The organism is Variovorax sp. 05T418 (assembly GCF_056396385.1).
Genome location: NZ_JBFTLJ010000005.1, coordinates 111,216 through 168,886 on the forward strand (window position 1 = coordinate 111,216; position 57,671 = coordinate 168,886).

The following is a 57,671-nucleotide window of genomic DNA, read 5'->3' on the forward strand; positions in this document are numbered from 1 at the left end:
CATCAGCGCCTCGGTCTGGAACATGTAGCCGGCGCGCGCATTCACGCCCGCCAGCGTCTGGCCGAAGACCTTGATGGTGCCCGACGAAGGTTCGAGCAGGCCCGCGCCCACGTTCAGCAAGGTCGACTTGCCGCAGCCCGTGGGGCCCACCACCGAGACGAATTCCCCAGCCCGCACGCGCAGCGTGGTGTCGGCCACCGCGGTGTAGCGCTGGCCCGGATCGTCCTTCGAATGGAAGGTGCAGCTGATGGAGAGAAGCTCGAGTGCGTAGTCGGACATGTCTGGCGAGAATTCTGGCATTGGCCGCCACAAGAAAAAACCCGGCCGAGGCCGGGTCGCGGGGACGTTCGGAGTCAGGCTTTGAACCTGTCCTTCGCGCGCCTAGCAAAATCGTTGGTGTAGGTCTTCATGAGGTCGATCTTGTCGGCCTTCACGGCCGTGTCGAAGCTCGAGATGGCAGTGAGCGCCGTCTTGGGACCGTCGGCCGGCACGAGGCCGTCGGTGGCGATCGATTCGCGCACCTTGTCGAAAGATGCAAGGTACAGCGCGCGGTCGCCGAGCAGGTAGGTTTCGGGCACCGTCTTGATGATGTCGCCGGGGCCGGCTGTCTGCAGCCACTTGAGGCCGTGGACGATGGCATTGGCCAGTGCCTGGCAGGTGTTGGGGTTCTTCTGGATGAAGTCGACCGGCGCGTAGAGGCAGGCCGCGGGCATCGGTCCGCCGAACACCTGCTGCGTGCCCTTGAGCGTGCGCGTGTCGCTGATGATCTTCACGTCGCCCTTCTGCTCGAGCATGGTCATGACGGGGTCGGTGTTGCTGATGGCGTCGATCTGGCCCGAGCGCAGCGCCGTGAGCGCGCCGGCCGCCACGCCCACGCCGATGTAGCTCACGTCGCTGGCCTTGAGGCCGCCGCGCGACAGCACCAGGTTGGCCACCATGTTGGTCGAGGAGCCCGGCGCCGAGACGCCGATCTTCCTGCCCTTGAGATCGGAAATGCCGGTGTAGCCCGCCATGTTCTTGGTCGACACGCCCACCGCGATCTGCGGCGCACGGCCCTGCAGCACGAAGGCCTGGAAGAACTGGTTCTTGGCCTGCAGGTTGATGGTGTGCTCGTAGGCGCCGGAGCACACGTCCGCCGATCCGCCCACCACAGCCTGCAGCGCGCGTGCGCCGCCTGCAAAATCGGAGATCTCGACGTCGAGGCCTTCGGCCTTGAAGTAGCCGAGCTGTTCGGAGATGGTGAGCGGCAAATAGTAGAACGCCGCCTTGCCGCCCACTGCAATGGAAATCTTCGTCTTCTCGAGCTTGGCTTGCGCAAAGACCCGCGGCAACGCAATGGTTGCCGCAGCGACTGCGGAGACTGTCATGAGGGTTCTGCGGTGGAGCATGGAGCAATCCTGCGGGCGCTTGATTCTGGTGGACTGAATCGAGCTTAGGGGTGCGCCCCCGTTGCCTGCATCGGGGTCATCCCGTGCGGGTTTCCACGTAAGCATGAAGGCCTCCACGAGGCCTGTGCCGAATGGCCTGCTGCGCGCTCGCGCAGAGGCTTTTATCGCTCTTAGCGCGCGATAAAAAGGATCGCGATATTGACCACGAAACCGAGCGCCCATACCGCGCTGCGCACGGAGCCGATGCCCTTGATATAGACCGCGATATAGATCGCACGCAGTACGACATAGGCCGCCGCCAGCATGTCGAGCCGCGCCTGATTGGCGCCGAGCTGGTGCGCAATGATCACCGCGCCGATGAAGAACGGAAGGCCTTCGAAGCTGTTGGCCTGCGCGCTGTTGGCGCGCGCGCGCCAGCCGCTCTGCTTTGCGGCCCAGTCGCGCGGCTGCACGTTGTCGCGCGGACCGAAGCTGCCGGCCTTGGCGATCCATGCCGCGAGATACGGCAGGCCGCAGGCGATGAACACGCACCAGTAGGCGACGGTGAGCAAGGAAAGAGTCATGCGGGTTGTCTACGTTCGATGGAGAGCTGGCGCAGCGAACGAACGCCGCGCGCTATCGGCGGTCCACCAGGGCATGCGCGATGGTGCCGAGATCCACGTATTCGAGTTCGCTGCCGGCAGGCACGCCGCGCGCGAGGCGCGTCACGTTGAGGCCGCGCTGCCGGAGCGCTTCGCCGATCACGTGCGCGGTGGCTTCGCCCTCCGCCGTGAAGTTGGTGGCCAGGATGACCTCGCTCACGGTGCCGTCCAGCGCGCGGTCGAAGAGCTTCTGCAGGCCGATGTCCTTGGGTCCGATGCCGTCGAGCGGACTGAGCTTGCCCATCAGCACGAAGTAGTAGCCGCGGAAGGCCCCGGTGCGTTCGAGCGCGGCCTGGTCGGCCGGCGTCTCGACCACGCAGAGCTTGCTTGCGTCGCGGCGCGCGTCGAGGCACACGCTGCAGACCGGTGCTTCGGTGAAGGTGTTGCAGCGTTCGCAATGCCGCACGTTGCCGGCCGCCTGCTGCAGCGCGCGCGCAAGCAGCTGCGCGCCCTCGCGGTCGTGCTGCAGCAAGTGGAAGGCCATGCGCGAGGCCGACTTGACGCCGACGCCGGGCAGGCGGCGCAGCGCATCGACCAGCGCATCGAGCGAACTGGCGTCGGCCATCAATGGCTCAGAACGGCAGCTTCATGCCGGGCGGGAGGCCCGGCATGCCTGCGGTGAGCTTGCCCATCTTCTGCTCGCTGGTTTCCTCGGCCTTGCGCACCGCGGCATTGAAGGCCGCAGCCACCAGGTCTTCGAGCATGTCCTTGTCGTCGGCCAGGAGGCTCGGGTCGATGGTGATGCGCTTGACGTCGTGCTTGCAGGTCATCACGACCTTCACGAGGCCCGCGCCCGACTCGCCTTCGACCTCGATGGTGGCCAGTTCTTCCTGGGCCTTCTTGAGGTTGTCCTGCATTGCCTGCGCCTGCTTCATGAGGCCGGCCAGTTGTCCTTTGTTGAACATCGTTGGTCCTGATTGGTTGGAATGGGGGAAGGATAAGAGAGATGGCGGCCGATGCCGAATGCCGCAAGAGCCGGCACGGTTTTTCAGTGGTGTTCCGTCAGGCGGGCTTGAGTGTTCCAGGCACGATCTTCGCATCGAATTCGCGCATCAGCATCTGCACTTCGGGATCGCTGCGGATGGCCTCCTCGGCCACGCGCTGGCGCTCGTCGGCCGCCTGCTTGTTGCGGCGCGCGGGGCTGTCGACCACGGCGCCGATCTCGATGGCGAGCTTCACGCCGTGACCCAGCGCGGCCAGTGCATCCGTGAGCTTCTCGCGGGCCGAAGGCTGGTTGAGCAGCTCGCGCTCGACGCGAAGTATCCACTGGTCGACGTCGCGCGCCACCAGCTGCGACTGCAGCGCGAGTTCGCGCGCGAGGGCGTTGATGCTCTCGGCCGCGATCATCTGCGTGACCGTGGCGTGCCAGAAGTCGCCGTCCTCGCTCGGCGGAATGGGCGGTGCCGGGCCGCGCTGCTCATCGGGGCGCGGCGCGTCGCGCTGGCTCGGCGGCGGCTGCACGCGCATGGGAACGGCAAGCACCCGGGGCGCCTCGGCAGCCGGCGAGGGCTCGATTTCTGCGGAAGGCCTGGGCCCGTTTGGCCGCACGGGCTCGTTGACCACGGCCAGGCGCTGGCCGGCCGGCGCCGGATTGGATCGAGGAGGCACCGGCGCAGCGACGGAAATCGACGCTGGCGGCGCGGCGATCGCCGCCGTGTCTTGATGAGCCGGCGCTACGGGCGCAGGGACCGAAGCCGCCCGGGCGGCTTCATTCAGAGTTTTTTTTTCCGCGGAGGCCGAAGAAGCGGCCGCGTTGGAAGGCTTGAAGGCCAGGAGCCTGAGCAGCACCATGGTCAGCGCCGCGTACTCGTCGGGCGCCAGCCCCAGCTCGCCGCGCCCGTGCAGGCACAGGCTGTAGAGCAGCTGCGTTTCGTCGGCCGGCATCAGCGACGCGAGGCGCGCCGTATCGGCCGCGTCGGGATCGGTGGCCGAATCGGCCGATTCCGCCCGCGACGGCACCGCCTGCAGCACGGCCATGGCCTGCAGCACCGCGGTCATTTCTTCCAGCGTGGACGCGGCGGACATGCCGTCGCGCCGCAGCGCCTCGGAGGTGTCGACCACCGTCCTGCCATCGCCCAGCGCCAGCGCCTCGATCAGCTTGAACACATGGCCACGGTCCACACTGCCGAGCATCTGGCGCACGCCGGCTTCGAGCAGTTCGCCGTTACCGAAGGCAATGGCCTGGTCGGTGAGCGACAGCGCGTCGCGCATCGAGCCGCGTGCCGCACGCGCCAGCAGGCGCAGCGCCTGCGGCTCGGCCGGCACCTGTTCGGCCTGCAGCACGCCCGTGAGGTGCTCCAGCACCGTCTCGGGCGCCATCGGCCGCAGGTTGAACTGCAGGCAGCGCGACAGCACCGTGACCGGGACCTTCTGCGGATCGGTGGTGGCCAGCACGAACTTGAGGTATTCCGGCGGCTCCTCGAGCGTCTTCAGCATCGCGTTGAACGCGGTGTTGGTGAGCATGTGCACTTCGTCGATCATGAAGACCTTGAAGCGCCCCTGCACCGGCTTGTAGACCGCCTGCTCGAGCAGCGACTGCACCTCGTCCACGCCGCGGTTCGATGCCGCGTCGAGCTCGGTGTAGTCGACGAAGCGGCCTGAATCGATGTCCTTGCAGGCCTGGCACACCCCGCAAGGCGTGGCCGTGATGCCGCCCTGCCCGTCCGGCCCCTGGCAATTGAGCGACTTGGCCAGGATGCGGGAAACCGTGGTCTTGCCCACGCCCCGCGTCCCGGTGAAAAGATAGGCGTGATGCAGGCGCTGCGTGGTCAACGCGTTCTCGAGCGCCTGCACCACATGCCCCTGGCCAACCATCTCACCGAAGGTTTTCGGACGGAACTTGCGAGCGAGCACGAGATAAGACATTGCGGGCATTCTAAAAGGCGCCGCACCCGTTCCCGGAGCTTCCCCGGAATCAAAAAAAGCCCTGCCTTTTCGCGGGATACCGCGGAACCGGCTCCGCCGGGCCGCTGGTATCGCCCCCAGCAAGGGGGGTGGGCGAAGCGACACGAAGTGCGCGCAGCCTGGGGGGTTACAATAAGCCTTGACGGGCCTCCCTGCATGGTGAAGTGGCCAACCGGGTCAGGTGGGGAACCAAGCAGCCCTAACTGCGTAGTCAGTGCCAGGGGTAAGGCTCGTCAACCTAACATCAAAGATACGAGGCATGGCAGGCAGCCACCTCACCGGCGCTGAGTCCTCAGCCGCCGCATCCAGCTAGCCCATCTGCCGCAGTCCGGCCATGACCTCTTCGGCCGGCGGCAACTCGCTGGTTCGCCAGACCAGCCGGGCCTGACGATCGAACAGATAAACCTGGCCGGTATGGCGGTCGCCCGCTGCCGCGCCTCCCGTGAACAGCGAGAACATCGACTCAAGCGCCTCGGGGGCTGGCGCCGCCGCGCTCCACGTTGGCCTTGCGCCGAAGCGCCGCAACCAGGCGCTCAGTGCCACAGGGTCGTCGGCCAGCGGGTCGATGCTCAGCGACAGCAGGCGCACCGCCGTGTAGCGCTCCGACAGCAATGCCGCCTGCAGCGTCGAGAACAAGGCCCCCTGGATCGGGCAGACCGTGCTGCATCCGGTAAACATCAATTGAACGGCGGTTGGGGCGCCTCGCAACTGCGCCGCGAGCATCGGTGTGGCGCCGTCGTGGCGCCGCAGCGGCAGGGCCGGAACCGACACCGCCGGCAGCACCGGTCCGATGCTGGTGTTTGCGCGGGCCGCAGGCACACCCAGCCACGCCAGTGCACCGGCGGCAAGCAGGCGCCGGCGCCCGCGGGATCCAACCCGCGAGGATATGAAGGGGCCCCGCGCGTTCATTGGGTTCATTGAGGAAGGGCTTGCGTCAGGTAGTCCCACAACGCCGCGCACTGGCCTTCGTCGGCATCGAAGCGCGGCATGGCTCGGGGCAGCGTGACATGGGCCGGGTCGATGCCGGTGCGCAGCGTGCGGCAGAAGGATGTGCGCTCGTACGCGACAGGCGGGCCGCCGCGGCGCGGGAGGATTTCGCGCAATTGGCGCCGGTCGAGCAGCGGCGCGAAACCGGAGACAGCGGCAGTGGACTTGCCGGGTCCCGCGTGGCACTGGATGCAGCGCGTCGCCGCGTCCGGCAGCGGCGCGCTGTGGCCGGACAGCGTGCCGGCGAGCGGCTCGGTGCCGTCGAACAGGCGGGCGCCACGCGCCACCGAGGAAGGCACGGCGGCTTCCGGCTTTGCGGACCGCTCCGGGCCAACGGCCAGTGCGGTTCCGAGCGCGAGTGCCAGCATCATCATCATCGAAAGCCTCGGCTTCGCGAAGCGCCGGGCCGCTACCGGATGTTGATGGTGCGCGCCACGCTCGGCACGCCGCTGCTGTCGAGTGCGAACAGCATGTAGTTGCCCGGCAGCACGGTCCCGTGATCGGTCGGAATGCCCAGCTGGTAGTTGCCTGCCGTGCCCGTGAATGACAGCGGGATGCGGCGCTGATCGGTGTTGACCGAGTGAGTGGCCGATGCCATGCGCACCAGCGCAAACTGGGCCGCCGCGCGGTCAGTCGCCACGGTGATCTGGCTCCCCCATGTGGCGCTGGCCGGCGCGGCCGTGATGGCCGGGCGGGACGCCGGCGAACCGTCGCTCGCCAGCAGGTACGGTGGCGTGTAGATCTCCGCATCCGGGTGGTCGCCCGCACAGTCGCACAGCCCGCCGCCGCCCGCCAGCACGCGTCCGTCCAGCAGCAGCAGGGCCACGCTGTGATAGTTGCGCGGTTTCTGCATCGGCGGCACCGTGATGAAGCTCTCCAGCACCGGGCTCCACAGCTCGGCCGCCAGCACACTGTAGGAGTCGGAAAACGGAACGGGCTGCGTCTGTCCGCCTATCACGAACACCTCGCCGTTCGGCAGCACCACGCTGTTGACGAAGGTTCGGGCATAGGCCATCGGCGAAAGCTTGCGCACCGTGGGCGCCGCCGGCGCGCCCGCGCTGATGTCGATGATGTAGGCGGTCTTGAAGGCGTCGCCGCTGTCGTGGTTGGGCGCGCCGCCGAGCTTGAGGATCTTGCCGATGTCGTACATCACGGCGCTGGCGGTGATGGCATAGGGATCGTCGCTGCGTAGCCCGGCCTGCAGGATGGCGCCGCTGCCGCGCGTGTCGATCCAATGCATTGCGGCAGCAGGCCCGGCGTGGAATACCCAGCCGTTGGCGGCGCCGAACAGCCACATGTGGTTGTCGCCCCGGTAGACCCCGGCCGCGTCCGGGCCGGCCAGCGGCGGGTCCGAGACATTGCTCGCGTCGGGCATGTTGGCCGGTATGCCGGACAGCGTGCGCCAGGTCTTGGTGGCGGCCGACCACACCTCGCCGTACTTGCCGCCCTGCCCGCCGTTCCACGAACCGCCGACTGTGAACACGGAGCCGTCGGACATCGTCGTGCTCGCCTGGTAGGCACGTGCAATGCCGAGTTGCGCACCCGTCACCCAGCCGCCCAGCGCCGGGTCGTAGATCGAGGTCTTCGTCGCATCGCTGCCGCCGCTGACCAGCACGCTGCCATCGGCCAGCATGCTCAGGCCAGGGCAGAACATCTGGTGGCCTGTGGCCGTGACCACCAGCGGGCTGGCGCTTCGCGTGACGGGGTCGAACACCGAGGTGTAGGTGTACGCCTCGCTGCTGTTCGTGCTGAAGCTGGTGGGCGAGCGGGCTGCCCACAGCAGCAGCCTGCCGTCGGGGAGGTTGGCGGCCGATGCGGGCACGAGTGGCAGCGCAATCAGATCGGACCAGGGCTTCACCGCGGCGGTCGATTGCGCCGCGGTGTATCCGGCTGCCGTGAACAGGTACTCGTTGGCCGGCAGCCACTTCCCCTTGAATCGGGAGCGCAGCCGGACCACGAGCCCCGCGCCGTCGATGGGAAGGTTGGTCACCGTCAGCGTTGTCGCACTTGTCGATGTGTCCACCACGGGTGTCGCCGAGGAGGCCGACAGGATCGTCAAGCCGTACTGGGTGGCACCCGTGTTGTTCCAGACGAAGGTCGCGCTGCGGGTGGCGAACTTGGTGCCGGGGGACGGACTGGTGAGGGACGCCGGCTGTCCGTCTGGTGGCACCGGCTTGCTTGCCGATGCGGAGGACGTGCCCGCCAGCTTCGGATTTTCGCCCTGCGCGCGGGCGCCGCCTCCTGCGTCACCGCCTGACCAGACCAGGAACACCAGGGATGCATAAGCAAGCCCGCGCGCGGCGCGCGGCGATGGAACGCTGGTCATCGCTGCTCCTTTATTTTTGTCAGGTCGCAGCTTATTCCTTGTGCGCGCAATAAACAATACAAAAGTATTCAGTTATGCCTTCAAAGGCCCAGCTGCCTGATCGCGCCCCGCGCCGCGGCCGCCCCGCTGGCCATTGACGCCGTCAGCAGGTAGCCGCCGGTCGGTGCCTCCCAGTCGAGCATTTCCCCCGCCACGAACACGCCCGGCACCGCGCTGGCCATGAGCACTTCGTCGAGCGCCTCGAAGCGCACGCCGCCTGCGGTGCTGATGGCTTCGTCGATGGGCCGGGTTGCGACCAGCCGCAGCGGCACGGCCTTGATCGTCGCCGCCAGCTGCGCGGGGTCTTGCATCGCTTCGCGGCCCAGCGCCTCGTGCAGCACGCCGGCCTTGATGCCTTCCAGTCCGAGCCGGCTCTTCAGATGGCTGCTGAGCGAGCGGGCGCCGCGCGGATGCTTGACGGCCGCCAGCACCTGCTCGGCGCTGCGGTCGGGCAGCAGGTCGAGCAGCAGCGTGGCGCTGCCGTGCGCGGCGATCTCGTCGCGCAGCAAGGCCGACGCTGCATAGATCAGGCTGCCTTCGATGCCGGTGGCGGTGGCAACGAATTCGCCCTTGCGCGCGAATCGGCGGCCCTGGCTGTCGGTGAACGAAATCGCAACCAACTTGAAGGGCTGGCCCGCGAAACGGCTCGCGAAATGCTCGCTCCATCCTGCCCCGTCGAAGCCGCAGTTGGCGGGCAGCAGCGGCGCGACATCGATACCGCGCGCCTGCAGCCACGGCGCCCATGCGCCATCGGAACCCAGCCGCGCCCAGCTCGCACCACCGAGCGCGAGCACCACCGCATCGGCCTTCACGAGGGCCTCGCCCGTGGGAGTGGCGAAGCGCAGCGAGGCGGCGGCCAGCGATGCATCGCCGAGCCAGCGGTGGCGCATGTGGAACTGCACGCCCGCCGCGCGCAGCCGGTGCAGCCAGGCGCGCAGCAGCGGCGCGGCCTTCATGTCGGTCGGAAACACGCGGCCCGACGTACCGACAAAAGTTTCGATGCCGATGCCGGCCGCCCATTCGCGCACCTGCTGCGGACCGAAGCGGGCGAGCATCGGTTCGAGCTGCGCACGGCGCTCGCCGAAGCGGCTCATGAACACATCGAAGGGCTCCGAGTGCGTGAGGTTCAGCCCGCCGCGGCCAGCCAGCAGGAACTTGCGGCCCACCGAGGGCATGGCGTCGTAGACGTGCACCTGCACGCCGGACGCGCTCAGGACTTCGGCCGCCATGAGGCCGGCCGGTCCGCCGCCGATCACGGCGACGGTTTGGGAAAGAGTCATTCGAGAGTTACCAGTTCGCCCTGCCCGGTCAGGAACGCGGCGCGCACCAAGGCACCGGGATAGGCATGTTGCACGGCCGCGCGGTAGCGCTGCATCTGTGCGATCAATTCCGCGTCCCGTTCGGGGCGCGCAGCGGATTTGTAGTCGAGGATCCACCAGGCACCGCTGGCGCGCTCGCGCACCAGTCGGTCGATGCGCAGCGTCTCGCCTTCGTGGACCAGCGTCACTTCGTTGCCGTGCCAGTCGATCATGCGCTCATCCCACGCCCAGGCGCCGGCGCCCGCGCGGATGCGCTCGGCCAGCACCGCGGCGCCGCGCGCCTGCTGCGCGTCGAGCATGAATTCACGGGCCGCGGCGCGCACATGCGCGGGCGGCAGCGCCTCGCCCGGCAGCGCCCATTCGAGCAGCCGGTGCATCGCCTGGCCGAAGGCGGCAGCCCGCGCATCGACGGTAGCGCTTGCGGCTTTCCTGGTGGCCGGTGATTCCTTGGCCGCAGGCGCGAGCACGGGCATCTTCTTCATCGAGAAACTGCCGCCCCCGGTCTCCACCGGCAACGCGAGCAGCGGCTCATCGGCTTCGACGGGTTCGCACATCGATTCGAGCCGCGACCACCAGCTGCCCTCGTTGGCCCGTGCCGGCTGCACCGACGACAGCACGAGGCGCTCGCGCGCCCGCGTGGTTGCGACGTAGAGGCCGTTGAGCTCCTCGCGATGGCGCGCGCGCTGCTCTTCCTCGAGCAGCGTGGCCGCGCAGCCCGGCGGCGTTTTTTCGCTTGCCAGGAACACGAAGCGCGTGGGCGCGCTGTCGCTGCCTTTCCATTCGACCAGCACGCCCATGGTCTGGGCGCGCGGCGGCGGCGCGTCGCAGTCGAGCATGAGCACGGTGTCAGCCTCCAGGCCCTTGGCGCCGTGCACGGTGAGCAGTTGCACTGCATCAGGCACGGCGACGGATGGCGCCCTGACGCCGCCGGCGCGCAGCGCGCGCACCAGCGCATAGGGCGTGGCAAAGCGCGCGCCCTCGATCTCGAGCGAGGCCGCCAGCAGCCCGCGCAGATTGGCCAGCGCGCTCTGGCGCATGGCCGAAGGCATGGCGGCGCCGAACCTGGCCAGCACATCGCCATCATGGAAGATCGCGCTGAGCGCATCGTGCGGCGGCAGTGCGGCGAGCCAGCGCTGCCACTGCTTGAGCCTGGCGCCGGCCGCGACCAGTTCCGCCGGCAGGCCCTCGCCCTTCTGGATCAGCGCGAACCAGCTCGACGAGGGTTGCTCGCGCTGGCGCAGCGCCAGTTGCACCAGCGCATCGTCGCCAATGCCGAAGAGCGGCGACTTGAGCCCGCGCGCCAGCGAAAGGTCGTGCGCGGGCGACACCAGCGCATCGATCAGCGCCACCACGTCCTGCACTTCGGGGGCGTCGTGCAGTTCGTTCTTCTCGGGCTGCTGCACGGGAATGTGGCGCTGGCGCAGCGCGTCCTGCATGGCGGACAGCCGGTTGCGGCGGCGCGCCAGCACCATGATCTGGCGCGGCGGCGTGCCATCGGCAATGCGCTGCGCGACCCAGCGCGCGGCCTGTTCGCATTCCTTCTGCAGCAGTTGCTCTTCGGGCAGCACCCGCGGCGTGACCAGGCTGTCGCGCCAGTGCAGCATGCCGTCGTCCGCGGGCGCGGCCTCGGCGGTGGTATCGAGGGCCCCGCGATCGATGGGCGGGAGCTTGAGAAGATCGCCCTGATCGTTGCGTTCGGTGGTGTGCGCGCGGTAGCCGTCGAACTCGCCGGCGTCCTGTGCGGCCAGCATCGCCTGGTTGACGAGGCCGACCACCGCACGCGCGTTGCGGTGGGTGTGGTCGCAATTGAGCAGTTCGCCGCCCAGCCCTTCGCGCACGAATTTCTTCGCGGCGATGAACACCTGCGGCTCGGCACGGCGAAAGCGGTAGATGCTCTGCTTCGGGTCGCCCACGATGAAGACGCGCGGCGCTTTGCCGCCCGCGCCGGTGTAGGCACTGAGCCAACCGTAGAGCGCCTGCCACTGCAGCGGATTGGTGTCCTGGAACTCATCGATCAGCAGGTGCGCGATGCGCGCATCGAGCCGCTCCTGCACCCAGCCCGACAGCGCCGACTGGCCCAGCAGCAGTTGTGCGGCCTGTTCGACGTCGTTCATGTCGACCCAGCCATGGGCGCGCTTGACCTCGGCGAAGGCTGCGATCAGAAGGCGCGTGAGGCGCGTCATGCGCTGCTGGTAGAGCCAGGCCGCGTGCTGGGCCTGCGCGGCGCACAGGGTCTGGAGCTCGGCCTCGGCTTCCTGCGCGGCGGGGTATTTCTGCAGGTTCTTGTTGAGCCGGTCTTCGGTGGCAACGAAGAAATTCTTGCGCAGGTGCGCGAGCGCGGCCGCGAGCGACTCCCGCGGCGGCTCGCCGGTGCCGAACACGTCGATGACCGCATCGGCCGCTTTCTGCGGCGTCTTGTTGGCTTCGCGGCCGAGCGCGGCGGCGCGGTCGAGCCAGCGGCGCCTGGCCTGCTCGCCGCGCAGTGCCTCGGTCGGTTCGTCCAGGCCTTCGAGCGACGGATGCATGGCGCTGAAATGCTGCACCGCCGACGCCGGATCGGACAGCGAGAACTCGACCCGGCGCGTGAGCGCTTCGCCCAGGGCCTTGGCGGTCTGCGACCGGCCGTAGGTGGCGACGACGGCGTAGTAGTCGGCCAGCGCCTCCTTGTCGGCCGTCACCGCTTCGAAGAAGGGGCGCCAGGTGCGCGAGCGCGCCTCCGCATCGTCCTCGAGCAGTTCGTAGTTCGCGGGCAGGCCGAGTTCGCGCAGCACCGCCAGCGGCGCATTGCGCAGCAGGCCCGCGAACCAGGCGTGGAAGGTGCGGAACTGCACCGGCCGGCCGCCTTCGAGCAGGCGCCTGTAGAGGCCTTGCAGGCGCGGCACGGCGGCCAGCGCGGCATCGGGCTCGACGCCGCGGATCACGAGTTCGCGCACCAGTTCCTCGGGGCTGCGCTCAGCGAACTGCTCGAGCCATTGGTCGAGCCGCTCGCGCATTTCGCCGGCGGCCTTCTTGGTGAAGGTGATGGCCAGGATCTCGTGCGGCTCGCAGGCGGATTCACCCTCTTCGAGCAGCGCGCGCAGGATGCGCGACACCAGCATCCAGGTCTTGCCCGCGCCCGCGCAGGCTTCGACGGCCACCGAGCGCCGCGGATCGCAGGCGACGGTGTAGAAGGCCTCGCGCGTGACGTGCCGGCCATTGTGTTCGTAGGCGGCGCCGTTCATTTCGCGGGCCCTCCCTCGGCCGGTGACGAAGGCGCAGGCTGCTCGATCTCCCAGAAGTCTTTTCTGCAAAGCCCGCGCGCCGCGCAGTAATCGCAAACAGCGCCCTCCCCCAGCGGCGGCAGCGCCGCGCCCTCGGCGATGCGGGTGAAGTCGTCGAGGATGCCGGCCACCAGCGCATCGCGCGCCTCCACCACCACGGGCTGCTCGACGGTCTGCGTGCCGGACGATTTTTCGCCGACGTTGACGTAGGCCGCGCGCAGCGTGTCGTCGGCCACCAGCGCGGCATAGAAGGCGAGCTGCGTGTCCTCGGTCGGGTCCTTCACGCGCTCCTTGGTCACTGCGGCCGACTCGGTCTTGTAGTCGATCACGAAAGCCTGGCCGTCCGGCATGCGGTCGATGCGGTCCAGCCGGCCGACCAACTGCAGGCTGCCCAGCGGCTGTTCCATCCAGGGCTCGGATTCGGCGAACACGGCGCCGCTCGCCTCGTGTCCGGCAAGCCATTGAAGGTAGCCGTCGCGCACCGCCGGCCATGCCGCGGCGAAGGGCAGGAACTCGGCATCGGACAGTCCGAACTCGCGTGTGGCGCGCTCGGCCGCTGCACTGATGTACGCCACACGCTCGGCGGCATCGCTGGTCGGCTTCTCTTTCAGCGCCTCGTGGAAATGGCCCAGCGCGGCATGCAGCCAGTTGCCGAAGTCGCGCTTGTCGACTTCGGCATCGAGTTCGTCGGCACTGCGCAGGCCCAGCTGCCGCAGCGCGAAGAAGCGGTAGGGGCAGCGGCGCAGGTCTTCATAGACGCTGGTCGAGATGTTGCGCAACGGCAGCAGCTCGCCTGAGGGCGTGGGGTAAGCGGTCGGCTGCAGCGCCACCTCGCGCGGCGTGCGCGGGTCCGCCGCCATCTGCAAGGCGTGGTCGAGTTGCAGCGCCTGCACCAGCGGGCTCGGACGCACCGGCTCGCCGCTCGCATCCGACTGGCGCCACAGCACTTCGCAGCACGGGTTGCACAAGGCCGCGGCCCAGGCCGAGCGTTGCGCGGCCTCGAGCGTTTCGCGCGCGGGCAGGCCCAGTTCGGCGCGCTGCGCGGCGCTCCAGTTGCCGGGCGGCTCGGGCGATGCGGGCAGGCGCCGGTCGTCACAGCCGGGAATGACCACGGCGCCGAACGCGCGGCCGAGCAACTGGTGCAGCGGCAGCACCACCACCTGCGGCGCCTCGTTGCCGGCGGGCGGCACGAAGCTGGCGTCCTCCAGCACGTCGCGCACCCAGGCCGTGAACTCGGCCAGCGTGTGGCGTCCGCCGGGAAATTCGTCGTCGTCGCCGTGGGCATCGGCATCGAGCCACAAGGCGCCGATCACCTTGGCGCCGGCCATGTCGGCTGCGAGCGGCTCCCATTGCTCCCCGGCCTCGAGCAGTTCGCGCAGCGCGCGCAGCCAGTCGGCCAGGGGCCGGGAGCGGGCCATGGCCATGCGGCGGCCTTCGACGGCTTCGGTGAAAGGCAGCAGCGCGATGTCCTGCGGCTTCTCGCTGCGCGCGGCCTGGCCGCACCAGGCGGACCACTCGCGCACGCCTTCGCGCCGCAGCCGGGCTTCGAGGGCCTGGGTGGCGAGCGCATCGCCGTCGGCGCCGCTCTTGAGCCATTCGAGCACCTGGTCGCTGCCGGCGTCGTGCGCGCAGGCGCGCAGTGCGCTCATCACGGTGGCGGCGGCGCGCGTGGTGGAAAGCTTCCAGCCGGTTTCATCGTGCGCCGTGACACCCTGCGCCTGGAGCTGTGCGCCGATGCGCCGCGTGAGCGCCCGGTCGGTCGCGATCAGTGCCACCGGCGCGCGGCCCTCGGCCAGGTGCCGCAGCACGCAGGCGGCGGCCAGTTCCGCCTCGTCTTCAGGGTCGGCGGCGACATGCGCGGCTGCCGTGGTGGCCGCAGGGCTCGCGGGCACCAGCGAGAGATGGATGGCGCGGTCGCCCCACAGGCTGCAGAGCGTCTGCGTGAGCGGATCGGCCTGGAAGCCTTCGAGCACGATCAGCGCATCGACCTGCGCACGCACGGTGTCGCGCAGCAGCACATCGGTGGCATAGCCCGAATTGGCGGCCCAGGCCACCGCGACGCGGATCAGCGCGCTTTCGATGCGGAACCATTCCGACTCGCTGCCCGCATCGGCCACCTGCGCCGCGCGCTGCGCCCATTCGCTGCCGCGTACCTCGGGCAGCGCGGCGGCCGCCAGGGGCGCCAGCTGGTAGGCCAGCTCGACCACGCGCCCGGCCAGCGCGAAGCGTTCGGCGGCAAAGCCGGCCTGCGACAGCAGCGCCTGGGCCGTGACCAGGTCGCGCGCCATGTCGAAGGCGATGTCGTAGCCCGTGGGCAGGAAGCCCCCCGCGCTGCGTGCCCAGTTGCGCGTGGTCTCGAAGCGCGGCGCGAAGCCGGGGCTGCCGCAGCGCGACCACATGCCGTGGGCCACACCCATCAGTTGCGCGTACGGCACCAGCACCACGGTGCGCGCCGCATGCAGCCCGTGCTGCGCAACGGCGCCGGCAATGCGCGCGACGACGCCGCCGGCGGGGTCGCACCACAGGGCCTGGACGGGGTGGCCTTCGTTCATGTTCTATCGAGGGGTTGGAGGGCGTGGAGGCGCAACGCGCAAAGGGCTTTTGCTATCGGCGCCATAGCGTTCCCGCATGGCACCCCACCCCTTGGTTTCTGTCACAATGACCAGCACTTTAGCTGCACCGAAACTCTCCGCGCACAAGGACACATCACATGGCCAGCGACCTGATCAAACACATCTCCGATTCTTCCTTCGAAGCCGACGTGCTCAAGTCCAGCCAGCCCGTGCTGGTCGACTACTGGGCCGAATGGTGCGGCCCCTGCAAGATGATCGCACCCATCCTGGATGAAGTGTCGACCGCCTACGAAGGCAAGCTGCAGATCGCCAAGCTCAACGTCGACGAGAACCGCGACATCCCGGCCAAGTTCGGCATCCGCGGCATCCCCACGCTCATGCTGTTCAAGGACGGCCAGCTCGCCGCCACCAAGGTCGGCGCAATGAGCAAGGCGCAGCTCACGGCCTTCATCGACCAGCAGCTCGCCTGAGGCATTTCACCCGGCCAGCGCGCAATGCGTTGGCCGGACGGTTTTTTGCTGTCATAATCTCCCACAGATCACCGGCCCCTTCGAGGTAACCGGTTCGAGTTCCCCGGTTTGTGAGGCAGCTCTCGCCTCACATCAAACCTCCCCCCGTTTTTCCGATCGATTGCCCCGCAAGGGGTCATTCCATGCACTTAAACGAACTCAAGGCACTCCACGTGTCTGAAGTCCTCAAGCAGGCTGAAGCGCTTGAGATCGAAAACGTCGGCCGCATGCGCAAGCAGGAGCTGATGTTCGCGATCATCAAGAAGCGCGCCAAGGCCGGCGAACAGGTCTTTGCCGACGGCGTGCTCGAAATCCTGCCCGACGGCTTCGGCTTCCTGCGCAGCCCCGACACCAGCTTCACGGCCAGCACCGACGACATCTACATCTCGCCGAGCCAGGTGCGCCGCTTCAACCTGCACACCGGCGACATGATCGAAGGCGAAGTGCGCACGCCCAAGGACGGCGAGCGCTACTTTGCGCTGACCAAGCTCGACAAGGTCAACGACGGTCCGCCCGAGCAGAACAAGCACAAGGTGATGTTCGAGAACCTGACGCCGCTGTTCCCCAAGGAGCAGATGAAGCTGGAGCGCGACGGCATCAAGAGCGACGAGAACATCACGGGCCGGATCATCGACATCATCGCCCCCATCGGCAAGGGCCAGCGCGCCCTGCTGGTGGCGCCGCCCAAGAGCGGCAAGACGGTGATGATGCAGCACATCGCCCACGCGATCAGCGCCAACTACCCCGAAGTGCACATGATGGTGCTGCTGGTGGACGAGCGGCCCGAAGAAGTGACCGAAATGCAGCGCACCGTGAAGGGCGAGGTCATTGCCTCGACCTTCGACGAGCCCGCCGCGCGCCACGTGCACGTGGCCGAAATGGTGATCGAGCGCGCCAAGCGCCTGGTCGAGCTCAAGAAGGACGTGGTGATCCTGCTCGACTCGATCACCCGCCTCGCCCGCGCCTACAACAACGTCGTGCCCTCGTCGGGCAAGGTGCTCACGGGCGGTGTCGACTCCAACGCGCTGCAGCGCCCCAAGCGCTTCCTGGGCGCCGCGCGCAACGTCGAGGAAGGCGGCTCGCTGACCATCATCGGCACCGCGCTGATCGACACCGGCAGCCGCATGGACGAAGTGATCTTCGAAGAGTTCAAGGGCACCGGCAACTCCGAAATCCACCTGGACCGCCGCCTGTACGAAAAGCGCGTGTTCCCCTCGATCCAGCTCAACCGCAGCGGCACGCGCCGCGAAGAGCTGCTGCTGGCGCCCGAGATCCTGCAGAAGACCCGCATCCTGCGCCAGCTCATGTACAACATGGACGAGATCGAGTCGATGGAGCTCATGCTCAAGAACATGAAGGCGACGAAAACGAATGTCGAATTCTTCGACATGATGCGTCGCGGAGGCTGAGCACCACGCTCGCCGCAAAAGCGCGTTGGCCCTCGGGTCAACGCGCTTTTTTCATGGGCGGTCGATGATGCGGATCGCCCGGCCCTCGGCCGCGCTCTGCTGGCCGATGTCGAGCAGTTCCATCAGCGCGACAGCCTGTTCGGGCGGCACCGAGTTCGGGCCGTTGCCCAGGATCGCGTCGCGCACCGCGGCGTAGTAGTCGAGGTAGTTGCCGGCCCGCGTGGGCCAGACCCGGCGCTGCGGCTCGCCGCCGTCGCTGGCGGGCACCACGAGTTCGCCGTCCTGCGGATCGGCGCCCCACCCCGCCATCGGCGGCCGCTGGCCGGCACGCAGCGCGTCTTCCTGCGGATCGACGCCGTGCTTGATGTAGCTGCCGCGCGTGCCATGGACGATGTAGCGCGGCGCGGCATGGGCGGCAAGCGTGGTGGCGTGCAGCACCACGCGCAGCGGTGCATGCGGGCCGCTTTCGTAGCGCAGCACGGCGTGGAAATAGTCCTCGACCTGCGCGCCGTCGCGCAAGGCCGCGGTGTCGAGCTGCAGCGTGTCGGGCCTTCCGAACAGCTGGACCGCCTGGTCGACCAGATGAGCGCCCAGGTCGACCCAGAGGCCCGCGCCCGGCACCTTCTGCTCGCGCCAGCGGTCGCGCACCTCGGGGCGAAAGCGGTCGAAATGCGATTCCAGGTACACCAGCCGGCCGAGTTCTCCGCTCGCCAGCAGGTCCTTGAGCGTGAGGTAGTCGGCGTCGAAACGCCGGTTCTGATAGACCGCCAGCACACGATTGTTGCGCCGAGCCAACAATTCGAGCTCCCTGGCTTCGGCCACGTCGAGCGTGAACGGCTTGTCCACCACCACATGCTTGCCGGCCTCCAGGGCGGCCTTGGCCACGGGATGGTGCTGGGCGTTGGGGGTGGCCACCACCACCAGGTCGATGTCCGGCCGGCCCACGAGCGCGGCCGCATCGGGCACCACGGCCACGCCGGGCCAGTCGGCGTGGACCTTGTGCGGGCGGGAGCTTGCCACGGCCGCCAGTTCGAGCCCGGGCACGGCCGAAAGCACCGGCGCATGGAAGGTCTGGCCGGCAAAGCCATAGCCGACGAGGCCGGCGCGCAGGGTTCTGGAGGTCATCTGGAGGGCCGTCCTTCGCTCAAATCAAGACAGTATGCGATAATCGCCGGCTCCGCGAAAAGTGCAGCCGGGCGTCTTGCCCTGCGAATTCCCTCCTGGGAACGGCGTGCCCCTCTTGGGCACGCTTGTGGCTCTCGCATCGACCCCAAAGGAAAGACCATGGCAAAAGAAGGCATCCACCCGAACTACCGCGAAATCCTGTTCGTCGACATGTCGAACGGCTTCAAGTTCGTGACCCGTTCGTGCGCGAACACCAAGGAAATGGGCAAGACCGACGACGGCCGCGAGCTGCCGCTGTTCAAGCTCGACACCACGAGCGAATCGCATCCGTTCTACACGGGCACGCAAAAGTCGGTCGACAACATGGGCGGTCGCGTCGAGAAGTTCCGCAACCGCTTCGGCAAGACCACCGGCGCTGCTTCCAAGTAAAGCACGCGCTTTCGCATCGAGGGCAGCCCGGTTTACCGCGCTGCCCTTTTTTTCTTTCCCAAGACAGACGTTCATTCCCCACCCTGTGAATCAGCCCACTCCCGCGATCGTTGCCCAGAGCGCCGTGCGCCGGCTGCCGCGCCTGGCACTGCTGCTGCTGTGCGCCGCCTACCTGCTGCCGGGCCTGGTGGGGCGCGGCCCCTGGAAAAGCGCCGACATCACCTCCTTCGGCTACATGGCCGAACTGGCGCGCAACACCGAAGGCATCGCCCGCTGGTTCGATCCCCTGCTGCTGGGCCTGCGCCCTGAAACCCCGGCGCTGCTTCCCTACTGGATCGGCGCCTGGGCCATCAAGATCGCGCCCTCCTGGGTGAACCCCGACCTGGCGGTGCGCATCGTCTTTGCGCTGCTGCTCTGGGGCACTTTCACCGCCACCTGGTACGCCGTCTACTACCTCGCGCGCACCTCGCGGGCCCAGCCGGTGGCCTTCGCCTTCGGCGGCGAAGCGCGGCCCACCGACTACGCCCGCGCCATTGCCGATGGCGGATTGCTGGCGCTGATCGCCTGCCTGGGCCTGGCCCAGTTGGGCCATGAAACCACGCCGGCGCTGGCGCAGCTGTATTTCGCGTCGCATCTGTTCTATGGCGTGGCGGCATTGCCTTATCGCCGCACCGGGCCAGTCATTGCACTGCTGGTCGGCACCATCGGCATGACCCTGAGCGGCGGTCCCACGGTCGGCCTCGCGCTGGCGGTGGGCAGCGCGCTGTTCATCGCCTACGAGCGGCGCACCGCCAGTGCCGATTCCGACGAAAGCCCCGGCTACACCCGCGGTGCGCTCGCCACGATGAGCGCGGTGGCGCTGGTGGCCGCGGCACTGGCGCTCGGGCTCGGCCTGCTGCAATGGAAGATCCAGCTGCCGGGCCATCATCCGAGCAGCACCTCGGTGCTGGGCGACGTGCGCAGCCAGGCCAAGCTGCTGGTGTGGTTCACCTGGCCGGTCTGGCCGCTCGCGATCTGGACGCTGTGGCGCTGGCGCCGCCAGCTCACCGCGCGCCATGTGGCGCTGCCGTTCTGGTTTGCGCTGGTGCCGCTGGCCGCGACCTGGACCACCGACTATTCCGACCGCTCGCTGCTGCTCGCGCTGCCCGCACTCGCGACGCTGGCCGCCTTTGCCCTGCCGACGTTCCGGCGCAGCGCGGCGGCGCTGATCGACTGGTTCAACGTGCTGTTCTTCAGCGGACTGGCCGTGCTCGGATGGATCTACTGGATCGCGATGCAGACCGGCGTGCCGACCAAGCCGGCCGCCAGCGTGGCACGGCTGGTGCCCGGGTTCGTGCCAGGGTTCTCGCCCACCGCATTCGCGCTGGCGCTGGCCGCCACCATCACCTGGTGCTGGGTGGTGCGCTGGCGCACCGGGCGCCACCGCGCGGCGCTCTGGAAAACGCTGGTGCTGCCGGCCGGCGGCACCGCGCTGTGCTGGATGCTGCTGATGACGCTGTGGCTGCCTCCGATCGACTACGCGCGCAGCTACGCGCCTCAGGTGCGGGCGGTGGCCGAGCGGGTCGGGCAGCCGAGCTGCATCGCCGAGCTTGCGCTGAGCCGCGCGCACATCGCGGCGCTGCGGCATCACGGCCAGTTCAACCTGCAGCCGCTGCTGCTCGGCACCGATTGCCCCTGGCTGCTGGTCAGCCCCGAAACCATCGAGCGGCTGCACACCATCATCCGCCTGGAGCACTGGCGTTTCAGCGGTACCCTGCGGCGGCCCAGCAGCGCGAGCGACGACCTGCTGCTCTACCAGAAGATTGCGCCCTAGCAATTGAGCGGCGAACGAGGCCTGATTGCGCGGCACGCCGGCACGGTGCTGGTGGGCCAGCTGGCCGTGATGGCGTTCGGCGTGACCGACACCATCGTGGCCGGCCGCTATTCCGAGAACGCGCTCGCCGCGCTGTCGGTGGGCGCGGCCGTCTTCATCAGCGTGTTCGTCTCGCTGATGGGCGTGCTGCAGGCGCTGCTGCCGGTCTGGGCGGAGCTGCACGGCGCGGACCGCAGAAGCGAAGTCGGCCGCTCCGTGCGGCAGTCGCTCTACCTGGCTGCCATCGCGATTGCGGTCGGCATGGCCGTGCTGCTGCTGCCGGGCGCGGTGCTGCGCTGGACCCAGGTGCCGCCCGCGATGCGCGGCGAAGTGGAAACCTATCTGGGGGTGCTCGCCTTCGCATTGCCGCCGGCCCTGCTGTTCCGCCTGTTCAGCACCTTGAACCAGAGCCTGGGCAAGCCGCAGGTGGTGACCTGGCTCCAGCTGGGCTCGCTGTGCGTGAAGCTGCCGCTGTCGATCTGGTTCGCCTTCGGCGGCGCCGGCCTGCCGGCCATGGGCCTGGTGGGCTGCGCCTGGGCCACGCTGTGCGTGAACTGGGCCATGCTGGCCTGCGCCGTGTGGCTGCTGCGCAGCAGCACCTTCTACCGCGACTACCGGCTCTGGGAACGCATCGAAGCGCCCGACTGGCGGCAGATCCGCCAGTTCGCGAGCCTGGGCATTCCCGGCGGCCTGGCCGTGCTGGTGGAAGTGACCTCGTTCACCCTGATGGCGCTGTTCATTGCGCGCCTGGGCACCGCCGCCGCCGCCGCGCACCAGATCGCCTCGAACCTGCTGGCGGTGGCCTACATGGTGCCGCTCTCGCTGGCCATTGCCACCAGCGCGCGCGTGAGCTTCTGGCTCGGCGCCGGAAAGGCCGCCAAGGCCCGCCGCGCCTGCCGCCTGGGCTTCGAGCTCACTGCCCTTTGCGCGCTGTTCTTCGCGGGCGCCATGGTGGCGCTGCGCTTCAGGCTGGCCCACGTGTATTCCGACAATCCGGCCGTCATCGCAGTGGCCGCGGCGCTGCTGCTGGTGGTGGCGGCCTATCACTTTGCCGATGCGCTGCAGACGCTGTGCGTGTTCGTGCTGCGCAGCTACCGCGTCACGCTGGTGCCTCTGGTGGTCTATTGCACGCTGCTCTGGGGAGTGGGCCTGGGCGGCAGCTACCTGCTGGCCTACCGCGGGCTGGGGCCCTGGCCCGCCATGCAGTCGCCGCTGGCGTTCTGGCTCATGAGCGCCGGAGCGCTCGCGCTCACGGCCTTGCTGTTCGGCGCGCTGCTGCGCTGGACGATGCGCCGCTCACTTCGCTAGCAGCCGCGCTTCCCGCACGCGGGTTGCCGGGAACACCAGCGCGAAACGCGAGCCCTTGCCCACCGTGCTCTGGATCCGCAGTTCGGCGCCATGCCGCTGCGCGATGTGCTTCACGATGGCCAGGCCCAGGCCGGTGCCACCGGTTTCGCGCGAGCGGCTGCGGTCGATGCGGTAGAAGCGTTCGGTCAGGCGCGGGATGTGCTCGGCGGCAATGCCGGGGCCGGTGTCGCGCACCGCGTATTCGCCGCGCCCGTCGGGCAGCAGCCGCCAGCTCACCGCGACCTCGCCGCCGCCGGGCGTGTAGCGGATGGCGTTGCTCAGCAGGTTCGACATGGCGCTTTGCAGCTCTGTCGGGGCGCCCGAAATCTCGGATTCGGCCTCGATCGTGAAGGAAAGGCGATGCCCCTGCGGCGCGAGCCGGCCCGACAAGCCCCGTCCCTCGTCTTCGCACTGGGCGAGCAGCGCACGGATGCGGATCCACTGGTTGCCCGATGGCGCCGCGCTACCCTCGAGCCGCGACAGCGTCAGCAGGTCGTTGACCAGGGTTTCCATGCGGTGCGACTGCTGGCTCATGAGCGAGAGGTAGCGCGCGCGCTCGTCCGCATCGAGCGGCAGGTTCTGCAGCGTTTCCACAAAACCCGCCAGCACGGTGAGCGGCGTGCGGATCTCGTGCGAAACATTGGCAACGAAGTCGCGCCGCATGGCCTCGGCCTGCTCGACCGCCGTGATGTCGCGCGTCAGCAGCATGCGGCGGTTGCCCGCATAGGGATGCACCTGCACCGACAGGCGCACCGGATGGCTGCGCTGGTGCCCCTGCCCGGGGCCTGAGGCATCGATGACCACATCGCGGCTGTAGTTCCACGAGGCCAGGTAGGCCACGAAGGCCGGGTCGCGGACCAGATTGGCCAGATGCTGCAGCAGATCCCGCTCGGCATCGATGCCGAACTGCCCGGCTGCCGTCTGGTTGCACCACTCGATGCGGCCCTGCTCGTCGAGCAGGATCACGCCGTTGGGAGAGGCCTGGATGGCGGCCAGGAATTCCTGCAGGCGGTCCTCGGCCTGGCGGGTCTGCTGTTCGCGGTCGCGCAGCAGCTTGCGGATGCGCTCCGCGAGCTCGCCCCACACGCCGGCGCCGCGCGTCGGCAGGCCCGCCGCGTTGTTGCGAAGCACCTTGAGCAGGCGCTCGGCCCGCCAGGCGTCGAGCGCGAGCCACAGCACCGCGCCCAGCCAGGCACCCAGCCATCCGAACTTCCAGCCGAAAATGGCTGCAGCGCCCACTCCCATTACGAGGGACGCTATTAGAAAAGTAGCAATACGGAAAGGCATGGCGGGCGATTATCCGCGCCCGCGGCCCGTGAAAGCAGCGGCGCTCAAACCGTGACTTGGGCCGTCAGGCGGTAACCCGCGCCGCGCACCGTCTCGACCATCGGCGAGGCGGCACCCAGCGATTCGCGCAGGCGCTTGACGTGCACGTCGACCGTGCGTTCCTCGATGTAGACGTGGTCGCCCCAGACCTTGTCGAGCAGTTGCGCCCGGCTGTGCACGCGCTCGGCGTGCTGCATCAGGTAGGCCAGCAGCTTGAACTCGGTCGGCCCCACCTTGAGCGCATTGCCCTGCCAGGTGACGCGGTGCGTGGCGGTGTCGAGCGCGAGCTCGCCGATCTCCACGCGCTCGGTCACCACCTCGGGCGCGCGGCGGCGCAGCACGGCGCGGATGCGCGCGAGCATTTCCTGGGTGGAGAACGGCTTGGTGATGTAGTCGTCGGCGCCCGCATCGAGGCCGGCCACCTTGTCGGGCTCGTCGCCGCGCGCGGTGAGCATCAGGATCGGGATGGCCTTGGTGCGCGGGTCCTTGCGCCACTGGCGCGCGAGTTGCAGGCCGCTCTGGCCGGGCAGCATCCAGTCGAGCAGGATCAGGTCCGGCAGGAAGGCGTCGATCTCGCGTTGCGCTGCCGCGCCGTCTTCCGACCAGATCGGCTCGAAGCCGTTGTGGCGCAGGTTGACGGCGATCAGCTCGGCGATCGAGGACTCGTCTTCGACGATCAGGACTCGGGGTTTCTTCATGCTTTCTTTGGGAGACTTGCGCTCGCTCTGTTACTGCAGCGCCGATTCGATCTCTTGCATCGAAGTGTGCCGCACATCGGCGCCCTTGACGATGTAGATGATGAACTCGGCGATGTTCTTGGCGTGGTCGCCGATGCGTTCGATGGCCTTGGCCAGGAACAGCAGGTCGAGGCTGGCCGAGATCGTGCGCGGGTCTTCCATCATGTAGGTGACCAGCTTGCGCACGAAGCCGTCGAACTCCTTGTCGATCAGGTCGTCGTCCTTCAGGATCGACAGCGCCGCGGCCGTGTCCAGCCGCGCGAAGGCGTCCAGCGCGGTACGCAGCAGGCCCGAGGCCAGGTCGGCCGCGATGCGCAGCTCGTTCGAGGGCAGCGCGCGGGCCGAGCCGCTCTCGATGATCGACTTGACCATGCGCGCGATCTTGTTGGCCTCGTCGCCCACGCGCTCCAGGTTGGCCGTGGTCTTGGAGATGGCGATCAAGAGGCGCAGGTCGCGCGCCGTCGGCTGGCGCCGCGCGATGATCGACGACAGCTCGCGGTCGATCTCGATCTCCATCGCATTGACGCGCGTCTCGGTTTCCATCACGCGGTCGGCAGCGTCAGGATCGAACTGCAAGAGCGCATACACCGCCTGGTGGATCTGCGCCTCGACCATGCCGCCGAGCTCCATCACGCGCGACGACACGCCGTTGAGTTCGCTGTCGAACTGGCTGGAGAGATGTTTTTCAGTCATGTGTGCCTCCTTGGCATCAGCCGAAACGGCCGGTAATGTAGTCCTCGGTCTCCTTGCGCTGCGGCTTGAAGAACATCTGTTCCGTCGCGCCGAACTCGATCAGGTCGCCCAGGTACATGTAGGCGGTGTAGTCGCTGCAGCGTGCAGCCTGCTGCATGTTGTGCGTCACGATGACCACGGTGTACTCGTTTTTCAGCTCGGCGATCAACTCTTCGATCTTTGCCGTGGAGATCGGGTCGAGCGCGGAGCAGGGTTCGTCGAGCAGCAGCACCTCGGGCTTGATGGCAATGCCACGTGCAATGCACAGGCGCTGCTGCTGGCCGCCCGAGAGGCCGGAACCGCTTTGCTGCAGCTTGTCGCGCACTTCGGTCCAGAGAGCGGCCTTCTTGAGCGCCCATTCCACGCGGTCGTCCATTTCGCTCGCGCTCAGGTTCTCGAACAGCTTCACGCCGAAAGCGATGTTGTCGTAGATCGACATCGGGAACGGCGTGGGCTTCTGGAACACCATGCCGACCTTGGCGCGGATCAGCGCCACGTCCTGCTTGGAGGTGAGCAGGTTCTCGCCGTCCAGCGCGATGGTGCCCTCGGCGCGCTGCTCGGGGTAGAGCTCGAACATGCGGTTGAAGGTGCGCAGCAGCGTCGACTTGCCGCAGCCCGACGGGCCGATGAAGGCCGTCACCTTGTTTTCGGGGATCTCGAGGTTGATGCCCTTGAGCGCATGGAACTTGCCATAGTAGAAGTTCAGGTCCTTGACCGAGATCTTCGAGCGCGACGGTTGTGCGGCGATGTTTGGCATGGTTGCTACTTCTTCTTGAATCAGAGTTTGTTGCGCGTGAGGACTCGCGCCAGGATGTTGAGGGCGAGCACGGCCACGGTGATCAGGAACACGCCGGCCCAGGCCAGCTGCTGCCAGTTCTCGTACGGGCTCATCGCGAACTTGAAGATCGTCACCGGCAGGCTGGCCATCGGCTGGCTGATGTCGGCGGTCCAGAACTGGTTGTTGAGCGCAGTGAAGAGCAGCGGCGCGGTTTCGCCCGCGATGCGCGCCACCGCCAGCAGCACGCCCGTGACCACGCCGGCGCGCGCCGCGCGCAGCGTGATGCTCAGGATGACCTTCCACTTGGGCGTGCCGAGCGCATAGGCCGCTTCGCGCAGCCCCGGCGGCACCAGCTGCAGCATGTTCTCGGTGGTGCGGATGACCACCGGAATCACGATCAGCGCGAGCGACAGCGCACCCGCCAGGCCCGAGAAGGTCTTGAAGTACGCCACCACCACCGCATAGACGAACAGGCCGATCACGATCGACGGCGCCGACAGCAGGATGTCGTTGACGAAGCGCGTCACCGACGACAGCCAGCCCTTGGGGTTGTACTCCGCCAGGTAGATGCCGGCCATGATGCCGATGGGCGTGCCCACGAAGGTGGCCAGCGCCACCATCACGAACGAGCCGAAGATCGCGTTGGCGATGCCGCCCGCCTCGTTCGGCGGCGGCGTCATCTCGGTGAAGGTGGCGAGCGCCAGGCCGCCCAGGCCCAGGCGCAGCGTTTCCCACAGGATCCAGACGAGCCAGAACACGCCGAACACCATCGCCGCGAGCGACAGCGTGAGCGCGATCTTGTTGACACGGTTGCGCGCGGCAAACTTGGCTTGGCGCGTTTCGGCGAGCGCCTTCGCATTCAGCAGGTTTTGAGCGGTGCTCATGCCTTGGTCCCTTCGCTCTTCTTCATCTGGGCCAGCAGCACCTTCGACAGCGTCAGCACGACGAAGGTGATGAAGAACAGCACCAGGCCGAGGTACATCAGCGCGGCCTGGTGCAGGCCCGCGCCGGCTTCGGCGAATTCATTGGCCAGTGCCGAGGTGATGCTGTTGGCCGCCTCGAACACGGAAAGCGAGTTGAGCTGGTTCATGTTGCCGATCACGAAGGTGACCGCCATCGTCTCGCCCAGCGCGCGGCCCAGGCCGAGCATGATGCCGCCGATCACGCCGGCCTTGGTGTAGGGCAGCACGACCTTCGACACCACTTCCCAGGTGGTGGAGCCCAGGCCGTAGGCCGACTCCTTGAGCAGCGGCGGCGTCACTTCGAACACGTCGCGCATCACCGAGGCGATGAACGGAATGATCATGATCGCGAGGATGATGCCGGCCGAGAGAATGCCGATGCCCACGGGCGGGCCGGACACCAGCGCGCCGAGGTACGGCACGCCGGCAAGCAGCTTCTGCAGCGGCTGCTGCACCCAGGTGGAAAGGATCGGCCCGAACACCAGCAGGCCCCACATGCCGTACACGATCGACGGCACGGCGGCGAGCAGTTCGATGGCCGTGCCCAGCGGACGCTTGAGCCAGCTGGGCGAGAGCTCGGTCAGGAACAGCGCAATGCCGAAGCTCACCGGCACCGCGATCACCAGCGCGATGACCGAGGTGGCCAGCGTGCCGTAGATCATGACCAGGCCGCCGTATTCGTTCTGCACCGGGTCCCAGACGCTGCTGGTCAGAAAGCCGAGGCCGTACTTCGAGATGGCGGGCCATGCGCCGGCAATCAGCGACAGCAGGATGCCGATCAGCATCGCGAGCGTGAGCAGCGCGGCGCCCTTGGCGGCCCAGCCGAACAGGCGGTCGGCCATCGGGCCTGAACGCGGTGCCTTGGCGGGCGGTGGTGCGGTGGCGCGGCCGCGTTCGGCCGCGAGGTCGAGCGTGGATGCGGAGGCAGGATAGGTGGATGACACGGGTCGCTCCGGCAATGACGAAAGCGGCGCATCCTCGAGCGAAGTGCTGCTCATGGGTGCGCCGTCCTGGGCTTGATGGGGTTGCTTACTTGAACGCGACCGGCTTGCCCGATGCGTCCTTCACTTCGCCCCATGCCTTGGCGATCGTGGCCTTCACGCCGTCGGGCATCGGCACGTAGTCGAGGTCGTCGGCCGTCTTGTCGCCGCCCTTGTAGGCCCAGTCGAAGAACTTGAGCACGGTGGTGGCGTTGGCGGGCTTGTCCTGCACCTTGTGCATCAGGATGAAGGTCGCGCCGGTGATGGGCCATGCGCCCTTGTCGGCCTGGTTGGTCAGCACCTGGTAGAAGCTCTTGTTCCAGTCGGCGGCGGCAGCGGCGGCCTTGAAGGCCGTGTCTTCGGGCGAGACGAAGTTGCCGGCCGCGTTCTGCAGCTGGGCGTAGGTCATCTTGTTCTGCTTGACGTAGGCGTACTCGACGTAGCCGATCGAGTTGGGCAGGCGGTTCACGAAGGCTGCGACGCCTTCGTTGCCCTTGCCGCCCGCGCCGGTGGGCCAGTTCACGGCCGTGCCTTCGCCGACCTTGGTCTTCCACTCGGCGTTGACCTTGCTCAGGTAGTTGGTGAACAGGAAGCTGGTGCCCGAGCCGTCGGCGCGGCGAACCGGTGCAATGGCGGCGTCAGGCAGGGCCAGCGAGCCGTTCAGCGCCTTGATGGCGGGGTCGTTCCACTTGGTGATCTTGCCCAGGTAGATGTCGCCCAGCACCTGGCCGTTGAGCTTCAGCTCGCCGGGCTTGATGCCGGGGATGTTCACCACGGGAATCACGCCGCCGATGACGGTGGGGAACTGCATCAGGCCCTTGGCCTGGAGTTCTTCGTCCTTCAGGGGCGCGTCGGACGCGCCGAAATCGACCGTCTTGGCTTCGATCTGCTTGAGGCCGGCACCCGAGCCGACCGACTGGTAGTTGATCTTGACGCCGGTGGCCTTGTTGAAATCGGAGGCCCACTTGGCGTACAGCGGCGCCGGGAAGCTGGCGCCGGCGCCGGTCACGTCTTGTGCAAAGGCAGGAACTTGGGCAAACACCGCGGCCACGAGGCCGGCGGCTGCAAACTTGAAAGTCGTTTTCATGGAGGCTTCCTTTAGAAGTAAGAAGTAGTCCCTTTCGGGCTTGGAACGGACTCTAGAAAGCTTGTGTGACATCGGTGTGACACCCTGCTGTCGAGGGAAAATGCCACTCTTTCCCCTGCGGCTCGTGTGACGCTGTCACACAACCGTCATTCGCCGCGCCTAGCCTTGCGAGCCTCGCCACCGGCGATCCGGAAGGCCGCGCGCCCGCCACGGCGCTACGATCGAAGCCACCCGCCTTCTTCCACGACAACTACATGCAAAACGGCACCCGCCTCGCCGCCGTAGATCTCGGCTCGAACAGCTTCAGGCTCGAGATCGGACAGGTCGACCACGGCCAGATCCACCGCACCGAGTACCTGAAGGAAACGGTGCGCCAGGGCAACGGCCTGGACAGCGCCCGCAATCTCACGGCCGAGGCCATGCAGCGGGGCTGGGACGCGCTCGCCCGTTTTGGCGAGCGGCTGGCGGGTTTCAAGCGCTCGCAGGTGCGCGCCGTCGCCACCCAGACACTGCGCGAGGCACGCAACCGCGAGGAATTCCTGCTGCGCGCGCGCACCATCCTGGGCTTCGGCATCGACGTGATCCCGGGCCGGGAGGAAGCCCGCCTGATCTACCAGGGCGTGGCGCACATGCTGCCGCACACCGACGCCTCCGACCGCGAACGCCGCCTGGTGGTGGACATCGGCGGGCGCTCCACCGAAATGATCATCGGCCGCGCGCTCGACGCCGAGCTGATGGAGTCCTACCGCGTGGGCAGCGTCGCCTGGTCGATGAAGCACTTCGGGGAAGGCCTCTTCACCCAGGGCGCGTTCCGCGCCGCCGAGGTGGCCGCCAAGGCGGTGCTGGACGACGCCCTGTCCAGCTACACCCGCGACCAGTGGGACGTGGCCTACGGCGCCTCCGGCACCATCGGCGCCGTGGGCGACGTGCTGGCCGCGGCGGGCGGCGAGCCGGGTCTCATCACCCGCGACGGCCTCGACTGGCTGGTCGACCGCCTCCTGAAGGCCGGCAGCACCGACAAGCTGCGCATCGACGGCATGCGCGAAGACCGCAAGCCGGTCATCGGCGGCGGCGTGAGCGTGCTGCGCGCGGTGTTCGAGCTGCTCGACATCGAGGAAATGAGAGTCGCGCAGGGCGCGCTTCGCCACGGCGTGCTCTATGAACTGCTGGAGCGCGACGAGAGCGTGGCCGACATGCGCACGGCCACCGTGGCGCGGCTGGCGAGCCGGTTCGCGGTCGATGCGGCGCAGGCCAGGCGCGTGGGCGACACCGCGGCGGCCCTGTTCGTGCAGCTCACCCCGGCAGCGCGCGGCGGCAGCCCCGGCAGCCGCGCCGGGCGGGCGCTGCGCAAGCTCGGCTGGGCCGCGCAGCTGCACGAGATCGGCACGCTGGTCTCGCACAGCGACTATCACAAGCACGGCGCCTACATTCTCGACAACACCGACGCCCCGGGCTTTGCCGTCAACGAACTGCATGCGCTCGGCCAGCTGGTGCTGGGCCAGCGCGGGAAGCTGCGCAAGCTCGATGCCGCGCTGGAGGACGAGACCTTCGTGACGCAGCTGCTGTCGCTGCGGCTGGCGGTGATCCTGTGCCATGCGCGCCGCGATCCCGATCCGCAGGCGCTGCACCTTGCGGCACTGGGCGCCAGGGCCTTCACGATCGCCTGCGCGCCCGACTGGGCCGAGGCCTATCCGCAGTCCGCGCACCTGCTGCGCGAGGAAGTGCTGGCCTGGCAGAAGACCAGCAGCTGGCGCGTGGAGCTCAGCGGGGCCTGAGCCGCCTCACTTCGGCCCACTTCGCCTCATTTCGGACTACTTCGCGTCGAGGCCGGCAGTGCGGGTGGCTTCCGCAGGAATCGCGCGCGGCTGGTCGCCCCCGAACATGCCGGCGTAGGCGGGCTGCACGATGCGGTCCAGCCCCTGCTTCAGCCCCTCGTGGGCCATCGCGGTGTCCTTGAGCAGGCCGTCGTAGCTGAAATAGGTGGGCTCGGTCACGTCGGCGGTATGCGCCGTCTGGTGCACGACGGACTGCCGCTCGTCCCTGAGCAGCTGCTCCACCGAAATGAAGGGCTTGAAGCTCGAGGTTGCATCGGCCGCGCCGTACGCCGTGGTGATCCGCAGGATCAAGGTGCTGTAGCCGGGCGTGGGCTGGAGCTCGGGCACCTTCATCTCGCCGGCCGGTCCGGTGGCGCGCATGAAGGGCGTCAGCTTCACTTCGCGGCCGCTTTCGCGCAGGCGCGCCGCCAGGCGCTCCGCGAACTGCCTGTTGAGCGTCATGGCCGCGCCGCTGTTCCTGACGGCCGCCGTGAACTCCTTGCTGCGCTGGTCGGTGCGGGCGGCCATGGTCATCCGGCTGTTGGTGTCGATGCTCAGGGCGAGCAGCGCGCCGATGGGCCCCAGGAGCAGCCCGGCAAATCCGGTGAGCCCCGAGCCGCCGCCATCCGTGACGATCAGCTGGTCTTCCTCGTTGTAGATGAGTTCGACCTTCGCGGCCGACCGGGTGGCTTCCTGGCGCGCCAGCAGCGTGGGTTTGGACGCATCGGCCGCACACCCCGCCAGGAGGGCAGTGGCGACGATCAGGGAGGTCAGCTTCTGCAACGACATGCCCGCGTCCAGGCGCAGCAGGTCCATGAAGCTTCTTGGCAGCGGGTTGGGCAGTTTCATGCGTGTTCCCCAGTGGTTTGGCCGATGTGAACCACTGTAGGAATCGCGCCGCCCGCGCACATGAGCGGTGCGCACTTTTTGCCGGGAGACAAGCGCCCCGCCACCCCTGCCCGCGGCCATGACAAAGCGCCTGCCCGCGGCCTCTGGCTGCGGCTAGCCGGGCCGCTTCACTTGGCGAGGAGGCTGGCGGTCCGGGTGGTGTCCGAACTGGCGAGGCGCGGCGGCCCGTCTTCGCCGAACATGCCGGCGTAGGCAGGCTGGACGATCCGGGCAAGGCCTTGCCGCAGGCCGTCCTGCGCCCTGGCCGTGTCCTGCAGCAGGCCGTCGTAGGCCAGGTAGGCCGGCTCCTCCAGGTCGGAGGTGTGGGTGGTCTGGTGAAGAACGGCTTGCTGCTCGTCCTGCAGCGACTGCTCGATCGCCACGAAGGGCTTGAAGCTCGACGTCATGTCGGGAGCCCCGTAGGTCGTGGTGACCCGCACGAGCAAGGTGCTGTAGCCCGGGGTGGGTTCGAAGCCGGGCGCCTTCATCTGGGCGAGCTCGCCGTCCATGCGCGCGGCGGGTGTCAGCTTCACTTCGCGGCCGCCGGACCGCAGGCGCGCCGCCAGCTGCTCCGCGAACTGCCTGTTGAGCGGCATCGCGCCGCTGCTTTTCACGGCGGCCGTGAACTCCTTGCTGCGCCGCTCGGTGCGGCTGGCCAGCGTCACCCGGGTGCCGACCTCCACGCCAAGGGCCACCAGCGTGCCGACGGGCCCGAAGATCCCGGCCCAGCCCACGATCGCCGAGCCACCGCCATCCATCACGGACAGCTGGTCCTGCTCGTTGTAGACGAGTTCGATCCTGGTGATCGAGCGGGTGGCGTCGCGGCGAGCCTGCGGCGCGGGTTCGGGTGGGCTCGTGGCGCAGCCGGCCAGCAGAGCTGCAGAGATCAGCAGCGAAACAAGCGTCTTCATGGGGGGCGGATGTAAGTTAAAGATGCAATTTGTGTCTAAATGCATCTCACGCAATCATTGTGCCTACATGGCACTGCCGCGCCCCATCGAATTCGTCAATTAGTTTACAGATTCGGGCAAATTTTCAGCCCTTGGATCCTTGCGCTCAGAGGAGCTCGGGCGACTGCACCGTCACCACGACGGTCTGCACGTCGCCATCGCGTTCGCGCGTGCGAATCCACCACAGCGACCCCTTGCGCACCGGGCAGCTGTCCTGCTTCAGGCCAAGAAGCAGCGAAATCGCCTGCCCCACCGAAGGCTGGTGCCCGACCATCAGCACCACCGACTTGCCGTTGGGCCAGCCGGCTGCGGCCAGCATGGCCTCGGCGGTGGTGTCGGGGGCGAGTTCGCCGCGCAGCTTGTACTTGCGGCCGAGCGCAAGCGCGGTCTGCTCGCAGCGCCGCGCGGGGCTGCAGATGATGCGCGTGCCGTCGGGCAGCTGCCGGTCGAGCCAGCTGGCCATGCGCTTGGCCTGCTTCTCGCCGCGCGCGGTCAAGGAACGCTGCAGGTCGTCGCAGCCCTCGGTCCAGTCCTCGGCTTCGGCATGGCGCCAGAAGATCAAGTCCATGGTTGTCGTCTTTCGGTCGTCAGTTGCTGGGTGCATCGGCGTGATGGCCTCGCGATGCATACCGGTTCATGAGTGCCGCCTGTGCGCCGTGCGCCTCGATGGCGCGCGACGCGCCCGCCTCGCCGGCGTGGGTGTCGTGGTCGACGCGCGTGTAGATGCCGTCGCCGCCCAGGTCCCAGGCGTCGCGGCCGTCGTGCAGGTAGGCAACCAGGCATTCGTCGATCAGGCGCTGGCGCAGGCCGGGGTCGGTCACCGGCCAGGCCAGCTCGATGCGCCGCATCATGTTGCGGTTCATCCAGTCGGCGCTCGACAGGTAGAGCGACTCGTCCTCGCCATTGCGGAAGTAGAAAACGCGCGAGTGCTCGAGAAAACGCCCGATCACCGAACGCACGCGGATGTTGTCGGTCAGGCCCGGCACCTGCGCGGGCAGCGTGCAGGCGCCGCGCACGATGAGGTCGATCTTCACGCCGTTCTGGCCGGCGCGCATCAGCGCGGCCACCAGGGCGTCGTCGGTCAGCGCATTCATCTTGGCGACGATGCGGGTCGGCTCGCCGGTGGCCGCGGCCAGGCTGAGCGCGTCGATCTGCGCAATGAGGTTCTTGTGCAGGTCGAACGGCGCGAGCCACATGCGGTTGAGCTTGGGCAGCCGGCTCTGGCTTGCCAGGTGCACGAACACGGCTTCCATGTCGGCCGTGAGCAGCGGATCGGCCGTCAGGTGGCTGATGTCGGTGTAGAGCCTGGCGGTGCGCGGGTTGTAGTTGCCGGTGGAAAGATGGCCGTAGCGGCGCATCTGCTTGCCCTCGCGGCGCGTCACCAGCAGCATCTTGGCGTGCGTCTTCAGGCCCACCACGCCATACACCACCTGCGCGCCGATCGACTCGAGCATTTCGGCCCAGTTGATGTTGGCCTCTTCGTCGAAGCGGGCCTTGAGCTCCACCACCACCGTCACTTCCTTGCCGCGGCGCACGGCCTCGCGCAGCAGGTCCATCAGCTCGGAATCGGTGCCCGTGCGGTAGATGGTCTGCTTGATGGCCAGCACCTGCGGGTCCAGCACGGCCTCGCGCAGGAACGCGAGCACGCCGTCGAAGCTCTCGAAGGGCTGGTGGATCAGCACGTCGCCGTGCTGCAGCCGCTCGAAGAACGACTGCGCCGGCGACAGCGTGACCGGGTAGGAGGCCGAGTACGGCGGAAACAGCAGCTGCGGCTCCTCCAGCAGGTCGATCAGCTGGGTCAGCCGGGCCAGGTTGACGGGGCCGTGCACGCGGTAGAGCGCCTGCTGCGGCAGGTTGAATTGCGCCAGCAGGAAGCTCGCGAGCGACTCCGCGCAGCTGGCCGACACCTCGAGCCGTACGGCCTGCCCGTAGTGCCGGTGCTGCAGCCCCTGGCGCAATGCGGTGCGCAGGTTCTTGACGTCTTCCTCGTCGACCGCCAGGTCGGAATGCCGCGTGACGCGGAACTGCGAGAAATCGCCGACGTCGCGCCCCGGGAACATGCTCGATAGATGGGCGCGCACCACGCTCGACAGCGCCACGAACAGCGTCTTGCCGTCCGACACCTTGGCCGGCATGCGGATCACGCGCGGCAGCACGCGCGGCACCTTCACGATCTGGATCGGGTTCTCGCGCCCGAAGGCGTCCTTGCCGCCGAGCCGCACGATGAAGTTGAGGGACTTGTTGGCCACCTGCGGAAACGGGTGCGCCGGGTCCAGCCCCACTGGAATCAGCAGCGGGCGCACTTCGCGCTCGAAATATTCGCTGACCCATTTGCGCTGCGCCGGATTGCGTTCGCCGTGCGAAATGATGTGGATGCCGTGCTTGGCGAAGGTCGGCATCAGATCGTCGTTGTAGAGCGCGTACTGGCGCGCCACCAGCGCATGGGCGGCCTCGGCCAGGCGCTCGAACGATTCGATCGTGTAGGCGCCCTTCTGGTCGCCGGCGCTGCTGGCAATCAGGTGCGGCGCGGCGCGCACCTCGAAGAATTCATCGAGGTTCGATGAAACGATGCAGAGGTAGCGAAGGCGCTCGACCAGCGGCACTTCAGGCCTGCGGGCCCAGTCGAGCACGCGCTCGTTGAACGACAGGATGCTGTGATCGCGGTCGAGCAGCGTGAGGGCCGTTGCCGCGACCGCGGGCGTGCGGTCAGCGGGAGCAGGTTGCATGGGCACTGATTCTGGGGCAAGCGGCACGGGAGCACATGTAGGCTGAAATATGACAGTGTCGCCCTCGTTTGTGACGTTTTCGTGACCGCCGTGTGACGCCTGCGGCCCCCCCTTGGGCAGCCCCGTGCCGGGCGAAGAGGCAGACGGCCCGGCATCGGGCCGGGCGGCCGCCGGCTTCATGCGCCCAGAAAGTGCTTGCGGTAGCGCGGCGGCAGGTCGTCGATGCGCATCAGCATCGGCAGGTCCGCCGTGTTGAAGTCCGGGTCCCAGGCCGGCGCGCCCAGCACCTTGGCACCCAGGCGCAGGTAGCCCTTGATGAGCGCGGGCGGCTCGACGTCGAGCGCGCCGTCGAGCCGCTCCACCGGCAGCGGCAGGCGCGGCTGCACCTGGTACTGGATCGGCGCCATGTGGCTGGCCGACAGCTGCCGCCAGATGCTGGCCGCCGCATCGCCGCTGGTCACGCCGTTGTGCGACATCGGAATGCTCGCGCAGCCGATCATGGTGTCGAGCTTGTTGCGGTGCATGAAGCCCGCAAGAGCCCCCCACAGCGCAAGGATCACGCCGCCCTGCCGGTGCTCGGGATGCACGCAGCTGCGGCCCAGCTCGACCATGCGCTCGCGCAGGTCGCGCAGCCGGGTCAGGTCGAATTCGGTGTCGCTGTAGGTGCTGCCCACGCGCCGGGCCTGGGCCGGCGTGAGCACGCGGTAGGTGCCGATCACCTGCTGGGTCTGTTCCTCGCGCACCAGCAGGTGCTCGCAGAAGTCGTCGAACAGGTCGATGTCGTGGCCGGCCAGCGGCGTGCTCACGCGGGCGCCCATTTCGCCGACGAACACCTCGTGGCGCAGGCGCTGCGCGGCGCGCACGTCGTCCAGGTGGCGGGCCCAGCTCACGGTGATGCCTTGCCTGGCATCGACGATGGCCGGCGGCGCGAGCACGGCAGCGGGCACCGATGCGGGCGTGGCCGCAGGGACGGGCCACAGGGCGGCGCGCAGGCCGAGCTGCGACAGCGGGAACGTCGGGTTGGGCAGTTCTTTCATGGAGACCCTTTCTGCTGAAGGAGTCTCTGCACCCGCGGTGAAACGGGTATGTCAGCGCCATTGCAGTTGCATGACGGTGTTACCGCGTGTTTTGAGGCTTCCTGGATGTCTAATGCGGTGGGTCGCGACATGGAGTTTTCTCAAATGGCCACAGCCGCAAGCAGCAATTTCGACAACCGCCTCCACCAGACCTTTCCCGTCCTGAGCGATACCGAAATCGCGCGCATCGCGCACTTCGGCACCGTGCAGCGCTTCGCCCGCGGGGAGCGGCTGTTCACCGCCGGCGAAACGGGCCCCGGCATGTTCGTTCTGCTCAAGGGCGTGGTGGCGGTCACGCAGCGCGACGGGCTCGGGCACGTGGTGCCCATCGTGCGCCAGGGCCCGGGCGAGTTCCTTGCCGAAGTCGGCCAGCTGAGCGGCCGCCCTGCCCTGGTCGACGGCCATGCCGAGGAAGAAGTGGAAGCGCTGATCGTGCCGCCCGCGCAGCTGCGCGCGCTGCTGGTGGCCGAAGCCGACCTTGGCGAGCGCATCACCCGCGCGCTGATCCTGCGGCGCGTGGCGCTGATCGAATCCGGCGCCAGCGGGCCGGTGCTGATCGGCCGGCCGGAGTCGCCCGACATGGCGCGCCTGGAAAATTTCCTGCGCCGCAACGGGCACCCCTACCACCTGGTCGACGCGGCCGAAGACCCCGGCGCCGCCGCGCTGCTGGAGCAGTACGGCACCTGCAAGCTGCTGGCCGTGTGCCCCGACGGCTCGGTGCTGGTCAACCCCGCCGAAGACGCGCTGGCCCGTTGCCTGGGCATGGTCGATACCGCGGAGCACAACGAGCTGTTCGACGTGGCGGTGGTCGGGGCCGGCCCGGCCGGCCTCGCGACCGCGGTGTATGCCGCCTCCGAAGGGCTGCGCGTGATCGTGCTCGACTGCCGCGCCTTCGGCGGGCAGGCCGGCGCGAGCGCGCGCATCGAGAACTACCTGGGCTTTCCCACCGGCATCTCGGGCCAGGCGCTCGCGGGCCGGGCCTTCGTGCAGGCCCAGAAGTTCGGTGTCGAGATGCTGATCCCGGCCAAGGTGACGTCGCTCGATTGCTCGCGCGACAACCCCATGGACGCGCTGCGCATCGCACTGGCCGACGGCCGCGCCATCAACGCGCGCACGGTGGTGATTGCCAGCGGCGCACGCTACCGGCGGCCCGACGTGCCGAGGCTGTCCGAGTTCGAGGGCCGCGGCATCTGGTACTGGGCCTCGGCCATCGAGGCCAAGCTCTGCGCGCAGCAGGAGGTTGCGCTGGTCGGCGGCGGCAACTCGGCCGGACAGGCCGCGGTGTTCCTGTCGCGCCATGCGGCCAAGGTCAACGTGCTGGTGCGCGGGCCGTCGCTCGCGGCCAGCATGTCGCGCTACCTGATCGACCGCATCGAGGCCACGCCCAACATCGAACTGCATCCGCATACCCAACTGGTGAAGCTCAACGGCGATTCCGGCGAAGGACTGACCGGTGCAACCTGGCGCTGCCAGACCACGGGCAACGAGCACGACTGCGATGCGCGCAACATCTTCCTCTTCGTGGGCGCCGAGCCCGAGACCAGCTGGCTCGACGGCTGCGGCGTCTCGGTCGACAAGCATGGCTTCGTGCTGACGGGCGATGCGGCCAGCAGCGGCTTTCCGGCCCGGCCCTCCACTGCGCTGGAATCCAGCGTGCAGGGCGTCTTTGCCGTGGGCGACGTGCGCTCGGGTTCGGTCAAGCGCGTGGGCGGTGCCATCGGCGAAGGCGCGGCCGTGGTCGCGCTGATCCACCAGCACCTGTCGTCCAACTCGGCCGTTGCATGACCGCGCTGCGCCCGTAATTCCCGGCGCTGCACACGTGCGGATGGCCGCGTATATGCTGCCTGCCTCGCATCACGACCAACCCCAACAACGGAGAGCCCGCGACATGCCTGCATCGCCCATCGAGGTCTATTCCTGGCCCACGCCCAACGGCCACAAGATTCACATCATGCTGGAGGAGTGCGGCCTGCCGTACAACGCCCGCCCGATCAACATCGGCAAGGGCGACCAGTTCGCGCCCGAGTTCCTGCAGATCAGCCCCAACAACAAGATCCCTGCCATCACCGACCCCGATGGTCCGGACGACAAGCCCATCTCGCTGTTCGAATCGGGCGCCATCCTCGTCTACCTGGCCGGCAAGACCGGCCAGCTGCTGCCCAGGACCGACCGCGAGCGCTACGACGTGCTGCAGTGGCTCATGTTCCAGATGGGCGGCGTCGGCCCCATGCTCGGCCAGGCGCATCACTTCCGCATGTATGCCCCCGAAAAGATCGGCTACGCCATCGAGCGCTACAGCAACGAAGCCAAGCGCCTCTACGGCGTGATCGACAAGCAGCTGTCGAAGAACAGGTTCATTGCCGGCAAGACCTATTCGATTGCCGACATCGCGATCTTCCCGTGGCTGCGCAGCTGGGAAAACCAGGGCATCACGCTCACCGACTACCCGCACCTGAAGGCATGGTTCGACGGCATTGCCGCGCGCCCCGCCGTGCAGCGCGGCGTGAAAGTGCTGGCCGACCTGCGCCAGCCGATCACCGGCGACAAGGAGCGCGAGATCCTTTTCGGCAAGACCCAATACGAGAAGCGCTGAGGGCGCAGTTATTCGGGCTAGAATAGAAGGCTTGTCGGGGTGTAGCGCAGCCTGGTAGCGCATCTGGTTTGGGACCAGAGGGTCGAAGGTTCGAATCCTTTCGCCCCGACCAAGAAAAATACGAATGCCTGCAATGACTCACGTTGTTGCAGGCATCTTGTTTTTCAGCCGCGCCAAAAACAAGGCCTGCGGTGAAATCCTCGCGTACAGTCGATTCAACATCATCACTGACCGGGGTTGGCGTGTCCTACTACGAACTGAAGATTGGCAACCAGACCGGCCTGGTCCAGGTCACGCAGGACCTCGTCTCCCACACCGCCACCCTGTACTGGATGCCCCGCCGCCTCCCTTTGCGCGCCACGGAAGAGATCAATTCCACGCCGCTGGCACAGCACCAGACCTATGGGCCCTCGGAAGCGCAGACGCTCGATCTGCTGCGCGCATGGGCTGCCCAGAACTTCGAGCCGGTCGGCGATTTCGTCCAGATCTGAGCGCCTTCTGACGCCCCGGGCTCCAGGGTGGATGTGGGTAGAATCCGGGCTCCGTTCGGCCCGGAATCTGCCCGTAGCTCAGTTGGATAGAGCACCTGCCTTCTAAGCAGGTTGTCGGGGGTTCGATCCCCTCCGGGCAGGCCAATTTCCAGTTTCAAGTCGCTCAGAACCATCCTGAAACCCGCTCTCCTTCGAGGAGAAGCGGGTTTTTCTTTGTGCCACGACAGGTCGGGGCATAGCATGTCTTGTCGGTACTTTGTCGGTACTTCTGCAGGTATCTGCCCGGCCGCCAAAGCCAGGTACCGACAGCAAGGAGAAAAACCCAATGCTGACAGACACTTTCGTGAGGCAAGTGAAGCACAAGGGCAGTGAGATCGGCGAGCGCTACGCAGACGGCGGCGGCATGTACCTGCGCGTCAAAGCCGCAGGCAAGTACTGGCGCATGGACTACCGGTTCAACGGCAAGGCGAAGACGCTGGCCTTGGGCGTCTACCCCGCGGTCTCGCTCGCGAAGGCGCGGCAGCGGCGCGACAAGGCCCGCGAACTGCTTGCCGACAACGTCGACCCCGGCCTCGCGAAGCGCGCAGAGAAGCTGTCCCGGGCAGTGGAAGCAGCCAACACCTTCGAGGCGTTGGCGCGGGAATTCCACGCCACCAAGGCCAGCAGTTGGAGCGCATCCTATTCGGAGCGCTGGCTGCGCATCATGGACAAGGACCTGTTCCCCTACATCGGCAAGCTGCCGATCGCCACGATCCAGGCCAGGGATCTTCTGCACGCGCTCAAGCGCGCCGAGGGCCGAGGCGTCATCGAGACGGCCCACACCCTGCGCCAGTGCGCAGGACAGGTGTTCCGCTACGGTGTGCAGACGGGCCGTTGCGCGAGCAATCCGGCGCCCGACCTGCACGGCGCGCTCCGACCGGTGATCACCAAGAGCATGGCCGCCGTTCTGGAGCCGCAGAAGGTCGGAGAACTGATGCGCGCCATCTACGGCTACAGCGGGCAGCCGATCACCCGCGCCGCCCTCCTCCTGTCCGCCCTGCTCTTCCAGCGCCCCGGCAACATCCGTGCGATGGAATGGGCCTGGATCGACCTCGAAAAGGCGATGCTGACCATCCCGGCGCAGGACATGAAGCGCCGGCTCCATGAAAAGCGCAACGGCCGCCCCCACTTCGTGCCGCTGGCGAAGCAGGCACTGCAGACCCTGGAGGAAATTGCGCCATTGACCGGCCATGGCCGATACGTGTTCCCCAGCATCCGCACGGGAGAGCGCCCCATGAGCGAAAACACCGTGAACGCCGCGTTGCGAAGGCTGGGGTACACCAACGACGAGATGACCGCCCATGGCTTTCGGGCAATGGCCCGCACGGTCATGGCAGAGCAACTGCACGGCATTTCGCCTGACGTCATCGAGGCACAGCTTGCCCATGGCAAGAGCGGGCCGCTGGGTACGGCCTACGACCGCGCGGAGTTCATGGACAAGCGCAAGGAAATGATGCAGCGCTGGGCGGACTACCTGGGCCAACTTGCCGGAAACGCACAAGTCCGAACGCTCCGGGCGGCCTAGCCAACGCCGGAAACGTTGATATCAACGAAGTTATGCAACGTCCATGCTTCCGGTCGCGCGGTCTCGCCGATATCCGGAACTACAACGCTTTCCGATTCTCTTTCTTCACCGCCTTGACTGATTGGTGTCCGGGACGGAGACGGTAGTCCCGGTTTCATCTTCGATCCAGCCACGCCATGTGCCGCGACCCCACGAGGCTTTGACTTCGTACTGGATCACGTACCTTTGGCCCGGAAGCGCCACGAATTTCAGGGAGGTGTGGTCGGCCCGGAACTGCGGGTGCGTCCTGAGGCCGACGACCACCGCGTGCTCACCGGGCGAAAGCTCCCACCGGACTACCGGGCGGAGAACATGTGGGACCTGTTCCCCATCGATCGAAGCCAAATAGGTAGCGGCGCGTGGCCCTGACTTGACGATGGCGAGGCTGGACAATGGTTGCGTCTCCGTACCAGGAAGACGATACGGTGCGGCAGCGCAGCCCGCGAGCATCGCGGCGGTCAATGCGAGAGTCACCACGGCCTTGAAGTTTTTATCCACGCTGAATTCTTTCTCTTGCTTCATGACTGATCGCTCTTGATCAATCTCGGGTCGAGGTTTGCCGCGGCACCTTTCCCCAGTTCGACAGGTTTCAATTGCGCGCTGTGACGCCAGCTCGAAACATCGGTCCGATTCCGCACGCGTGCCTGCTTCCTTCGCTCGGCGCTCTGCCGCCGCCTCGACTTGAAACCCCACGAGCCACTTCATGAGCAACATCGGAACGACAGGAGGCCGATAAGTGCACCGAGCAATGTCGATCGCCACCTGCGAGTGCCCGAAGCCCGGCCACCGGAGACCTCGGCTGTCTCGATTGCGTGGGAATACCACACCTGCGATTCACCGCCATGGACGCGCCGGCGCTTCTGATTTTCGACGGGTGCTTGCACAGTACGACCAGCCATCAAAGCCCCGATTCCCATGGCATGGTTTCATCCGTACCGCTGGCTCCGCAATACGCCCAAGGCTCGGAACGTTCGTCACCGTCATAGCGTGAACCGAACCGAACGTTGTACAGCGCCAGCGGTGACTGGGGAGATGGCCTGCGCAGGAGCCGACCTAGCCAACCTTGGGGCACTGGTGTCTCGGCACTGAACATGCCCAGCATGACCTCGAGTTCGCGTCGCCACTCGGGTCCAGTCACAACCATGGTCCCGATCTGATGGGTGTCGAGATGAACGTATTCAAAGCCACTGTCCCGCAACACCTAGAGAAACTGATCACGCCAGCGCGACTGGAGCACCGGAAAGTGTTTGCTCAGAAACAACAACGCGATCCGAGTAATGCGGCAGCAGCCTCTGTCCGTTTGTAGGGCCAGACATCGGTAGGCTCCTGAGAATGCGCGTCGTCCTCAATATCCCGTGCATCGAACAGCCCAAGCCACAGAATCGGAAGATGGTACTTGGAGAGCAGATACGGAGAGTCGTTTGACAGCGTCCCTCGCCCGGGTCGCCCCCTCACGCCTGAGAAGTAGAGTTCCGAATAGCTGCCCATGTTTGGCTTCAAAACGAGTCGACTGGCATCGCGATCAAAAGGATCTCAAAAGCTCGCGTTGAGGTTGAAACCGAAGGTGGTCTTGGCCGTGCGATACCCCTCAGGCTTGCGGATCGGCGCCCCCATGAAGAAGTCGTAGCTGAGCTTGCTCCACTGCCCCCGCACCCCGAGGACCGCGCCAGCCAGGCTGCGGCCCAGCAGGTCCGCGGTCGAGCGCCCGCCGATATGCCCGTAGTCGGCACCGACATACAGTTCCGCCCCGCTCTGACCCATGGCCCAGCCGATGTCGTTGCGGATCAGCCAGCCGCGCTCGCCCATCAGACTGGTCTCGCCATCGAAGCCGCGCACCGTGTAGCGCCCGCCGATGGCGAAGCGGTCCTGCGGCAGCAGCGGCGTGCGGTTCCACTGCGCGCGCACCAGGCCCGAGTAGCGCAGCTTCTCTTCGCCCAGCTTGAATGGCGCGTTCAGGCTCACCTCGGCCGTGTAGAGCTTCAGGCGTGACGTGCCTTCCAGGAACGGGCTGGCGCCATTGCCGAATGCAATCTCTTCTGCTGCGGGCCTGGCGCCAAAGCCACCGGTGCCACGCTTGTAGGCCAGCGTGCCGTCGAGCGTGGCCTCGCCGATGAACTCCCGATGGTTCAGGCTGAATTCCCAGCCACCGACCACGCGATGCTGATCCGGCAGTTCCGTGTCCTCGATGACGTTGCGCGATTCGCGCCGGAACCCCTTGAGGGCGACCGTGGTCTTGCGACTCTGGTCGCGGTAGACCAGGCGCGAGAGCTTGACCTCGGCGTTGTTGGACTTGCCGGCGTAGCTGATGGGGCCGTTGAAACCCGCCACGCTTTGGTGGTACTGGCTGTTCGAAGCGGTCAAGCCCAGCATCCAGTACCCGTACGGCAGCGAATAGTGCACCGTCTGGCCTTCGGTGCCGTAGCTCGGCTCCGAGAGGAAATGGTTGTTGATACTGTGGTTGGCGCTCAGGTAGAACAGGTCGTTCAGACCGAACGGGTTGTCCAGCGACAGCGTGGCCCCCGCCTGGTAGCGGCCGGTGGCCTCGGTGCCGCTGTCGTCCAGGCTCAGGGTGAGGCGCCACTTTTTGGCCTGCACGTACTTGACCACCAGGTCGCTGTCGCCCGGCTTGGCATCGGGTGCGGTGGAGGGCTCGATCTGGATGTCGGCCTCGGCCGTGGGGGCGCGCTTGAGGTTCTCCAGCCCTTGCTCGATGTCGCGCAGGTTCAGCAGGTCGCCCGGGCGGGCGGGAATGGCCGCGCCCAGCAAAGCGGAACTGCCCAGCAGCGTCGAGGAAGAATCCGGCGTGGTCCGGATGGCCGCGATGCGCCCGGGCACCAGGGACAAGGTCAAGGTGCCGGTGGACAGGTCCTGCGGCGCAGCGAGCACGCGCGTGGTGACAAAGCCGCGGGCGATGGCCGCCTGCTGGGCGCGGGCCAGGACCACGTTCACGCCGGCCGTGCCCAGGCACCGGCCGAGAGGCGAATCGTTGCCTTCAGGACCCGAAAGGTCAGAAACAGCCCACTGGAATGATGCGGACTGCTCGCCGACCAGCAGCACGCGGTCGATGCGAAAGCACGGGGCTTCGGATTCAGGGATGCGCTGAGTAGGCGCGGGCGGCGCGGCTCGCAGCCGCTGGTCGACCGTGCGCTCGTTCTGCTCGCGCAGCGCGCGTTCGCGTTCCTGCTGACGTTGCTGCTCGACGAAGGGTTGCGGGGTGCTGGAGACCTGGGCTTGAGCCAACAAGGGGCCGCCCAGCAGCATACCAGCCAATATGGTACGTAAGTTCGTTTTCAACTTCTCTCCCTCTATCGCTTTATTCGAACTGTTGCACATCTGAATTTCATCTGCTGTCCGGTCTTGGATCCACAATGATTCAGGCGCACTCGGTGGGCTATTTTTTAACCAATGCGCTTATGCACACGTCCGCACAACGTCGAGACGAAAGGATCGCCACTGTCCCTTGGTGATGTTCATAACCCTTTTTTTGCAGTCCAGCCACGTTCAACCCCGGGTGCCGGGGAAAACGGGTCGGAAACTACAACGACTGCTCATGGATCCCTGCAGATCACGTCCCTTTCTTTTCATCGGAATTCTGCATACTCTCCGCCTGAACCTCCGCCGGAGTTGCAAGTCGGGCACTCACCGCTCCGCCGATCCAATTAATTATTTTCCCGTGAGATTGCGATTTTCCACAGACAGAGCAAATCCAAAAAATTCCTCCTAGATAGGCCTCAGCATAGAGCGGAGTAGACCCACAACTCGCGCAAGGTGTTGTGCTTTTTACGGCGAGAAGGGCCTCTAGCGCGTCACGCAATCGACGCGCAGCCGTTTCCTGGGGATGCTGCTTGGGAAGCGATAACGTAAGTGCGCGAATACTTGGCAACTCATCCGGAGTGCAGACCTCAGTAGGCCCAATGTATTCGCCACAATTGAGAGAGACGAAGGATTCCAAGTGATAATCCGTCTCGCTCAGCAGCCCCTTGTGTCTAACACACCAATCAGAACAAATTTCGAATAGATCGATTTTATTTGGCCCTGCAACGGAAATTTTCGAAGTCAATTCACGCCATGCCGAGAAGATGTTCATGATCAATAACCTCTTACGGGGAAGGCTGTAATCAGATTGCCAGCGCGGTCAGTAAATATACGCATAACACTAGTAGGGATTCCGCCCTCCGAAAGACTCGTAAGGCCGATATTTCTTCCTGTATCTACGACGCGCAAGAAGGTGCCATCGCCCAACGCTGTGACAGGTGACTTCACAACGCTTGATTCTTGCAAAAGGCCACGCAGCTCATCAGAAGTGATAGTAAAGGCCGATCTGTTGTTTGCCAGTTGAACACCGATATGCTGTTCCACCACGTGCTCAAAACCTGCGCTGACCGGTTGGCCGGTCCCACGAAGAGGCGTAGTCTGTGTCCGCCCATTTGCGACGTTAATTCGCGATGACACTCGTCCGGGGACCTGTGCGACAGCAGGAATTCCTTGCTCCAGCGCGAACCTCGCTTCAGCTTCGGCCACGGCGGCAACGCGCATCTCTTGCACAGCTCTGTAAGCGGTCGATCCCAAGGGAACGGCTGCAGCCAAACCACTGAAAAATCGCTCGACGTTTGACAGCTCTCGCCCGGAGAGGCTCTCACCTGTCGCCGCCATGTACAAACCAGTCGCTGTGCCATAAACAGGCAACAGCAGTTGCAAGGACTCGCTAAGGCGAACTGCTTGATCGGTAGTGAGCGCAGAATTCCGATCGATCGCGATTAGGTTGGCGGCTGTTTCGAGCTGAAACAGTTGCCGGTCAATGCGCTGAAAATCCGCTTGCGTGCAGTTTGGGCCGCAATCGTTCAATAACCTGGCATTTTCCTGTGAGACTGTTCGTCGCACACCTGCAAACGGACTGTGGCTCACATAGTTCTGAGCGGTATTGAACGATGCTGTTGCACCCGCGACACCGCCGGTCGCCGATCCCAGGGCCAAGCCTGCTACCTGTGTCAACGCCACCCGGACCGTGTCCGGCAAGCCCATGTCCGCAATCATTTCCCCGATTTCCGGGAGCGCCGTTGCGCTCAGCGTTGAGCCCGCAGCACCTGACAGATTGCCGGTCAGAAGACCGATGGCCGCATGAAGTGCGACACGGTATGCGCCTCCCTCATCCCATTTCCGTGCTTCCTCTTCGTTGCTTCCTTGTCGTGCGAGGACAGCCTGCCGATCCGCGTATGTTGCCGCGGCTGTCGTCGCCTCGCGACCAAAAGCAGCGGTGATCTGAATTTGCGCTTGCACATCTCGCATCGCCCGCGTTCTGTCGGTCATCTGCAGCGCATTGGTGCTGTCTACGCCGGTACGCACCGACGCATTGCCTGCGACGCCCGAGATGCCGCTTCGCGTGATGCTGGACTCATTGATATCGTTGCTGCCAATGCCAGCCCCTCCCGAGCCCATTCCCGCGGTGCTTGTGCTGGCGCTGATGCTGTAACCACTGCCTTTGAAGGTGTCGTGGTTGACCAGGTCTGCCATCGTCAGGCTGCTGGTCGAGAAGCTGTTCTTGCTTCCGTTCACGGCAACATCCGTACTGCTGATCACCCCACCCACGAGATTGGTGTTGCCCCCCACGTTGACACCAAAGCCGCCGTCCCCAGCCAAGAACCCGCTTTGCTGTGTGGCACTCGCAAAATTGCCATCCCCGCGCGTGTTGTGGGCATAGACGCTTACGCTGCTGTCGCCGTAGCAGATCCAAGCGCAAATGGTCGAGTTAAAGCCGCCCCCGCTGTTCTGGCTGTGATATGTGCTGGTGTCCTGAAGGGTCTCGACATGAAGGTTCCCGCTCACATCGGCGTTGATACGTTCGCCGGCAACCGTGGCACCCCGAAGGGTGGTGTCACCGCCGCTGGTGATATTGACCTGCCGACCTGCATTGATCGTAGTGCTCGTCCATGCGCCATCTGTGCCGTTATCTCGGCCGCTCTGGCTTCCAGCGGCCACCTCGATCGTGAAGCCATTGCTTTGCCCGAAGCCGTAGCCGACACCGACGCTTGCATTGCTGCTGCGGCTGGTAGAGCTCTGCTCGTGGGTGTTCGCCGCCGCCTCGAGCGTGACGTTGTTGTCTGCCGCGAGATTGACGTTCTTGCCGGCATTGATCTCGCTACCGCGTATGAGAATGTTGGAATCCCGCCCGCCGCCAGTGGCGGTGATGGTGACGTTGCCTCCGGCCTGCACCCGGGAGCCGGCGGACGTGTTGCTGCTTTGGGTGCTGGTGGTCTCGCTTGAACTACTGCCCACCATCAGCGTGGCACCCATGCTGACGGCGCCGGTTCCTGTGTTCGTAGCCGCAGCCTTGGAGACGTCCTGATATGCTGAATAGCCACTGAGACCCATGCTCGCAGCACCCAACGCTTTCATGCGATCGTCCTTGGTGTCGCCAATGGCCTCCGAGGTTTCCTCGATGTTTCGCAACAGGTCAATCAAGGGTGCCTTGATACCCAGCGTGATACCGCCCTGGGAGAAGCTCTGCGTGCTTTCGCTGCGGCTCGTCTCACGCGCCTCGACGATCTGGACATCGCGCGCCCGGATATCGATGTCCCCACCAGGCGCGATCACATCACTGCCCACTTGGCTGTAGCGGTTGCCGGCGTTGATGACGACGTTCCCCCCGATGGCCCCCACGGTGCTGCCCACGGCCGTACTTTCTTCACGGTTTCTGGTGCTGCGCGTGTCCTGGTGACCCCAGGTCCAGCCGGAGTTCGCATCGAACATGCCACTCTGCGATTCCTCGCGGACATACTGGCTGTCCCGCGTTTGCGTCGCGGCTTCGATGGCGATGTTGTTGTCAGCCCAGAGTTCAGTGCCTTTGTCGCTCACCACATTCGACCCACGGACACGGATGTTATTGCCCGCATCCAGCACGACGGTCTTGCCGCCCAGGCTGCTGCCGATGACGCCGGTCGAACCAAAGGTGCCCTGCTCCATGCTGCGGTCGCTGCCCCAGAAGCCGCTCTCCTCGGTGCGGCGCCCCGCATTGAGGGCCGAGGTCGACTGTCCCGCATCGATGGTGATGTCGCGCTTGGCGGCGACTTCCAGTGCGCCATCCGCACTGTTGACGGTGGCCGCGCGCACGCTGACGTCGCGCTGCGCATGCAAACTGATGTCGCCGCTGGTCTCGATGCGGGTGCCGACTTCCCGCGTGCTGGCCTCGGCGCGGTAGTTGCCGGCGTCCCGAACCGTGGTGTCCTGCCTTGCCGTCGTGACGGTGCCCAGGTTGATGTCGCGGCCTGCGCCGATCTCGGTCGTGCCTTCCTTGCCGCTGTTGGCGACGAGGGCACCGATCAGGTTGACGTCGCGGCCGGCCGACGCCACCAGCACGCCCTTGGGGTCGCTCACGTAGAGACCCGCCACCCGGTCAACGATGGTGGCGCCGCGCAGGCTCACGGCCCCGGGCGTGAGGTCCAGGGCCAACCCGCTGCTGCTGGTCGTGGTGCGCACGTTGATGTCTCGCCCGGCCTCGATCTTGAGCTGGCTGGCCGCGTCGATCGTGCCGCCGATGTTGTTCAGGTCGGTCCGGGCCTTGAGGTCGAGGCTGTCGCCGGAGATGCGGCCGTTCAGGTTCTGGATGTTCTCCGCCGTGATGCTGACGGTCCTTCGCCCCGCGACCGTGCCGCTGTTGACCAGATCGCCGTCGAGCTTGATGTTGACTTCCTTGCTGGCCAGCAAGGCGCCCGAGCCGTCGATGTCGCCGTTCCTCACGCGCACATAAACCTGCGGCACCAGCACGCGCTGGCTGCTGCCGTCGGGCAGCGTGACGGCCTGCTCCACCAGCCAGACGATGTCGCTGGTCAACTGCGCCATCTGGGCGTCGCTGAGCGCGATGCCCGGCCGCAGGCCGTACTGCCGTGCGAAGGTGAGTCCGGCATCCATCAGCGCGGTGTACTGGGCCTCGTCGCTGTCGTAGCCATCCAGGTAGCGGTAGCCGGTCAGCTGGGCCACCTGCTCGCGGATCAGGCGCTGCTCGTAGTAGCCGTCACCCAGGCGCTTGAGCGTGTTGTTCGGGTCTTGCCCCAGGTTGTTCAGCAGGTAGTCGCTGCTGAGCCAGTTGTGCCGGTTCGCAAAGCGCGGATCGGTCTCGATCAGGTAATGACTCGAAGTTTCCGGATGCGTGCGGAACAGGCTGGCAGTGGGCACCGTCAGGCCCGGCAAGGTCGTGCGCACGACCTGTGTCGTTTCCGAAGTGGCCGCCAGGTTGACCTCGATGATCGGGTGAACAACGGGGCCTGCTGCGCCGCCCGAGGCCGCACCTGGTCCATTCACCGGCGTGCCGGTCCCGCCGGCCACGCCTGTGGGACCGCCGGCATTGACGCCGCTCGCGCCGGGTACGCCCTGGTTGGTATGGCCCGGGGTCAAGATGCCGGTGGATCCGCCGCTACCGACCACCGAGACATTGCCCTCCTGCCGTGCCGCCGCCAGGGTCACGGTGATGGGCACGCTGGTGTTGTAAGGCGAGATCTGCTCGCCGTCGCCCAGGCCCGCCTGGAACAGCTGCACCCCGGTGCGCGTCTGCGCTCCGGAGACCTCGACATTGTTGTTCTCGATCTTCCCGCCGGTGACGGTCAACGCTCCCCCGGCCAGGATCTGGCTCATGTCGTTGGTGCCGCTGCCTACCGCAATGTCCATCTTGCCGCCTGCGATGATCCGGCCGGGCGACGACGTCTGCAGCACAGGCGTGGTGGTCGATTCGGTATAGACCCAGGCGTAGTAGGAGCGCGCGTAGTTGTCGTAGACATCGCGGATGAAGGCTTCGGTCGCGGCGTCGAGGCGCTGGTGGGCGTCGAGGTAGGCAGCGCGTTGCGCATCGTCGGCCGGCGTGTCCGTCGCCGGCGGCGTCACGCCAAAGGCCGCCCAGATCGGATCGGTGCGGGCGTACCAGGCACCGGGCTCGGTGTACGTCTCGGTCTGATCGATGTTGATCTGCCGCGTGCCCGTGAGATCGCGGCTGTTGCGCGGCGGGTTCGCGTAATAGGTGCCATAGCGGGACAGCGGATAGCTGGCCGAGGGCACCAGGATGCCCGAGAACTGGCCGGAGGTGGGCCCTGCAGCGTGGCTGACGAAGCTGGGCCACAGATACCCCATCAGGTGCTCGAAGTCGACCGAGGGGCCCTGGACCGTCACGAAGACCAGCTGGCTCGGGTCGTAGCGCGTCGAGCTGCCGGGCAGTGCATATTCGGTGTGCTGCTTCCCATCGGAGGTGGTCTGGGTCGTCCAGGTCACGCCGCCGTTGGTGTTGTTCAGGACATTCGCCTTGATGTCCATGTCCTGCACGGCCTCGATGGTCGCCGCGTGGTTGTTCAATACGCTGGCGGCCCCGCTGGCCTTGCCGTCGACCAGTTCGCCGCCGACGTAGAGATTTCCGGCGCTGAGGATCAGGGCGCCGTCGCGGTTGTTGATGGTCCCGGCGCCGATGTCCAGGCGCTCGCGCGCGGCGATGGTGCCGGCCGATGCGACGCCATTGACCGTTTCGGCGCCGTTGTTGAGCGTGCCAGCGCCGATCGCCACCCAGTCGCCATAGATGCGGCCGGTGCCCACGTTGTTCAGCGTGCCGGCATTGATGCGCGTGAGGCCGCCGTCGATCACGCCGCGGTTGGTCAGCGTGCCGCTGGCGTTCAGCGTGGTGGTCTTGCCCTGGATGTCGCCGGTGGCCGTGTTGTTGATGTCCCTGGCAGAGAGCGTCAGGTCGTTGCCCGCGGCCAGCCGGCCGGCGTTGGTGATGTTGCCGGTCGTCGAAACCGTCAGGTTGTGGTTGGCGACGGTCTCGCTGCCCGCCGCGAAGGTGATGTCCTGGGTGACCGCCAGGCTCATGTCGCCGAGCGACAGCAGCTTGCCGTCCCAAGTGACCGAGCCCGCGTCGAGGACGACGTTCTTGCCGCCGACCAGGGTGCCGCCGGTGTTGACCACCGACAGGGTCTTGGCCGCGGCGGGGTTCTGGAGGGTGAGCGTGTCGCCGGCGGAGACCAGGCCCGCGCTGTTGTCGATCGTTCCGCTGCTGCTCAGGGTGGTGTTCTGGTCGGCACGGATCGCGCCCGAGGCATTGGCGATGGACTGGGCCGTGATGTCGACGTTCTGGCCTTCGATGCCCTGCTCCGTCCCCTGGGTGCCGGTGTTGACGACGCTGCCGGCGTGGAGCGTGGTGGTCGCCATCGAGCGGATCAGGCCACCGGTGTTGGTCAGCGTCCAGGCGTTGACGCCGAGGTTGCCGACCGCCAGCGTCTGGCCGCCGGTGTTGTCGTAGGCAGCGCCATGGGTGTCGAGCGTGACCGTGGACTGTCCGAGCACCTGGCCGCCGCCCGTGTTCGTGAAGGCCTGGGTGCTGGCGTCCAGTGCGTTCTTCGCGCCGATGAAGCCGGCGGTGTTGTCCAGATCGCCCACGTTCCTCAGCGTCAGCGTGTCCGCGCTCGTGATGCCGCCCGGCGCGTCTTCGGGTTTGGAACGATAGCCCTCGGCGTTGCTGTTGGTCAGTGCCTGGCCATTCGTATCGATGGTCATGGCGCCGCCGGACTGGATCAGGCCCGTATCGTTGTTCAGCGCGCCCGAATTCACATTGACGGTGGTGATCGCTGCCAGCGTGCCCTTCGCGCTGTTGTCCAGTGCCTGGCCCCGCGTGTCGACCGAGAGGCTGTTGCCGAAGACCTGGCCGCCGGCGTTGTTGAGGCCGCCGTTCAGCAGCGTGCTCGTGGCCCCGGCTTGCAAGGTGCCGCCCTTGTTCGTCGTCATGCCGGCCGTGGTGACGCTGAGATTGCCATTGACGGCAGCCACCGTCCCGCCGGTGTTGTCCAGCGTGCCGGCCACGAGTGTGTTGTGGCCGTTGGCCGCCAGCGTGCCGCCCACGTTGGTCGCGGCGCCGCCGATGGTGGCGGTCAGGTCGCCGACAGCGGTGGTGCTGCCGGCGTCGTTGTTGAGGCTGCCGGCGGCAATGGTGGTGTTCCCACCCGCGCCGATCACGCCCTTGTGGCTGTTGTCGAGCAGGCCGCCCACGGTCAGGGCGAGGCCGGAGGTCTCGGCGGCACGGACGGTGCCGCCCTGATTGGTCAGGCTGCCGGCCGCGACGGTCGTGTCGCCGTTGCTGGCCAGCGTGCCACCGCTGTTGTCCAGCGCGCCCACCACGGTGATGCGCGTGGCATCGGTGCCGGCCTGCACGATCTGGGCGCCGGCGCGATTGCCGAGCGAACCGGCGTCGATGCTGATCTGTTGGGCGCCGATCGTGGCCTTGGTGCCGTCCTGGTTGAAGGCGCCCGACATGGCGATCGCCAGTGCGCCGTTGGCCGTGATCTGTCCATCGGTGCCGCTGTAGCTGCCGCCCGCGATGGCGAGCGTGCCGGTGCCAGCATGCTCGATCTTGCCGCCGGCGTTGGTGATGGTCGCACCACCTAGGCTCAGGTCCTGACCGTTGCTCGCGATACGGCCACCATCGTTATTCAAGGTGCCCGCGACGGCCACGGTGGTGACGCCGGTGCCGGCCTGCACGACCTCCCCGCCGTTGGTGTTGGCGAGGTTCGAGACACTGAGCTGCAACTGCCCCGCGTTGAGATGGCCTGCCTCGTTCACGAGCGACTGCGCCGCATTGCTGTTGGCCGTCACGCTCAAGGTGCCGGGTGTCACAACTGAGGCCTGGCTGGTGGTCACGTTGCCTTGCGTGGCCGTGAGCGCGATGTTCGCGGCGCTGGTCTGGCTCGCCGAGAGATCGACGCTCGCGCCCTGCAGCGTCGCTTGGCCGGCCGCCAGCGTGGTGCCGTGGGCCGCCAGCGCACCGGTGGCGGTGACCACCAGGTCGCCTGCCGCGCCAAGGGTTCCGTCGCCCTGAATGCCCGCGCCGAGCACGCCGGTGCTGCTGCCTTGCACGGTGCCAGCAGTGACCGTCGCGTGGCGCCCGGCCGTGATGCTGCCGTCGTTGCTCAACGTGCCGCCGACCGCCACGGTCGCATCGTTCGCGCCGCGCAGGCTGGCGCCGTCGGCGTTCAGCAGCGAACCTGCCTGCACGCCCAGGTCGGTGGCGGCGCCGATGCTGCCGCCGCTGCCGTTCTGCAACTGGTTGGCCACGGCCAGCTGCACGCCGGCCTGGGCCGACTGGATGCTGCCCTGCGTGTTGTCCAGGCTGCCGGCGCCGAGCGTGACGCCCTGGTTCGCCGCCAGCTTGCCGGCAGTGTTGTTGACTGCGCCCGCCACGTTGGCCGTCAGCGCGCCCGCCGACGAGATGGTGCCGCGCGTGTTGTCGGCCTGGCCGCCCACCGCCAGCGTGGCATCGGTGGTGCTGGTGAGCGTGCCGCCGACGTTGACGAGGTCGCCGGTGGTGGCGATGTTCAGGCTGCCGGCATTCAGCGTGCCGCCGGTGTTGTCGAAGCGATCGACGTTGGCGCTGAAGCCGTTGCTGACGTTGAGCGTGCCGCCGTGGTTGTCGAAGCTCGGCTGGCTCACGGCCATGCTCGCGACGCTCAGGGTGCCGCCGTTGTTGTCGATGTGGGCGCTTTGCAGGCTGATGGGGCCGCCCGCGTAGATCTTGCCGCCGTCGTTGCGCAGGGTGCCGGCCGCGGTGACGGTGCCGGGCGATGGCGGCACATACGGTGCCGGTGCGATGGTGCCGCCGGCGCCGGCGCCGGTGTCGGTGCCTGCGGTCGGGGTGCCGGGGTTGGCCGTTMCGCCCGTTCCGGTTCCTGTGCCGCCCGTGCCGCCGCCGGTGCCGGTGCCCGGTGTGGACGGCGCAGCCGCCACAGGCTCCAGCCCGATGACGCCGCCGCTGGTGTTGCTCAAGGCCGGCGCGCTCAGCCCGAGGCCGGCGCTGCTGGTTTGGCGGAGGGTGCCGCCGCGGTTGTCGATGTCGCCCGCGGTGCTGGCGAGCTCCAGCCGCGCGCCTTCGAGCGTGCCGCCCGTGCCGTTCAGTGCATTGGCCAGGTCACCCTGCGTGGTGATCTTGAGGTTGCCGCCACTGCTGATGCGGCCGCTGTTGGCGAGGGCCGAGGCCGCGAGGTTCGCATCGGCGGTGGCCTGGAGCGTGCCGATGTTCTCCAGGCGCCCGGCGCTGGTGACCACCAGTTGGCCCGCGCCCATCAGCGCGGTGGCGCCCGGCGCGGCCTGAATGGTGCCGGCGTTGCGCACGCCCAGGCCGGCCTCGGTGCCGATGAGGGTGATCTTGCCGGCGTACATGCCGCCGAGCGCGGCCACGTCCAGGGCAAAGGTGGGGGCCGTGCCGGTGCCCGTGGTGGGCGTGACCTGGCTGTGGTCGGCGCTGACCGTGTTGGCGCCGGTCACCACCTTCAATTCGCTGGCCCAGATGCCGGCGTTGGCCTGCACGGCGCGCGCGAGGATGGCGGCGTAGTCGGTCTTGCTGGCGTCCAGGCCCGCCCCGTCGATGGTGATGGTGCCGCCGCGCACCAGGAAGCTGTCCAGGCCGCCCACGGCATTGAATTGCGGCGTGCCGGTGGTCAGCGTGGCCCGGCTCGCATTGATGAAGCCGCCGCCGTCGACGCTGATGCCCGCGGGGTTGGCGATGATCACTTCGGCTCGCGTGCCGCCCACCTCGATGTAGCCCCGCAGCTGGCTCGGGCTGCCGCCGTTGACTTCGTTGAGGATGATGCGTGCGGGCCCGGTCGCAAGAAACGGATTGCCCTGGACGATCCCGCCGAGCTGGGTCTGCACGTTCGTGCGGCTGTTGTTGAGGATGGCGCCGTTGGGCGCCACGTTGAACTGGTTGAAGACGTTGCGCGAGACGCCGGCCGCGCTGGGCGTCTGGATGTTGACGAGCGGCACGCCGTTGGGCGCCATCAGCACCGTGGGGCGCAGGTTGGCCGGAACATTGGGCGCGCCGGCGATCTGGGCTTGCACCGGTGGCGCCCACAGCATGCCCGCGAGCGCCGCACCCACGAGCATCGGCGCAAAGGCGGCCGCGCCGGCGCCGGCCGCGCTTGCCACGGTGGTTGCCTTGGACGAGCCCTTGCCTGTGCTCTTCGCCGTCTCCTGGACCACCATGCGCAGGCCGCGCCTGGCGTTGAAGACGATGCGATGCAAATGGCGATTCATGTTCTGGTGCTCCCTCTGGATTGGCCGCCGGGCATCGTTATTTCTGTGACAGGATGCTTCGGCGGGCCGATTATGGGAGGGCGGCATCCTCGTTCGCGCGGTACTTATTCACGAATCGGACATACTTGAAAACTGACGTCCGGGGATGTAAGGCGCAGGCATTACACCGGGGCCATTTATGTTGGACCAGCACAACGATCGATTGCGATACATGGCGCCGCAGAAGAGGCTGTGTGCGAATTCCTCGCCGCCAAGGCCCTGGCGCATGGCGCAACGCCCATCGGTCCTGTCGCGACGTGAGGTGCTCGAGGGTCCCCATTGCGCGAGTACCTGGACGCACTCGATGCCAACAATCCGGTGACCGAGGATGCAGGTGAAGAGGTGCACGACACAGCGGCTGCATCGCGGAACATCTCTCCGACCGACCCGGCTGCGCAGTGGACCGCAGCACCAGGTGGTCCGGCGTTCTACACTTGCTCAAGCAACTACCTGATCGATCTGTCGGCGGGAATCATCTTGGACCTCGAAGCAACGCCGGCACCGCACGCCTGAGGTCGACTCCACCCGGGCGATGATTGATCGCGTCGAGAAGCGCTTCGACATCAGGCCGCGGCGACTCGTCGGCGACACCGCGTACGGCGCCGCCCCGCTGCTGGCCTGGACGGTCGAAGACAAGCAGATCGAACCTCATGTCCCTGTGTGGGACAAGACAGTCCGCAAGGACGGAAGTCTGTCGATCGGCAAGTTCCAGTGGCAGCCGAGCGCAATGAATATGTTTGCCCTGAAGGCCGCGCGGACGACCGGCGGCAGTTCACGACGCCGCGCACTCGCAACCAAGGCCGACGCCGTTATCTATCGCGCGAGCCAGGCAGACTGCGTCGCCTGTGGAATAAAGGATCGCTGCTGCCCGAGGACACCGTTCCGAAAGATCGCCCGCAGCATCCATGAGAGCGCCCGCGAGGTGGCACGGTCCATCGCGCAGACACCGCAGTACAGACGGTCGCGCAGGGAGCGCCAGAAGGTGGAGATGCCGTTCGCGCACCTCGACCGCATCATGAAGCAGGGTCGCTCCGGCTTCACGGGCTCAGTGGTGCGCAGGACGAGTTCTTGATGGCTGCCGCAGCCCAGAACCTCAAGGAATAGACCGGCTCGCCAAAGTTCAAACCGGCGAGGTCCGCCCCCAAGTGGGACCGGCTGCCATGGCCAAAGGAAGCGACGGGTCAATCGGCCCGAGGGATCAATCCTCTTCGAAGAGCAAGCGATGTACTGGCAAACTATCGCACGAACCGAAGAAAGTGCTTACCGCCGCGCCCGCTGAACGTATAGGTTGAATCCACAATGACAGAACAGAATGATGAGCCCGAGGGGCCCGCACCCATTCCGACAAGTCCCGCTCGATCGATGCGTGTGTGCTTTCAGCCCTCTCGGGACACCTCGCGTAGAGCCTTTGTGGGCAGCCTCTTGCTCCTCGCAGCCTATGCGATGGCATCGACCATTCTTTTTCTGTATGTCCTTTCCAAGGCGCACGGGGCGTGGTTCTTCGCCGCTGTATTGGGACAGCTGGTGCTGCATTTCTATATGACGACAGAAATTCTGAACAGCCGCGACGAAGTTGAGCGCCTGGTCGGCTACACGCTGCTGCGGCAGGAGGGCCTGGTGCGGTTCTGCGGCTATGCGCCTGGTCGGCGTCGGCTGCGAACACTCGGCGCGCCGATCCGGTCGATCGACGAAGTGGACGCAGCGCTTCATGTCCGTTTGTATGACGGCAGCCAGGTTCAACTTACCAAGCTGAGCCTGGAAGCTCAGCGCTTGTTCAAGCGCGTCTTCGAATCCATGAACGCCGGAGCGGGTGCCGAAGCGCTGAGAACGCAGTACGCGGGCCTCGTGCCCGGGCCGCTCGTCACCTTGGAATACAAGGAGGCACCGCAGTTGCCGAAGTGGCAATATTGGGCAACAACAGCCGCACTGGTCTCCGCTGTCGCTATGGGATGGAAGCTGCATGCGTTGCTGCTCCGGTGACGGGCGCGCGAGCGGGATCGGATTTCACTTTTGCCGGGAGTCATCTTGAAGGCGAAGCCGGGATCGAGATTCTTGCTCTCGAGCTTCCCATGCCAGTTGTCCATGTACCACCGCGCGTTGCGCACCACCGACACTCGCCCACCTCGCCGTCGAAGCTGTCGTGCGCATGCCCATATACCCGCGGCACCGGCAACTGGAAGAGAGTTCGGCCGGCATCTCGCGAATGAAGCCGCCGGACGACCAGTCCTCGGCGAACCGCAGCGCCAGTGAATGGCGATGCGGCGCGTGGTGGGGCATCACCACCGTGGGCCGTCGAACGGCTCCGCGAGTTCGCAACGCAGCCAGGCGCGCGGAGAACTTCGTGTCCGCGATTCCGGCAACGACGGGCCATGCCGGCAGGCGCATAGGGGCGGTTTTATCTTCGAAAGCAACAACCTCTGGGTGCCGCCGCAAAATCGTGGCCGCAAAAGCGGCGCTGTCGAAATCACTGACGGTGATCGTGCGGAGGACCTTGGCTTCGTGATCGCCATGTTCCGAGCAGAAGAAGTCCGGCACTCTGCTGCCCGCGTGCTTCTCGCGCACAGTCGCATCGTCGAAGGCCATATTTTTCTGCGCTCCAGGCTCTCGGGCCCAAGGGTTCGAGGTTTGCGGATATTGCGATGCCGCCGGTTCAGTCGGATGGCCCGAAACCCCGGCGTTGCGGCCAGTTCTTCCACCACATAGGCGCCATTGAGATCGTTTCGGCGGGTCTG

The 57,671-nt window shown here is 66.8% G+C and carries 41 protein-coding genes, 2 tRNA genes, 1 other RNA gene and 1 pseudogene (1 of these 45 only partly in view); 15 read left to right on the plus strand and 30 right to left on the minus strand.

Translation table 11 applies throughout. The features are described from left to right. The 6 genes from AC1DMS_RS12630 to dnaX all read right to left on the minus strand — a co-directional run. On the minus strand, positions 1–279 hold the start of the coding sequence (locus tag AC1DMS_RS12630; RefSeq protein WP_012747445.1) for an ABC transporter ATP-binding protein. It extends 567 nt beyond the left edge of the window; the window shows 279 of its 846 coding nt (coding positions 1–279); the start codon lies at positions 277–279; its stop codon lies beyond the left edge, outside the window. 74 nt (positions 280–353) lie between these two features. Next, positions 354–1,388 carry an ABC transporter substrate-binding protein gene (locus tag AC1DMS_RS12635; RefSeq protein ID WP_012747444.1) on the minus strand — a complete coding sequence of 345 codons (1,035 nt, stop codon included), beginning with the start codon at positions 1,386–1,388 and terminating at the stop codon, positions 354–356. Positions 1,389–1,558: 170 nt separating this feature from the next. Beyond that, positions 1,559–1,951 (minus strand): MAPEG family protein, encoded by a 393-nt coding sequence (locus tag AC1DMS_RS12640; RefSeq protein ID WP_012747443.1) that lies wholly within the window; start codon positions 1,949–1,951, stop codon positions 1,559–1,561. Between the two features lie 52 nt (positions 1,952–2,003). Further along, on the minus strand, positions 2,004–2,594 hold the full coding sequence (recR, locus tag AC1DMS_RS12645) for a recombination mediator RecR (RefSeq protein WP_012747442.1): 591 nt from the start codon (positions 2,592–2,594) through the stop codon (positions 2,004–2,006). Between the two features lie 7 nt (positions 2,595–2,601). Beyond that, the gene (locus AC1DMS_RS12650) at positions 2,602–2,934 is read right to left on the minus strand and encodes a YbaB/EbfC family nucleoid-associated protein (RefSeq protein ID WP_012747441.1); all 333 of its coding nucleotides are present in this window, start codon (positions 2,932–2,934) and stop codon (positions 2,602–2,604) included. Positions 2,935–3,031: 97 nt separating this feature from the next. Then, positions 3,032–4,894, minus strand: a complete 1,863-nt coding sequence (gene dnaX, locus AC1DMS_RS12655) for a DNA polymerase III subunit gamma/tau (RefSeq protein ID WP_012747440.1) — start codon at positions 4,892–4,894, stop codon at positions 3,032–3,034. A 180-nt stretch (positions 4,895–5,074) separates the two neighbouring features. On the opposite strand from dnaX, the gene ffs reads away from it, so the two are divergent. Then, an RNA gene (gene ffs / locus AC1DMS_RS12660) (signal recognition particle sRNA small type) lies at positions 5,075–5,171 on the plus strand. 71 nt (positions 5,172–5,242) lie between these two features. Here ffs and AC1DMS_RS12665 read toward each other — a convergent pair. The 6 genes from AC1DMS_RS12665 to AC1DMS_RS12690 all read right to left on the minus strand — a co-directional run bounded on the left by AC1DMS_RS12665 (position 5,243) and on the right by AC1DMS_RS12690 (position 15,416). Next, positions 5,243–5,851: an SCO family protein gene (locus AC1DMS_RS12665; RefSeq protein WP_012747439.1), complete on the minus strand. Its 609-nt coding sequence runs from the start codon at positions 5,849–5,851 to the stop codon at positions 5,243–5,245. Continuing rightward, positions 5,848–6,297, minus strand: a complete 450-nt coding sequence (locus tag AC1DMS_RS12670; protein WP_012747438.1) for a hypothetical protein — start codon at positions 6,295–6,297, stop codon at positions 5,848–5,850. Before AC1DMS_RS12670 ends, AC1DMS_RS12665 begins: the two co-directional genes overlap by 4 nt. Before the next feature lie 32 nt (positions 6,298–6,329). Continuing rightward, a complete protein-coding gene (locus tag AC1DMS_RS12675; protein WP_012747437.1) occupies positions 6,330–8,246 on the minus strand; it encodes a galactose oxidase-like domain-containing protein in 1,917 nt (638 codons plus the stop codon). 80 nt (positions 8,247–8,326) lie between these two features. Then, a complete protein-coding gene (locus AC1DMS_RS12680) occupies positions 8,327–9,565 on the minus strand; it encodes a TIGR03862 family flavoprotein (protein ID WP_012747436.1) in 1,239 nt (412 codons plus the stop codon). Continuing rightward, a complete protein-coding gene (locus AC1DMS_RS12685; protein WP_012747435.1) occupies positions 9,562–12,825 on the minus strand; it encodes a UvrD-helicase domain-containing protein in 3,264 nt (1,087 codons plus the stop codon). Before AC1DMS_RS12685 ends, AC1DMS_RS12680 begins: the two co-directional genes overlap by 4 nt. Beyond that, the gene (locus AC1DMS_RS12690; protein WP_012747434.1) at positions 12,822–15,416 is read right to left on the minus strand and encodes a PD-(D/E)XK nuclease family protein; all 2,595 of its coding nucleotides are present in this window, start codon (positions 15,414–15,416) and stop codon (positions 12,822–12,824) included. Before AC1DMS_RS12690 ends, AC1DMS_RS12685 begins: the two co-directional genes overlap by 4 nt. A gap of 158 nt (positions 15,417–15,574) precedes the next feature. On the opposite strand from AC1DMS_RS12690, the gene trxA reads away from it, so the two are divergent. Beyond that, positions 15,575–15,907: a thioredoxin TrxA gene (gene trxA / locus AC1DMS_RS12695; RefSeq protein ID WP_012747433.1), complete on the plus strand. Its 333-nt coding sequence runs from the start codon at positions 15,575–15,577 to the stop codon at positions 15,905–15,907. Between the two features lie 182 nt (positions 15,908–16,089). Beyond that, a complete protein-coding gene (gene rho / locus AC1DMS_RS12700) occupies positions 16,090–17,355 on the plus strand; it encodes a transcription termination factor Rho (protein WP_012747432.1) in 1,266 nt (421 codons plus the stop codon). Between the two features lie 51 nt (positions 17,356–17,406). On the opposite strand, the gene AC1DMS_RS12705 is transcribed toward rho, so the two are convergent. Next, positions 17,407–18,480 (minus strand): oxidoreductase, encoded by a 1,074-nt coding sequence (locus AC1DMS_RS12705; protein ID WP_478181099.1) that lies wholly within the window; start codon positions 18,478–18,480, stop codon positions 17,407–17,409. A 159-nt stretch (positions 18,481–18,639) separates the two neighbouring features. On the opposite strand from AC1DMS_RS12705, the gene AC1DMS_RS12710 reads away from it, so the two are divergent. The 3 genes from AC1DMS_RS12710 (at position 18,640) to AC1DMS_RS12720 (ending at position 22,069) form a co-directional block, all read left to right on the plus strand. Further along, the gene (locus tag AC1DMS_RS12710) at positions 18,640–18,909 is read left to right on the plus strand and encodes a type B 50S ribosomal protein L31 (protein ID WP_007836661.1); all 270 of its coding nucleotides are present in this window, start codon (positions 18,640–18,642) and stop codon (positions 18,907–18,909) included. Positions 18,910–18,994: 85 nt separating this feature from the next. Then, on the plus strand, positions 18,995–20,722 hold the full coding sequence (locus tag AC1DMS_RS12715) for a membrane protein (RefSeq protein WP_012747430.1): 1,728 nt from the start codon (positions 18,995–18,997) through the stop codon (positions 20,720–20,722). A 3-nt stretch (positions 20,723–20,725) separates the two neighbouring features. After that, complete coding sequence (locus AC1DMS_RS12720; RefSeq protein ID WP_012747429.1) at positions 20,726–22,069, plus strand: MATE family efflux transporter; 1,344 nt, start codon at positions 20,726–20,728, stop codon at positions 22,067–22,069. On the opposite strand, the gene phoR is transcribed toward AC1DMS_RS12720, so the two are convergent. From phoR to pstS, 7 genes are read right to left on the minus strand one after another with little or no spacing between them, the layout of a single operon-like run. After that, positions 22,058–23,395: a phosphate regulon sensor histidine kinase PhoR gene (phoR, locus tag AC1DMS_RS12725; protein WP_080515739.1), complete on the minus strand. Its 1,338-nt coding sequence runs from the start codon at positions 23,393–23,395 to the stop codon at positions 22,058–22,060. The two genes, AC1DMS_RS12720 and phoR, sit on opposite strands and share 12 nt — an antisense overlap. A gap of 44 nt (positions 23,396–23,439) precedes the next feature. Then, on the minus strand, positions 23,440–24,132 hold the full coding sequence (gene phoB, locus AC1DMS_RS12730; protein WP_012747427.1) for a phosphate regulon transcriptional regulator PhoB: 693 nt from the start codon (positions 24,130–24,132) through the stop codon (positions 23,440–23,442). Between the two features lie 30 nt (positions 24,133–24,162). Further along, complete coding sequence (gene phoU, locus AC1DMS_RS12735) at positions 24,163–24,864, minus strand: phosphate signaling complex protein PhoU (protein WP_012747426.1); 702 nt, start codon at positions 24,862–24,864, stop codon at positions 24,163–24,165. 16 nt (positions 24,865–24,880) lie between these two features. Continuing rightward, positions 24,881–25,660 (minus strand): phosphate ABC transporter ATP-binding protein PstB, encoded by a 780-nt coding sequence (gene pstB / locus AC1DMS_RS12740; protein WP_012747425.1) that lies wholly within the window; start codon positions 25,658–25,660, stop codon positions 24,881–24,883. A gap of 20 nt (positions 25,661–25,680) precedes the next feature. Beyond that, positions 25,681–26,565 carry a phosphate ABC transporter permease PstA gene (gene pstA / locus AC1DMS_RS12745; RefSeq protein ID WP_012747424.1) on the minus strand — a complete coding sequence of 295 codons (885 nt, stop codon included), beginning with the start codon at positions 26,563–26,565 and terminating at the stop codon, positions 25,681–25,683. Continuing rightward, positions 26,562–27,641, minus strand: a complete 1,080-nt coding sequence (pstC, locus tag AC1DMS_RS12750; RefSeq protein WP_012747423.1) for a phosphate ABC transporter permease subunit PstC — start codon at positions 27,639–27,641, stop codon at positions 26,562–26,564. The genes pstA and pstC overlap by 4 nt, the downstream gene beginning before the upstream one ends. Positions 27,642–27,672: 31 nt before the next feature. Next, a complete protein-coding gene (pstS, locus tag AC1DMS_RS12755; protein ID WP_012747422.1) occupies positions 27,673–28,710 on the minus strand; it encodes a phosphate ABC transporter substrate-binding protein PstS in 1,038 nt (345 codons plus the stop codon). A gap of 254 nt (positions 28,711–28,964) precedes the next feature. Between pstS and AC1DMS_RS12760 the strand changes: the two genes are divergently transcribed. Next, positions 28,965–30,485, plus strand: a complete 1,521-nt coding sequence (locus AC1DMS_RS12760) for a Ppx/GppA phosphatase family protein (RefSeq protein WP_012747421.1) — start codon at positions 28,965–28,967, stop codon at positions 30,483–30,485. A gap of 36 nt (positions 30,486–30,521) precedes the next feature. Here AC1DMS_RS12760 and AC1DMS_RS12765 read toward each other — a convergent pair whose 3' ends face one another. The 5 genes from AC1DMS_RS12765 to AC1DMS_RS12785 all read right to left on the minus strand — a co-directional run bounded on the left by AC1DMS_RS12765 (position 30,522) and on the right by AC1DMS_RS12785 (position 36,125). Continuing rightward, a complete protein-coding gene (locus AC1DMS_RS12765; RefSeq protein WP_012747420.1) occupies positions 30,522–31,373 on the minus strand; it encodes a hypothetical protein in 852 nt (283 codons plus the stop codon). A gap of 167 nt (positions 31,374–31,540) precedes the next feature. Next, a complete protein-coding gene (locus AC1DMS_RS12770; protein ID WP_041945493.1) occupies positions 31,541–32,323 on the minus strand; it encodes a hypothetical protein in 783 nt (260 codons plus the stop codon). A gap of 145 nt (positions 32,324–32,468) precedes the next feature. Further along, positions 32,469–32,930, minus strand: a complete 462-nt coding sequence (locus tag AC1DMS_RS12775) for a SixA phosphatase family protein (RefSeq protein WP_012747418.1) — start codon at positions 32,928–32,930, stop codon at positions 32,469–32,471. 19 nt (positions 32,931–32,949) lie between these two features. After that, positions 32,950–35,268 carry a polyphosphate kinase 1 gene (ppk1, locus tag AC1DMS_RS12780; protein ID WP_012747417.1) on the minus strand — a complete coding sequence of 773 codons (2,319 nt, stop codon included), beginning with the start codon at positions 35,266–35,268 and terminating at the stop codon, positions 32,950–32,952. After that, positions 35,265–36,125, minus strand: coding sequence for a GNAT family N-acyltransferase (locus AC1DMS_RS12785; RefSeq protein ID WP_012747416.1), 861 nt, complete (start codon positions 36,123–36,125; stop codon positions 35,265–35,267). Before AC1DMS_RS12785 ends, ppk1 begins: the two co-directional genes overlap by 4 nt. Positions 36,126–36,269: 144 nt before the next feature. On the opposite strand from AC1DMS_RS12785, the gene AC1DMS_RS12790 reads away from it, so the two are divergent. The 6 genes from AC1DMS_RS12790 (at position 36,270) to AC1DMS_RS12815 (ending at position 40,812) form a co-directional block, all read left to right on the plus strand. Next, positions 36,270–37,949 carry an FAD-dependent oxidoreductase gene (locus AC1DMS_RS12790; protein WP_436289167.1) on the plus strand — a complete coding sequence of 560 codons (1,680 nt, stop codon included), beginning with the start codon at positions 36,270–36,272 and terminating at the stop codon, positions 37,947–37,949. A 103-nt stretch (positions 37,950–38,052) separates the two neighbouring features. Then, positions 38,053–38,757 carry a glutathione binding-like protein gene (locus tag AC1DMS_RS12795; protein WP_012747414.1) on the plus strand — a complete coding sequence of 235 codons (705 nt, stop codon included), beginning with the start codon at positions 38,053–38,055 and terminating at the stop codon, positions 38,755–38,757. Positions 38,758–38,792: 35 nt separating this feature from the next. Further along, positions 38,793–38,869 (plus strand) — tRNA-Pro (locus AC1DMS_RS12800). Positions 38,870–38,999: 130 nt separating this feature from the next. Next, the gene (locus tag AC1DMS_RS12805; RefSeq protein ID WP_041945492.1) at positions 39,000–39,248 is read left to right on the plus strand and encodes a hypothetical protein; all 249 of its coding nucleotides are present in this window, start codon (positions 39,000–39,002) and stop codon (positions 39,246–39,248) included. Positions 39,249–39,315: 67 nt separating this feature from the next. Further along, positions 39,316–39,392 (plus strand) — tRNA-Arg (locus AC1DMS_RS12810). Between the two features lie 181 nt (positions 39,393–39,573). Beyond that, on the plus strand, positions 39,574–40,812 hold the full coding sequence (locus AC1DMS_RS12815) for a tyrosine-type recombinase/integrase (RefSeq protein ID WP_027730874.1): 1,239 nt from the start codon (positions 39,574–39,576) through the stop codon (positions 40,810–40,812). Between the two features lie 105 nt (positions 40,813–40,917). On the opposite strand, the gene AC1DMS_RS12820 is transcribed toward AC1DMS_RS12815, so the two are convergent. The 4 genes from AC1DMS_RS12820 to AC1DMS_RS12835 all read right to left on the minus strand — a co-directional run bounded on the left by AC1DMS_RS12820 (position 40,918) and on the right by AC1DMS_RS12835 (position 54,900). Beyond that, complete coding sequence (locus AC1DMS_RS12820; protein ID WP_027730873.1) at positions 40,918–41,373, minus strand: hypothetical protein; 456 nt, start codon at positions 41,371–41,373, stop codon at positions 40,918–40,920. 1,011 nt (positions 41,374–42,384) lie between these two features. Next, complete coding sequence (locus AC1DMS_RS12825; protein WP_049808436.1) at positions 42,385–44,112, minus strand: ShlB/FhaC/HecB family hemolysin secretion/activation protein; 1,728 nt, start codon at positions 44,110–44,112, stop codon at positions 42,385–42,387. Positions 44,113–44,416: 304 nt separating this feature from the next. Next, the gene (locus AC1DMS_RS12830) at positions 44,417–44,938 is read right to left on the minus strand and encodes a hypothetical protein (protein ID WP_412510900.1); all 522 of its coding nucleotides are present in this window, start codon (positions 44,936–44,938) and stop codon (positions 44,417–44,419) included. Positions 44,939–44,940: 2 nt separating this feature from the next. After that, the gene (locus tag AC1DMS_RS12835) at positions 44,941–54,900 is read right to left on the minus strand and encodes a two-partner secretion domain-containing protein (RefSeq protein ID WP_478181100.1); all 9,960 of its coding nucleotides are present in this window, start codon (positions 54,898–54,900) and stop codon (positions 44,941–44,943) included. A gap of 318 nt (positions 54,901–55,218) precedes the next feature. Between AC1DMS_RS12835 and AC1DMS_RS12840 the strand changes: the two are divergent. Together AC1DMS_RS12840 and AC1DMS_RS12845 are read left to right on the plus strand one after the other, a co-directional pair. After that, positions 55,219–56,043, plus strand: a pseudogene (locus AC1DMS_RS12840) (transposase); the annotation flags it as partial. Between the two features lie 339 nt (positions 56,044–56,382). Then, positions 56,383–56,919, plus strand: coding sequence for a hypothetical protein (locus tag AC1DMS_RS12845; protein ID WP_412510898.1), 537 nt, complete (start codon positions 56,383–56,385; stop codon positions 56,917–56,919). Positions 56,920–56,943: 24 nt separating this feature from the next. Here AC1DMS_RS12845 and AC1DMS_RS12850 read toward each other — a convergent pair whose 3' ends face one another. Beyond that, positions 56,944–57,522, minus strand: a complete 579-nt coding sequence (locus AC1DMS_RS12850; protein WP_412510897.1) for a hypothetical protein — start codon at positions 57,520–57,522, stop codon at positions 56,944–56,946. Between the last annotated feature and the right edge of the window lie 149 nt (positions 57,523–57,671).

Coding starts and splice junctions, on each gene's coding strand:
- AC1DMS_RS12850 (WP_412510897.1), bottom strand. CDS start 57,522: ATGGCCTTCGACGATGCGACTGTGCGCGAGAAGCACGCGGGCAGCAGA.
- ppk1 (WP_012747417.1), bottom strand. CDS start 35,268: ATGAAGCCGGCGGCCGCCCGGCCCGATGCCGGGCCGTCTGCCTCTTCG.
- AC1DMS_RS12815 (WP_027730874.1), top strand. CDS start 39,574: ATGCTGACAGACACTTTCGTGAGGCAAGTGAAGCACAAGGGCAGTGAG.
- pstC (WP_012747423.1), bottom strand. CDS start 27,641: ATGAGCAGCACTTCGCTCGAGGATGCGCCGCTTTCGTCATTGCCGGAG.
- pstB (WP_012747425.1), bottom strand. CDS start 25,660: ATGCCAAACATCGCCGCACAACCGTCGCGCTCGAAGATCTCGGTCAAG.
- phoR (WP_080515739.1), bottom strand. CDS start 23,395: ATGCCTTTCCGTATTGCTACTTTTCTAATAGCGTCCCTCGTAATGGGA.
- phoU (WP_012747426.1), bottom strand. CDS start 24,864: ATGACTGAAAAACATCTCTCCAGCCAGTTCGACAGCGAACTCAACGGC.
- AC1DMS_RS12830 (WP_412510900.1), bottom strand. CDS start 44,938: ATGAACATCTTCTCGGCATGGCGTGAATTGACTTCGAAAATTTCCGTT.
- AC1DMS_RS12675 (WP_012747437.1), bottom strand. CDS start 8,246: ATGACCAGCGTTCCATCGCCGCGCGCCGCGCGCGGGCTTGCTTATGCA.
- AC1DMS_RS12765 (WP_012747420.1), bottom strand. CDS start 31,373: ATGAAACTGCCCAACCCGCTGCCAAGAAGCTTCATGGACCTGCTGCGC.
- AC1DMS_RS12785 (WP_012747416.1), bottom strand. CDS start 36,125: ATGAAAGAACTGCCCAACCCGACGTTCCCGCTGTCGCAGCTCGGCCTG.
- pstA (WP_012747424.1), bottom strand. CDS start 26,565: ATGAGCACCGCTCAAAACCTGCTGAATGCGAAGGCGCTCGCCGAAACG.
- AC1DMS_RS12760 (WP_012747421.1), top strand. CDS start 28,965: ATGCAAAACGGCACCCGCCTCGCCGCCGTAGATCTCGGCTCGAACAGC.
- AC1DMS_RS12825 (WP_049808436.1), bottom strand. CDS start 44,112: ATGCTGCTGGGCGGCCCCTTGTTGGCTCAAGCCCAGGTCTCCAGCACC.
- AC1DMS_RS12685 (WP_012747435.1), bottom strand. CDS start 12,825: ATGAACGGCGCCGCCTACGAACACAATGGCCGGCACGTCACGCGCGAG.
- rho (WP_012747432.1), top strand. CDS start 16,090: ATGCACTTAAACGAACTCAAGGCACTCCACGTGTCTGAAGTCCTCAAG.
- AC1DMS_RS12670 (WP_012747438.1), bottom strand. CDS start 6,297: ATGATGATGATGCTGGCACTCGCGCTCGGAACCGCACTGGCCGTTGGC.
- AC1DMS_RS12845 (WP_412510898.1), top strand. CDS start 56,383: ATGGCATCGACCATTCTTTTTCTGTATGTCCTTTCCAAGGCGCACGGG.
- recR (WP_012747442.1), bottom strand. CDS start 2,594: ATGGCCGACGCCAGTTCGCTCGATGCGCTGGTCGATGCGCTGCGCCGC.
- AC1DMS_RS12690 (WP_012747434.1), bottom strand. CDS start 15,416: ATGAACGAAGGCCACCCCGTCCAGGCCCTGTGGTGCGACCCCGCCGGC.
- AC1DMS_RS12680 (WP_012747436.1), bottom strand. CDS start 9,565: ATGACTCTTTCCCAAACCGTCGCCGTGATCGGCGGCGGACCGGCCGGC.
- dnaX (WP_012747440.1), bottom strand. CDS start 4,894: ATGTCTTATCTCGTGCTCGCTCGCAAGTTCCGTCCGAAAACCTTCGGT.
- AC1DMS_RS12820 (WP_027730873.1), bottom strand. CDS start 41,373: ATGAAGCAAGAGAAAGAATTCAGCGTGGATAAAAACTTCAAGGCCGTG.
- AC1DMS_RS12795 (WP_012747414.1), top strand. CDS start 38,053: ATGCCTGCATCGCCCATCGAGGTCTATTCCTGGCCCACGCCCAACGGC.
- AC1DMS_RS12790 (WP_436289167.1), top strand. CDS start 36,270: ATGGCCACAGCCGCAAGCAGCAATTTCGACAACCGCCTCCACCAGACC.
- trxA (WP_012747433.1), top strand. CDS start 15,575: ATGGCCAGCGACCTGATCAAACACATCTCCGATTCTTCCTTCGAAGCC.
- AC1DMS_RS12775 (WP_012747418.1), bottom strand. CDS start 32,930: ATGGACTTGATCTTCTGGCGCCATGCCGAAGCCGAGGACTGGACCGAG.
- AC1DMS_RS12650 (WP_012747441.1), bottom strand. CDS start 2,934: ATGTTCAACAAAGGACAACTGGCCGGCCTCATGAAGCAGGCGCAGGCA.
- AC1DMS_RS12665 (WP_012747439.1), bottom strand. CDS start 5,851: ATGAACCCAATGAACGCGCGGGGCCCCTTCATATCCTCGCGGGTTGGA.
- AC1DMS_RS12705 (WP_478181099.1), bottom strand. CDS start 18,480: ATGACCTCCAGAACCCTGCGCGCCGGCCTCGTCGGCTATGGCTTTGCC.
- AC1DMS_RS12640 (WP_012747443.1), bottom strand. CDS start 1,951: ATGACTCTTTCCTTGCTCACCGTCGCCTACTGGTGCGTGTTCATCGCC.
- AC1DMS_RS12635 (WP_012747444.1), bottom strand. CDS start 1,388: ATGCTCCACCGCAGAACCCTCATGACAGTCTCCGCAGTCGCTGCGGCA.
- AC1DMS_RS12770 (WP_041945493.1), bottom strand. CDS start 32,323: ATGAAGACGCTTGTTTCGCTGCTGATCTCTGCAGCTCTGCTGGCCGGC.
- phoB (WP_012747427.1), bottom strand. CDS start 24,132: ATGAAGAAACCCCGAGTCCTGATCGTCGAAGACGAGTCCTCGATCGCC.
- AC1DMS_RS12710 (WP_007836661.1), top strand. CDS start 18,640: ATGGCAAAAGAAGGCATCCACCCGAACTACCGCGAAATCCTGTTCGTC.
- pstS (WP_012747422.1), bottom strand. CDS start 28,710: ATGAAAACGACTTTCAAGTTTGCAGCCGCCGGCCTCGTGGCCGCGGTG.